Raw genomic sequence first — 56,804 nt, forward strand, 5'->3', positions numbered from 1 at the left:
ACACCGAGGCCTTCCAGCTGGTAGGCGCCGACGCTCGAAAGCACCTCTTCGCCGGCCGCTGCGAGGTAATGGCCGATGAAGGCCGGGCTGAGGTCGCGCATGGTGAGACGGGCTGTCGAAACATGCCGCCAGATTGCCTCGCCGCCCTTTGAAATCACCACGGCAGAGTGCAGCTCGTGGGTCTTGCCGGAAAAGGCGAGCAATTGCCGCCGGGCAGCTTCCATATCCTCCGGCTTGGTGCGCCGTTCGCCTTCGAAGGCCAGGATCTGGTCGGCACCGATCACAAGATCGCCCGGCCGGCGGGCGCTGACATCGTTCGCCTTGGCTTCGGCAAGAACGCTCGCAAGGTCCTCCGGCGGAAACCCGGCTTCCAAGAGCGGCGCCTCTACGGCGCGTTCATCCACATCGGCCGGGTCGACATCGATCGAAAGGCCTGCATTTTTCAACAAGTCTGCGCGGATCCTGCTTCCGCTTGCCAGTACAATGGTCATGAGAGTTCCCCGGACTGGGCCGAACCGGTCAAAGGTTCTGCCGGTTGTCCCGCTCCGATTTGTGGTCTTTGAAAAGGGTCAGAATTTCGGCGGCCGTTTCTTCAACGGAGCGCCTGGTGACGTCGATCAGCGGCCAGCCGTGCTCGGTGCACAGCCGACGGGTCATGTTGATCTCCTGGGAGATCTCCTTCCTGTCGACATAAGTGTCGTTATAGCCTTCCGAATTCAGCGACAGCACCCGGTTGCGGCGGATCTGCTGGATGCGTTCGGCCGAGGCGATGAGGCCGACAATCATCGGCTGCTGCAGTTTTTTCACGTGGTCCGGCAGGGCAATGCCCGGAACCAGCGGTACATTGGCCGCCTTGATGCCGCGGTTTGCGAGATAAATGCAGGTTGGTGTCTTGGAGGTGCGCGAAATGCCGATCAGCACGATGTCGGCGGATTCAAGATCGTCCCAGATCTGGCCGTCATCGTGCAGCATCGTGTAGTTCAGCGCTTCCATGCGGCGGAAATATTCGGCGTCCAGCTCATGCTGACCGCCAACGCGGTGGGTCTGGGTCACGTTGAGATAGGACTGGAAGACGGCGAAGACCGGATCGAGGATATTGACGAAGGGAATGCCGAGTTCGCGGCATTTCTGCTCCAGCCGGCCGGCGATTTCCACATCCACCAGCGTATAGAGCACGATGCCGGGCGCTTTCTCAATTTCGGTGATTACCCGGTCGAGCTGCTTGTGGGAGCGGACGAGCGGATAGACGTGCTCGATTTCCTGCACGTTCTCGTACTGAACGGTTGCGGCACGGGCGACCGTCATCAGCGTTTCGCCGGTGGAATCGGACACCAGATGCAGATGAAAGTAGTGTCTCGACTTGTTCACGTTGTCATCCCCAGGCCTGTTGATGAATTGGGTACCGTCTTAAAAGGCGCGTGCCTAGCCCGAAGTTATGCCCGCTCACCCGAATTTATTAACAATCCTTAAACGCGCGCAAACTGGCACCGAAACGGTTGTGCATGGATGTGGATTCACAAGAGCGCTGTGACATATCGACAGATTGTCCACCAGCGCCCAATTTCTTAACGAAACGTAAACAGACCGACAAGTGATTGTAAATGCGTGTCAAATCCTGTTATCGACTCCTGGGGAGGATTTCCGCTTAACAAGCGGCCGGATTTTTCCCGCCGAGAAAATAGGCGGCAAGGATTGTGGATAGAAAATGATCCCGGTAATCCACGCTTAAATAAAAAAAACAGATTCAAAATAAGAATCTTTATTGTTTTGAAATGTGGGAAAGGCGACCTCATGAAATCCCAAGACAGGGCGGTGATGCGGGTTCTCGCCGGAGAAAAACTCTGGCCACCCCCAATCTGGATGATGCGCCAGGCAGGCCGCTATCTGCCCGAATACCGGGAAGTGAGAGCCAAGGCTGCGAACTTCCTGGAGTTCTGCTATTCGCTGGATCTCGCAACCGAGGTCACACTCCAGCCGATCCGCCGTTATGGTTTTGATGCGAGCATTCTCTTTTCCGACATCTTCGTCGTGCCGGACGCCATCGGATACCCGGTTCGTTTTGAAGAAGGACGCGGTCCGGTCCTCGAGCCACTCTCTGCCACGCTTTTGGATCGTCTCGATCAGGAACGCGCAGAGGATCACTTAAAACCGGTCATAGAGACGGTTTCGCGGCTCCGGGCTGAACTGCCCGCGGAAACGACGCTGCTCGGCTTCTGTGGCGCTCCCTGGACCGTTGCCTGCTATTCCGTTGCCGGTCACACCACCCAGGATCAGATTGCGGCACGTGTGGGCGCCTATCGGGATCCGGACCTGATGCAGCAGTTCATCGATCAGCTGGTGACGGCCTCGATCCGCTATCTGATCCGGCAGCTCGATGCCGGCGCGGATGCCGTGCAGATTTTCGACACCTGGGCAGGCGTTCTCGATGAAGCCGGGTTCAAGCGCTGGTCGATCGAGCCAACCCGCAGGATCGTCGACGGTGTTAAGGCTTCACGGCCGGAGGCAAAGATCATCGGATTTCCGAAAGCCTCCTCTGCGCGGATGCAGGCCTATGTGGAAGGCACAGGCGTCGACGCGGTCGGATTCGACTGGACGGCTCCGGACCAGGTGGCGCTCGACATCCAGAAGAAAGTGCCGATCCAGGGCAATCTCGACCCGATGCGGCTGGTCGCCGGCGGCAAGGCGCTGGAAGAGGGCGTTGCCCATATCCTGAACACTTTCGACAAGGGCCCGCTCGTCTTCAATCTCGGCCATGGCGTGACCCCGGATGCGGATCCGGAAAATGTCGCCCGCATGGTCGAGCTGGTGCGGAAGGGGTAAGGCATGGATCTCTTCTTGTGGGTCAAGGCGCTGCATGTCATTTCGATCATCGCCTGGATGGCGGGCATGCTCTACCTGCCGCGGCTCTTCGTCTATCACGTCGACGCGGAGCCTGGTTCGAAGCAGTCGGAAACCTTCAAGGTGATGGAACGGCGGCTTTTGAAGGCGATTATCAATCCGGCGATGATGGCCGCCTGGGTCTTCGGCCTCTGGCTGGCCTGGGAGCTTCAGGCCTGGCAAGACGGCTGGTTCCACGCCAAGTTCGCCCTGGTGCTGATCATGTCCGGCGTGCACGGTCATCTCAGCCGCTGCGTGAAGACTTTTGCCAAGGATGAAAACAAGCGGCCTGCGCGCTATTACCGCATCCTCAACGAGGTTCCGACGGTGCTGATGATCGGCATCGTGATTTTCGTGATCGTCAAACCGTTTTAGGACGGTGTTTTCTTCTAAACGACAGCGGCCGCATCTTCGCGGCCGTTCTTTTATGACAGTCATTTGTCTTTAGCGGCCTAAAAAACCGGCAGATTTCCGGGCTTGCGCTTTGATTCAAATCAACGTATCTTTCGCGCATCTTCATACGGTGCAGCGTTCGTTCAATGTCGCTCCGCAAACGCCGTACAATCTGGACACGTCTAAAAGTCTCTCAGATATCTTCTGGCCGACCCATCACATCCGGCACAGAACGACCTTCCAAATCCATTCCATCCATAACAACGACAAAAAGACCCAAACTCGATGCGGGAAATGAAACTCAAAGACCTAAAAGAAAAAACACCGACAGAGCTGCTCCAGACCGCCGAGGAGCTTGAAGTCGAAAACGCCAGCACCATGCGCAAGCAGGAGCTGATGTTCGCCATCCTTAAAAACCTGGCTGCCCAGGATGTGGAGATTATCGGCGAAGGCGTCGTTGAAGTCCTTCAGGACGGCTTCGGCTTCCTCCGCTCTCCGGATGCGAACTATCTGCCGGGCCCGGACGACATTTACGTCTCGCCCTCGCAGATCCGCCGCTTTTCGCTGCGGACAGGGGACACCGTCGAAGGCCAGATCCGCAGCCCGAAAGAGGGCGAACGGTATTTTGCCCTCCTCAAAGTCAACACCATCAATTTCGAAGATCCGGAAAAGGCCCGGCACAAGGTTCACTTCGACAACCTGACGCCGCTTTATCCGGACGAGCGGTTCAAGATGGAGATCCCGGATCCAACCATCAAGGACCTTTCCGCCCGGGTCATCGACCTGGTGGCACCGCTCGGCAAGGGCCAGCGCGCGCTGATCACCGCGCCACCGCGGACCGGTAAGACCGTGTTTCTGCAGAACATCGCGAAGTCCATCACCACCAATCATCCGGAATGTTATCTGATCGTTCTCCTGATCGACGAGCGTCCGGAAGAAGTCACCGACATGCAGCGCACGGTAAACGGCGAAGTGGTTTCCTCCACATTCGACGAGCCGGCCGCCCGCCACGTCCAGGTTGCCGAGATGGTGATCGAGAAGGCCAAGCGCCTGACCGAACATGGCCGTGACGTCGTCATTCTGCTCGACTCCATCACCCGCCTCGGCCGCGCCTACAACACTGTGGTGCCGTCTTCGGGCAAGGTCCTGACCGGTGGTGTCGACGCCAACGCCCTGCAGCGCCCGAAGCGCTTCTTCGGTGCCGCCCGTAACATCGAAGAGGGCGGATCGCTGACCATCATCGCCACCGCGCTGATCGATACCGGCAGCCGCATGGACGAAGTCATCTTCGAAGAGTTCAAGGGCACGGGTAACTCCGAAATCATCCTTGACCGCAAGATCTCCGACAAGCGCGTCTACCCGGCCATCGACATCCAGCGGTCCGGCACCCGCAAGGAAGAGCTGCTGGTTCCGGCCGAGCGTCTCAAGAAGACCTTCGTCCTGCGCCGTATCCTCAACCCGATGGGCACGGTCGATGCGATCGAGTTCCTGCTCGACAAGCTCAAGCAGACCAAATCGAACGACGATTTCTTCGACAGCATGAACACTTGATCCCTGGCGGATCGGGTTCTATTCAAAGGCGCGGCCCGGCAAGGGTTCGCGCCTTTACTTTTTGTTAAGACATTACGACCGCCTGCGTTTCACGTGAATCCGCCCCTTTATTGAATCGGATCCGAATTTATGGCTGATGCCTTTTTGCTCGAGACGGATCGCCTTTTGCTTCGATCCTGGAAGGACGAGGATCTCGACCCCTTTGCCGACATGTGCGCCGATCAGCAAGTCATGCGCTACTTTCCGGATGTCTGGACACGGGAAAGATCCGCTCTCCTGATCTCGAAGAGCGGAACTCAATTGACGACAGAGGGGTTCTTTCTCTCTGCCGTCGAGGTCAGGGCGACGGGTGAATTCATCGGCTTTGTCGGCTTGAACCGGCCTTCTTACGCGAAGCCCTTGCCCTTCGATCCTTGCGTTGAAATCGGCTGGCGGTTGAGGCGCTCGGCTTGGGGCCAGGGCTACGCCGGTGAAGCTGCCGCAGAATGGCTTCGATTCGGGTTTGAAACAATTGGTCTGGAGGAAATCGTTTCCTTTACAATCCCGGCAAACCTGCCGTCTCAGCGGGTGATGGAAAAGATCGGAATGGTTCGGGACAGGCAAGGCGATTTCCTGCACCCGAGCTTGCCTGCCGATCATCCGGTCGCAAGACATGTTTTCTATCGCTTGAAGAAAATAGACTGGCAGATCCGAGTGAACCGACCGGCATTGCGAGCTACGGCCGGGAACAGATTCACGTGAAACAGCAAAACGCTCCGGAGCTTCTTTCTGATGTCGGATCCCTTTGAAATCGAAACGGAGCGGCTGCTGCTGAGAACCTGGAAGGATGAAGACGTCGAGGCTTGCGCAGAGCTTTGTGCCGATCCGGAGGTCATGCGGTATTTCCCCGATCTGCTCACCCGTGAAAGGACGCTGAAGCTGATCGGCATGTGCCGCGATTGCTACAAGGAACACGGCGTCTTCTATGCACCGATCGAACTGAAGGCGACGAGGGAGTTCATCGGCTTTGCCGGTCTCGATGTCCATGAGGTGGAAGACTTGCTCTTCGCCCCGTGCGTCGATATCGGCTGGCGGCTGAAGCGTTCGGCCTGGGGACAAGGTTATGCCAGCGAGGCTGCCCGCGCCTGGCTTCGATTCGGTTTTGAAACCATTGGCTATGACGAGATCGTTGCTTTCACGGTTCCCGCCAACATTCCTTCGCAGAAGGTCATGACGCGGATCGGCATGACACGGGACGAGGAGGCCGATTTCCTGCATCCGAAGTTGCCTGCGGGCCATCCTCTCGAACTGCATGTGCTTTACCGGTTGGCGAAGTCCGATTGGGCGGCGCAGCTGGTGTGAGGTCGGGGGATCGGCTTGCTCGCGGCTTTCGGGATTCACGTGAAGCCGGGAGAAGAGACCAGGATTTGCAAAAGATGTTTCACGTGAATCCGTGAGTTTGAATCGGGTCCGGTCCGACTGGAAGCCTAGCCACCGCCCATATATGGCGCCGTCTCCTAACTCTCAGATGTCATCTCCGCGAAAGCGGGGACCCAGGAAACCTCATCCTCCATTCTTGGATCTCGGACATCCAATCCTTTCCCGGGAGTCCTGGGTCCCGGCTCTTCGCTTTGCTGCGGCCGGGATGACGACTGAGGGTGGGAAGAGGCCAGGCGCGGTCGGACGTCCGTTAGTTCTTCATTGATTCACGTGAAACAGATCTTGTGACCCGAGTCCCACCCTTCCATTCGATTCGCCCGCGGAACGGAGTGGCGCTGGCTTTTCGCAGGCGCCGAGACTTGATAAAGAGGCGGTCGATTGACCTTTAGACCGGCCCAGAGGACCTCCATGGCAGATACGATCTTTGCGCTTTCCAGCGGCGCGGTGCCGTCCGGTGTTGCGGTGATCCGGGTGTCCGGACCAAAGACGCAGGAGATCGTGAAGGCACTCGCCGGCCGGGTTCCTTATCCACGCAAGGCAATGCTGGCCAAGCTCAAGCATCCGGAGACAGCCGATCTGCTGGATGAAGCGGTGGTGATCTTCTTCGAAGGCCCGGCCAGTTTCACCGGCGAAGATGTCGCCGAACTCCAGTGCCATGGTGGGCGGGCTGTCGTCAGCGGGTTGCTGTCGGTTCTTGGCAGCTTCGACGAGTGCCGCCCGGCAGAGGCAGGGGAGTTCACGCGGCGGGCGTTCGATCGCGGTCGCATGGACCTGACCGAGGTCGAAGGCCTTGCCGACCTGATCGCCGCGGAGACGGAGAGCCAGCGCAAGCAGGCCATGCGGCAGATGGGTGGCGCCTTGGGCAAGCTCTATGACGACTGGCGCCGGCGGCTCATCCACATGCGGGCGATGATCGAGGCCGACTTCGATTTCGCCGACGAGGAGGATGTGCCGGGCAGTGTCGCCGACGAGGTCTGGGGCGAGGCCTCAGACCTCCGGGCCGAGATTGCCGATCACCTGGACCGCTCCAGGAGTGGCGAGCGCTTGCGCTCCGGCCTGCAAGTCGTCCTGATGGGCGCACCCAACGCTGGCAAGTCGAGCCTGCTGAATGCCATTGCCGGACGGGATGTGGCCATCGTCACTGAAGAGGCGGGCACGACACGCGACGTGATCGAGGTGCATCTCGACCTTGGAGGTTACCCTGTGACCCTGGTCGACACGGCAGGCCTGCGCCAGACCGAGGGCATTGTCGAGAAGGAGGGTATCCGGCGGGCGGAGGAACGCGGCCGGGCAGCGGACCTGGTGTTGTGGGCGGTTGAGCCGGGTGGGATAAAACAGGACAATCCTGAAGCCGGTCTGCCGGCAGATTTGCGCGCCTCGGTGCCCGTCTGGATCGTTAACACAAAGGCCGATCTTGAGACTCTTCCGGAACAAGACTCTTCCGGAACGATCCTTGATATTGCTTGTTCTACCAAGTCACCCGATGGAATGAATGCGCTCTTCAACCGTCTGACCCGTTTTGCCGAAGAAACAATTTCCCTGGGAGAGGCGCCCCTGGCGACGCGGGAGCGGCACCGGCATTACCTGAAGGACTGCCTTGCAGGACTGCAGGCTGCCGTCAGCTCACATCATCTGCCGGCGGAGCTGCGGGCGGAGGACCTGCGCCGGGCCGCCGATGCCCTCGGACGGATCACCGGACGCATCGATGTGGAAGACCTGCTGGATGTCATCTTCCGGGATTTCTGCATTGGTAAATGACTGTTTCACGTGAATCATCTCAAGGCTTCCGGGGGTCGGTTCTGAACCGGAACATGTTTCACGTGAATCAGGAACGATTGTTCCTGCTGGGGCTGAGCGCCGCGCATCGCATGGCAGGGTTGTCCGCCTGAATTCCGCTTTGACCTTCCGGGCGCTCGCACGTATAAGTCTCCCGCGAACAGGTGCCGGGTTTTCCGGCCTGTGATACTCTGGCTACGGCCGGACTTAAGATCCTTGAAAACCGAACCGGATAGTGCCGGGCCCGACGTTGAACAGACGGGCTCTGTGAGCGGTAGAGACTATGAACGATCAGACCCTGACCTTCGATGTAGTTGTGATTGGTGGCGGCCACGCTGGCTGTGAGGCTGCGGCGGCATCCGCCCGTGCCGGTGCCCGGACCGCGCTCGTTACCCACCGCTTCGACACCATCGGCGTCATGTCCTGCAATCCGGCCATCGGTGGTTTGGGGAAGGGGCATCTGGTACGTGAGATCGATGCGCTCGACGGTCTGATGGGGCGGGTCGCCGATCAGGGGGGCATCCAGTTCCGCATGCTCAACCGGCGCAAGGGTCCGGCGGTGCGTGGTCCGAGGGCACAGGCAGACCGCAAGCTCTACCGGGAAGCCATGCAGCGGGAGATCGCTGCGACCGCGAACCTGACCGTTGTCGAAGGTGAAGCCCACAGGATCCGGTTTGACGGCGAAGGCGAGGGCCGGATTGTCTCCGGTATCGACCTCGCCGACGGCCGGCTGGTGGCCTGCAAGGCCATCGTTCTGACGAGCGGCACTTTCCTGCGCGGGCTGATCCATATCGGTGACAGAAAGATCCCGGCAGGCCGGTCCGGCGAAGCCCCGGCGTTGGGTCTTTCGGAGTCTCTGGAGGAGATCGGCTTCGAGCTCGGCCGCCTGAAGACGGGCACGCCGGCGCGTCTCGATGGCCGCACCATTCATTGGGACCGGCTGGAAGAACAGCCGGGCGACGAGGACCCAATCCCGTTCTCTACCCTGACGGCGAAGATCGAGACGCCGCAGATTCCTTGCCACATCACCCGGACGACGCCCGAGACCCATCGCATCATCCGCGAGAACCTGTCGCGCTCGGCCATGTATTCCGGGGAGATCAAGGGACGTGGACCGCGCTATTGCCCGTCCATCGAAGACAAGATCGTTCGCTTCGGCGACCGGGACGGTCATCAGATCTTCCTGGAGCCGGAAGGCCTGGACGATCACACGGTCTATCCGAACGGGATCTCCACGTCCTTGCCGGAAGACGCACAGATCGCTTTCCTGAAGACCATTCCGGGCCTTGAGGATGTGGTGGTGCTGCAGCCGGGCTATGCGATCGAATATGACCATGTTGACCCGCGTGAGCTGCGTCCGACGTTGGAAGCAAAGCGTTGCCCCGGGCTCTATCTTGCCGGCCAGATCAACGGCACGACAGGCTACGAAGAGGCTGGCGCGCAAGGCCTCGTCGCCGGCCTCAACGCGGCCCTGAAGGCTTCGGGGAAGGACCCCTTCGTGGTCGACCGCTCGGAAGGCTATATCGGCGTCATGATCGACGACCTCATTACCCGCGGCATCACCGAGCCTTACCGCATGTTCACCTCACGCGCCGAGTACCGGCTGTCGCTCCGGGCAGACAATGCGGACCAGCGCCTGACACCGCTTGGGCTTGAGATCGGCTGTATCTCGGAGGAGCGGCGCCTGGCGTTCGAAGACAAGATGGCGCGCATCTCGGCCACCCGGGATCTTTTGAAGCGGCTGAGCGTGACGCCGTCCGAAGCCAAGAAGAAGGGTCTGCCGGTGAACCAGGATGGCATCCGCCGCTCGGCCTTCGATCTCCTGTCCTATCCGGATGTCACCTTCGAACGCCTCACGGCAGTCTGGCCGGAGTTGGCAGAAGTGGATCCCGGCATCGCGGAGCAGGTGGCAACCGATGCGCTCTATGCGGTTTATCTCGACCGCCAGTCGGCCGACATCGAAGCGTTGAAACGGGACGAGGCTTTGGGTATCCCCGATGGTTTCGACTACGAAGCGATCACCGGTCTTTCCAATGAGGTACGCCAGAAACTCATCGATATTCGACCGGCGACGCTCGGCCAGGCCTCGCGCATGGACGGCATGACGCCGGCCGCGCTGACCCTTATCCTGTCGCACCTGAAGCGCCAGAGCCAGCGGGGAGCTGCCTGATGGGGCGCCCGGTGGTGTTGAATACCTCTGGACAGGTTGTGCATAAGTTTGGGGATGTTTCACGTGAAACGTTGGATAGACTCCAGATCTATGTCGACCTCGTTCTGAAGTGGCAGCACGCACAAAACCTCATTGCGCCGTCGACAATCCCGGATATCTGGACCCGGCATGTGGCCGACAGCCTGCAAACGCAGTGGAGTTATCCAGAGGCCCGGGTCTGGGTGGATATCGGCAGCGGTGGCGGCTTCCCCGGAGTGGTGACCGCGATCCTGCTGGCGGACGAGCCCGGTGCCCATGTCCACATGATCGAGAGCAACCAGCGCAAGGCGGCCTTCCTGCGAACGGCCCTGCGCGAAACCGGCTCCACCGGGACCGTGCATCCGGGCCGGATCGAATCGGTTGCGAAAGAGTGGAAGGGCGGGACCGTGGATGCGGTGTCTGCCCGGGCTCTGGCCTCGCTTGACCTGCTGTTTCAGCTTGCCGAGCCGTTTACGGCGCTTGGCGCGAAGGCCGTTTTCCACAAAGGTCAGGATTTTCAGCGAGAAGTTAACGAAGCCTCTGCCCGATGGCAGTTCGACATGATAGAAAAAGACAGTCTTATTGATCCTGTGAGCCGGATGCTTCTTTTCTCCAATATTTCTGCCCGGCCGGAGTAGCCCAGGAAGGTGTTGTGGCAATGAGCATGCTTCCCGAAACGCCGCGCGTTCTCGCGCTTGCGAACCAGAAGGGCGGAGTGGGCAAAACCACCACCGCCATCAATCTCGGCACGGCGCTGGCGGCCATCGGCGAAAAGGTGCTGGTGATCGATCTCGACCCGCAGGGCAACGCCTCGACCGGTCTCGGTATCGAGCATCGCGACCGCGGCGTCTCTACCTATGAGGTCCTCAGTGGCGACTGCGCACTGGACGAAGCCATCCGCGAGACAGCGGTGCAGCGTCTGTGGGTCGCACCGTCCACCATGGACCTGCTCGGCCTTGAACTGGAAATCGCCTCGACCAGCGACCGCGCCTTCCGCCTGCGCAGCGCTGTCGAGAACCTGACCCGGTCGCGGCTGTTCCAGGAAATCGGCTTTACCTATGTGCTGGTCGACTGCCCGCCGTCCTTGAACCTTTTGACGATCAATGCCCTGTCGGCGTCTCATTCCATCCTGGTGCCGCTGCAGTGCGAGTTCTTCGCGCTGGAAGGTCTCAGCCAGCTTTTGAGCACGGTCGAGCAGGTCAAGAACGCGCTGAACCCGGAACTCAGCATCCACGGCATCGTGCTGACCATGTATGACAGCCGCAACAACCTCTCCAGTCAGGTTGTCGCCGATGTGCGCGAGACCATGGGCGATGCGGTCTACGAGACGATCATTCCGCGGAACGTGCGCATTTCCGAAGCGCCGTCCTATGGCAAGCCGGCGCTGCTTTACGATCTGAAATGCGCCGGTAGCCAGGCTTACCTGCGTCTGGCATCGGAAATCATCCAGCGCGAGCGCGAACTGCGCCGCGTCGCGGCCTGAGGCCAAGGCCCTCGGCCCGGTTGATTCGGACCCGAATTGACAAGATCTGCGCATGGCGGCGCAAGAGGCACAGTCGCCATGCTGTATCCCATTGAAATATAAAAAGAAAAAGGTGCGGTATGGCGGAAAGAGACGTCAAGAACAAGCGTTTGGGCCGTGGTCTGGCGGCGCTGATAGGAGATTCTGCTCCGGAGGCCGCCGCTCCGCCTGAAAAGATCATTCGCGACAGCCGCAAGGTGCCGATCGAGCATCTGCAGCCGAACCCGCGCAACCCGCGCAAGACCTTCACAGAGAAGGATCTGGCGGATCTTGCCGAATCGCTGAAGGCCAAGGGCATCGTTCAGCCTATCCTGGTGCGCCCGGCCGCCGGCAAGCCCAACCGTTTCGAGATCATTGCCGGCGAGCGCCGCTGGCGGGCCGCGCAGCGTGCCGGTCTGCATGAAGCGCCAATCATCATCCGCGACGTCACCGACCAGGAAGCGCTCGAGCTTGCCATCATCGAGAACGTCCAGCGCGCCGACCTCAATCCGATCGAAGAGGCGATGGGCTATGAACAGCTCACCGCCGAATTCAGCTACAGCCAGGGCGAGCTCGCCAAGGTCATCGGCAAGAGCCGAAGCCATGTCGCCAACACCATGCGGCTTCTGAAGTTGCCGAATTCGGTGAAGGACTACCTGCATGAGGGCCTGTTGACGGCTGGTCACGCGCGGGCGCTGATCACCATCGAAGACCCGAGTGCGCTTGCCGATCTGATCGTTGAAAAAGGGCTCAGCGTCCGCGAGACCGAAAAGATCGCCCAGGATCCGGAAGCGCTTGCCAAGCTGATGGGCCAGAAGGCCCCGGCAGAGAAGGCACCGAAGGATGCCGACACCAAGGCCCTGGAAAAGCGCCTGACTGACACGCTCGGCCTGAAGGTCACCGTCGGTCACAAGCCGGGCAAGGAATCGGGCGACCTGAAGATCAAGTACACGTCGCTGGAACAGCTCGACGAGATCTGCAAGAAGCTCGGTGTCGAGACGCGTTAAGTCTTTGAAATAGCTTAGTCTAATTGAAAGCCGGAGTGGTAACGCCCCGGCTTTTTGTTTGTTCTTTAGCGAGCATTTGCCACGCGAAATCCTCATCCTGAGGAGGACCGTCAGGTCCGTCTCGAAGGATGGGCACCTTGTTCGGAGTTTGCCGCTTATCCTTCGAGACAGCGCGTTCACGCTTCCTCAGGATGAGGTGTGAGGTGGCTTGAAAACGGGAGCGGGAGGGGCCGTTACCGCCGCTGGCTGCGTGCCCTTGCCGCCCGTCCGAGGGTCAGCAGGGCTTCGGAGAGCACTGGCACACCCAGGGCGTCGTTGAGGCGGGAAACGCGCGTGGCTTCGCTCAAGATACCCATGGCGCGTTCAAGATCTTTCAGAGACCAGATGCGCAGCTGCTGGGTGAATTTTGCCTTGCGGGTGAAGAAGATCGGTGGGCGCTGACCGTCGACGACCGCCTGGGCGGGCTTGCCCTGATCGATATCGATTCGCATCCGATGCAAATGCTGGAAATGCTTCAGCGTCTGGTTGGCGATCACCGAGGCTTTCGAGCCGGCTTCCGCCAGACGTTCCAGGCCGTGGTCGAGCAAGGCGAGGTCTCCGGCAGCGGCGGCATCGATCAGTTCGGACATTTCAAACGCGGAAGCATCGCCGATAATTGCCTCGATGTCCTCGCTGTCGATCCGGCCCTTGTTGAGGGCATAGAGGCAAAGCTTCTTCAACTCGCCCCGGCTGGCCATGCGGTCGCCGCCGAGCAGGCTGTGCAGCGCGGCCCGGGCTTCCCGGGTGATGGTCAGCCCCGCGTCACGGGTTTCTTCGTCGATGAGCTGGTCGATGCCGCGATCGTTGTCGGCGTAACAGGGAACGGCAATGGCGCGTTTGTGCGGTTCGATCAGTTTCCGGAGGCCGGCGCCCTTCTTGATGTCGCCGGCTTCCAGCACCACCAGCGTCTGCCAGTCGTCCAGCTTCAGGACCGGCTCGACGGCCGGGTTGAGGTTCTTCGAGGACGCGTCCTTGACCCAGACGATCCGGCGGCCGCCGAAGAGCGGCACCGTCAGCACCTCGTCGATCAATCGAGTCGGATCCGATCCGAGATCCGAGGCATCGATCTTGATGAGGTTGAAGGGATCGCTGTCGCCTTCCGAGGCCTTGTTCACCAGCCGCGTGGCGCGTTCCGAGACGAGGCCGGTGTCCGGACCGAAAATCAGCACGACACCGCCGGCGTCAGGCGGATTGGCAACGAACCGGTCGATCTCCGCGGCTTTCAGGACAGTCACGGGGATCGGCTCCGGTCAGGTGTCAGGACTGGCTGGCGAAATAACCGGCGACACGCGCGGCAATGTCGTCGGCAACGGATTTGGCAACCCGCTCCTGGGCATCGCGAAAGGCGCGCGTATTGGCAAAACGCTGGCTCGAGAAGTCGTAGGAGGCGGACTTGAAGGCCCGGCCGGTCATCAGCGTTTCGTCGGTAGCAATGTCGCTCAGAACGAAGGTGGAATTCATCGTCGTCGTATAGGCCGCGGGCACATCCGCAAACCGCTCCACGCCGACGGCCGAGCTGCCGACATCCATCAGCACCTTCAGCCGGTATTTCTTCGCCCCTGAGCCGGCACCGCGCTCAAAACGGTAGGAAAGTTCGTTGTAGAGCACCCTGGAGGCGTCGTTGTTGGCGAACTGACTGGAGATGGTGTCGAGGTCGATTGCAGCCAGTTCGGCCGCCACCGGTGACGAAACCGTGCCGAAATCGCCGCTCCCGGTGCCGTACAGCGGACGGACCTGGCAGCCGCTGAGCGCTACAGCGGCTGCAAAGAGGACGCAAAGGGCGGCGCGGCGGGCGGCGCCGTTCTGCGGGAAGAGGTTGTCAGACAACGACATTCACGATCCTTTGCGGTACCACGATAATCTTTTTCGGCGGCTTGCCCTCAAGCGCCTTGCGGACGGTGTCGAGCGCCAAGGTAGCCGCTTCGACCTCCTCTTTGGAAGCCTCTTTTGCGATTGTCAGCTCGGCGCGCTTCTTGCCGTTGATCTGGATCGGATAGGTGACGCTGTCATCCGACAGCAGCGCCTCGTCCGCCGTGGGCCATTTGGCCTCGGAAATCAGGTTGTCGTGGCCAAGCACGGACCAGCATTCCTCGGCCAGATGCGGCATCATCGGTGCCATCATCTGTACCAGGAAGTCGGCCGCCTCGCGCACCGCATATTCGGTCCCGGCATCGTCGATACCGTCATTGACGACCTTGGAGATCGTGTTGACGAGTTCGTAGAGGCGGGCAACGGCGCGGTTGAAGCCGAGACCCTCGATGTCGGCGGAGACCGCCTGCAGCGTCTTGTGGCTGGCCCGGCGCAGATCGAGGGCCTTGCCGTCCACTTCAGGCGCCTTGCCGCCGCGCGGTTCGAACTTGTCCGCAATCTCGCCGATCAGACGCCAGACGCGTTGGACGAAGCGCCAGGCGCCCTGGACACCGTCTTCGGTCCAGATGACGTCGCGCTCGGGCGGGCTGTCGGACAGCATGAACCAGCGGGCCGTGTCGGCACCGTAGGTGTCGATGATGTCGGTCGGGTCGATGGTGTTTTTCTTCGACTTCGACATCTTCTCGATCGAGCCGATGGCAACTTCCTCGCCGGTGTCGATCAGGGTCGCGCGGCGCTTGCCGTCGACATCCTCGATCCGGATCTCAGCCGGTGCGATCCAGCGGCCGCTGGTGCCTTCGCCGAGCCGATAGGTCTCGTGGGTCACCATGCCCTGCGTGAAGAGACCCTTGAAGGGCTCCTTCAGGTCCAGGGCGCCGACCTTCTGCATCGCCCGGGTGAAGAAGCGGGAATAGAGCAGGTGCAGGATCGCATGTTCGACGCCGCCGATATACTGGTCCACCGGCAGCCAGCCATTGGCAGCGTCCGGATCCGTCGGCCGGTCGCAATCCGGCGCGGTGAAGCGGGCGAAATACCAGGAGCTGTCGACGAATGTGTCCATCGTATCGGTTTCGCGCTTCGCCGCCTTGCCGCATTTCGGGCAGGAGGTATCGCGCCAGGTCGGATGGCGGTCGAGCGGATTGCCAGGCTTGTCGAAATTGATGTCTTCCGGCAGTTCGACCGGCAGGTTCTCATCCTTTTCCGGCACCACACCGCAATCGTCGCAGTGGATGACCGGGATCGGGCAGCCCCAGTAGCGCTGGCGCGAGATGCCCCAGTCGCGCAGGCGGAAATTCACCTGGCGTTCCGCCTGCGGCGCGCCGTCGATCTTGACGGCTTCCAGCTTCTTCGCGACCGCATCCTTGGCATCGGCAATCGAGAGCCCGTCGAGGAAGTCAGAATTGAAGATGGTGCCGTCGTCGGTATAGGCCTCCGTGCCGACGTCGAAGCTTGCCGGATCGGCATCCTTCGGCAGCACGACCGGCTTGACGGGCAGACCGTATTTGCGGGCGAAGTCCAGGTCGCGCTGGTCGTGCGCCGGGCAGGCGAAGATGGCGCCGGTGCCGTAACCCATCAGGATGAAATTGGCGACATAGACCGGCAGCTCGATCGAGGCATCCAGCGGGTGCCTGACGCGCAGTCCGGTGTCGAGGCCCTTTTTCTCCGCCTTTTCAATGGCTTCTTCAGAGGTGCCGACACGCCGGCATTCCTCGATGAAGGCTTTCAGCTCGGGATTGTCTTCCGCCAGCTTTGCCGAGATCGGATGATCCGGAGAGAGGCCCATGAAGGACGCGCCGAAGAGCGTGTCCGGCCGCGTGGTGAAGATCTCCAGCGAGGTGTCGCCGGTCGGGGCGGCCTGCGTGAATTCAAAGCGCACGCGCAGGCCCTCGGAGCGGCCGATCCAGTTCTTCTGCATCAGCCGGACCTTGTCCGGCCAGCGGTCGAGCGTGTCGATGGCTTCCAGGAGGTCTTCCGCGTAGTCGGAAATGCGGAAGAACCACTGGGTCAGCTCCCGCTGCTCCACCAGGGCGCCCGAGCGCCAGCCGCGGCCGTCGATCACCTGTTCGTTGGCCAGAACCGTCATGTCGACCGGGTCCCAGTTCACCTTGGCGTTCTTGCGGTAGACGAGGCCGGCTTCCAGGAACTGCAGGAACAGGCGCTGCTGCTGGGTGTAATAGGCGACGTCGCAGGTGGCGAATTCGCGCGTCCAGTCCAGCGACAGGCCCATGATCTTGAGCTGCTCGCGCATGGTGGCGATGTTCTCGTAGGTCCAGTCCTTCGGATGCACCTTGTTCTGCATGGCGGCGTTTTCCGCCGGCATGCCGAAGGCATCCCAGCCCATGGGATGCAGAACGTTGAAGCCCCGGGCGCGCTTGTAGCGGGCAACGACATCGCCCATGGCATAGTTGCGCACATGGCCCATGTGAATGCGGCCGGACGGATAGGGGAACATCTCTAGGACATAGTACTTGTCGCGGGGGTCGTCGTTATGGGTGACGAAGACGTCCTTGTCGTTCCAGATCTTCTGCCAGCGCGCTTCCACTTCGCGCGCGTTGTACCGTTCCGTTGCCATCAAATGTGCCGTTTGTTCTTGCCGCCCGATCCGGCGGATTTCCTTGAAGGTTTGACTGGCGGACTGTCACCAGAAATCGTGTCCGCGGTCAACATGCGAGAAGCGAATGAGGGTTCAGAAGCCTGTTTATTTCGCAATGCCGCATTCGTAAAGCTTTCCGGCAGTTTCCCGGCCGCCGCAGTCAGGATCGTTGCTGCAGAAGCCCTCGGTCAGGAAGAACAAGCTCGTGCGGTTCAAGGCATTTTGAGGCGGGAAACCTAGAACGGCAGGCCACCCGTTTTTGGATTTGGATCGGTCTTGGCTCTGTAGACGCGGTCCAGCATGTCAGCGTAGACGGAAAATATCGAATATTGAGATTTCGACTTCTGGCGCAGATCCACGAGCCATTTCATGCAATTATCATAATTCGTCGGGCCATCGCTGGTGGTGCTGGATACAGCCCACCGGTGAATGAGATCGATGTTCACAAAAAAACTTCTCTCCACTCCAAAAAATCGGTCGCTTATTCCCTGCAGGTTTCCCCGGCTGCGCACCATTTCATTCTTTAATACCGTCAGCGCATTCGATTGACCGACCTTCCAGAAGCTCAGGACATACGCGGACCGCTCATAGGCGGTATAGCCGCTGTGGACCGCGCTCTGATATTTGAACGTGGGATAGGTGGTTTCGTAGAGGCCTTCGCGTTCGCTGGCTTTCGCCATGAAAACCCGGAACCTCTCGCAATCCAGCAGTCTGTTGAAATGCGACCATGCTGTCTGATCCTTGTGCCAAGGCGCCTTTTTGACATCGAGCGACTTCAGCCAGTTCGTGAGCGTAGGGTCCTTTGCCGTCTTCACCTTTTCATCCGGCAACATCTTGCCGACGATCCAGCGCCACGACTTCCACTGCGTGATCAAATCATGTTCATGCGGTCCCAAAGCTCGCCCACCCAGTTCGGGGTGGCTGAGATGGAAGGGAATGTCGGCAAGAAAATCGGCATCCCTGACGCCCTCTTCGATGCAGAGCCAGACAACATGCGCCCAGTCTGTCGGGTTGCTCAAGGCTCTGTAGAAAGCATTCGTGGCGCGAGGCGAAAGCCTGTCGATAAAGCCCATGCAACTACCTTTCAAATAGCAATATTCAGGTTTCACAGGGGGAAATAGAGAGTCCCTGCGGCAGCCGCCGAAGATGGGGATCTTCTAGATGCCGGTGAATGCCGGTCTTTCTGTGGGGAGTTCACAGGCGTTTGCTGCAGCTGGAAGTCCGAATGCACTGGTGGACATCAAAATGAGTTTGAACATGACAAGATCCATTTCCTGAAACGCAATACTGCAGGAAAACACTATGGCCGATGGCCGGAGGGATCATGGGTGGGCACACCTAATTTTCGCGTGCAGGCTACTCAATTTCCATGCCAGATTGCGCAGACGCAGGAACGATCCAGGGTTCGCTCTGCGAGCGCAGAAGCACTTCCACCCGGTCTTTCGCCTGAAGTTTGGAGAGGATCGACGAGACGTGATTTTCGACGGTTCTGCGAGACCGGCTCATTGCTTCGGCAATCGCCGCATTGCTGTAGCCCTCGACCAGAAGGCGCAGCACCGTCTGCTCCTTGGCCGTGAGGCCATAGGGGTGTTTGCGGGCGATCGTGTAGGGACCACGCTGCAAGGCCGGAAGGCCGGATGCTCCGTTCCCGGAGCGAAGCCAACGGCGGGCGGCCAGTGCCCCCAGCGGCTGCAAAAGCGTGTCCGCCTGCTGCTGCAAGTCGGCCTTGTCCGTAGTGGCAAGCGCCCAGGCCGCCAGATAATCGGAACTCTCGCCTAGAAATGCCTGCCCGGCTTCTTCGGCCCTTCCGTCGAGAAAGAGGCGGAAAGGCTCCGGAAGATCCGTTTCCGATCCTGCTTCCGGCGGCAAGGCCGCGATCCGGGCCCAGAACATCGCTTCACCGCGCTTGCGGGGACTCGAAAGCGAGGGGTCCAGGCTGCGCAGCCAGTTCCAGGCAGGTAGCGCGGTTTCAGGCGTCCCCGCAAGCACCGCCTGCTCGATCCCGGTCATCTTCAGGACGGTAAGATACTGGGGCTCGCCGATCTTTTCGGCGGAGGCGAGCGCCTCCTCCAACGCCTCTTCGGCGCCTGCATCCCCGAGGCGGACAAGCGAGCGGGCAAGAACGATCTGCGCCGGCATGCGCATCAGCAAGGTCTGGTTCTCCTGCTGAAGCACGCCGCGTGCGATCGTGACGGCTTCGTCGAACCGTCCCTGTTCCAAACGCAATTGTGCCTTCCGGCCGATCAGATAATAGGTCCAGGCATCCAGGTCGTGCGCTGTGTCAAAACCGATACCGGCGTCGATCAGCTCTTCGGCCCGGTCCAGCACGCGCATTTCGATGAGGCATTCGGAGAGGTTGGTGTAAACACGCGCGGCCTGTTCGTCGAACCGGTTCTCCAGCGAGATCCGCAAGCTCTCGCGCAACAGGTCTTCGCCTTCCGGATTTCCCCGGAACAGCAGCGCAGAGCCGACCGTGTTCAATGCGTGCGCACAGGTTTCCACCTCTCGCAGAGGTTCTGCGAGCGACAGGGCCTCCCGTCCCCATTTCACGGCCTCGGTCATTTCGTCCTGGAGCATGTGATATTGCGCCCGCAGCGCATAGGCTTTCGCCCTGGTGGTGTCCGCTGTCGCAGCGCTGTTTTCCAGTGTTTCGATTGCTTCTTCGATGTATCTCCCGGCTTCTCTGGCTTCACCCCGGTACCAGTGAAGCCGGGACAGCCACCTGAGGTTCTCGCCGACCCGGTCGTCCTGTCCTGCCTCGCGCCACAACTCCACGGCCCTTAGACGGGCTGAGATCACGTCCGCGTCGATGCCAAGCGACAACCCGGCCTCATAGGCCCAACGCTCGTTTATTTCCGCGGCCTGCTCGAGCTCCATCCGGCCGGACAGCTTCAGCGCATGGTCCAGAAACCGCGCGGCTTCGCGATGCGCCCCGAGTTTTGCGGCGTTTTCGGCAGCCAAGGGCGCATAGTGCAGCAACAGATCTTCATCCTCGGCACCCCGGGCGTGATGCACAATCATGTCGAGGTTGGAAACCTGATCATCCAGCTTGCAAAGGTAATCCAGAAAGAACCTGTGGGCTTCGATCCGCCTTGAAGGGCTGAGGCGGTCATAGAATGCAAGCCGCGCAATCTCGTGGCGAAAGGAGAGCTTTCGGCTGCCTTCCACCAGCAGGCCCTTGTCCATCGCCTGCCTCAGGGCGTCGTGGCTATCGGTCTGCGGCAAGGCCAGCAGAATGTCCTCAGGCAAGGAACCCGGCCAGCAGGAGGCATATTCCAAAAGCCGAATGACTTGCCTCGAAGTGCCTGAGAGACGGGCGTTGATCGCATCGCCGATTGTCTGGGGAATGTTGCCGCCACCCGCCGGCTGTGTCAGCAGTTCGGTCACGAAAAAGGGATTGCCACCTGTGATATCCAGGAGGCGTTCGGGAGCCAGAGGCGTATCACCGGCGAGCGTCTGGACGGCCTTCAGGGACAGGGGTGCAAGATTTAGCTGTTTTTTCCAGGCCGATCCGATTTCGCCCATCGCCGAGCGAAGGGGATGGTAACCGGCCACCTGGTCATCGCGAAAACTGCAAATCAGCAACAGCGGCAGCATCGCAATTCTGCGGCCGATGAATTTCAGCCAGTCGAGCGTGCGGTCGTCCGCCCAGTGCAAGTCCTCGATGACAAGCACCACCGGGACGCCGGAGCGTGTCAGATGGTCCACCAATCCCCCGAAAAGCAGGGTTTCCTCGTCGCGGGCTTGTGCCGATCCCAGGAGACCGGCCGCAATGTCTCGTATGGGGCCGAGGGGACGCGGCGTTATCAGCGGATCGCAAAGACCGATGGCTTTTTTAGTTTGAGGCCCGAGGGAAAGCAGAAACTCGGCAATCAGGGACGACTTTCCGATCCCGGCTTCGCCGGCAACAAAAACGAGCCGTCCACCGGACTTTGAAATGGAGAGGCGGGCCTCATCCAGGGTTTGCAAATGTTCTTCGCGCTCGAGAAGCAACAGACCAACCAGAAGACAAATTGAAATAAGAAACCAAATTTAGGAAAGAGTGGACGTTACGGCAATTCTCAATAGCGGTTTTTGGCAATCTTTCGCAAAAGTGCCGGGTCCGGGTTCCGCACGGCCTAATTCACCTGTGCCGCATGGGTTTCCCAGATCTCCTTGAGGCGCTTGCCATCCGGATGCGACTTGCTGAAGAGAATGAACATCGGGACGGTCCGGAACGGCTGCGAATGGTCGATCATCCCGGCATCCTCGCCCAGAAATTCCTCTTTCTGGATCATGCCGACCTCAAGGCTCTCGATATAGACGTCGGCCCTTTTGTGGCGAAGCATGTTCCAGGCCTGCTCCTCGGTAACGACGAACTGCACCTTCACACCGGCGTCTTCGAGTGACTTCTGGTACCAGTAGTTCTTCACCGCCACGACCGTCAGATCCCGATGCGCAAGACCGTCAAAATCGAGAGGCGGCAGGCCGTTCGGAAAGGTTTCCTTGCGATAGAAATGGACATACCGGATCTTGTCGATCGAGAGGGTGGAATAATAGAAATCTTCCGCTCGCTCGGACGTATAGACCCAGGAGAAAGTCGCGGGATAAGAACCGTTTCTTGTCATTTCCAGCGTTCTGAGCCAGGGCAGGAAGTTGATCCGCACGTTATGGCCTGCTCTTTCCAGAACACGTTTGACGGTTTGGGCGTGTGTGCCGAGACCGGGGGACCGGGAACCGATATAGGGGGGCCATTCGCCGACTGCGAAGGTGAATGTCTCACAGCGCAGCGGCGCAGCCTGCAGGCATATGAACAGTGCCACAAGGCACGCCAATGAACCGGTCCGGTTCATCTCAGCCCCCACGGTTTGGTTCCAAACAGCTGCGGAATCCTACTCTGAAAGACCTAGGAAAGCGTGAACCCAAAGCAATAGACGTGGGCCCAAGTCGCGCTTTCATGTTTCGGCCATGCCGGTTCGCAAGTCCGGAAAAGCCCCTTGAGATTGATGGGCCAACGCGCATAAGACAGGAACGGGTCCACGACCGGGCCGCCAGTTGAAGGAACACCCGCATGACTTCCGCAGCCGACCGCCTTGCAACCGTTCAGGCCGACATCCGGGCCGCGGAGGCCGAATTCGGCCGCGAAGAAGGCGCTGTCTCGCTGATTGCGGTTTCAAAAACCTTCGAGATCGAGGATATCCGGCCGGTTCTGGCGGCGGGGCAACGGGTCTTCGGCGAGAACCGCGTCCAGGAAGCCATGCACAAGTGGCCTCAGCTTCGCTCAGAATTCGACGGCATCGAGCTTCATCTGATCGGACCGCTGCAATCCAACAAGGCAAAGGAAGCGGTTGCGACATTTGATGTCATCCACACCGTGGACCGGCCGAAGATCGCCGCGGCGCTGAAAAGCGAGATGGAAAAACAGGGACGGAATCTTCCCTGTTTCATCCAGGTCAATACAGGAGAGGAACCGCAGAAGGCCGGGATCGCGCCGAAGGATGTGGACGCCTTTGTCAGGGACTGCCGGGAGGTCGCCGGGCTGAATATTGTCGGCCTGATGTGCATTCCGCCGGTGGAAGAAGCGCCGGGGGAGCATTTCGCCCTTCTGGAAAAGATCGCAAAGCGCAACGGTCTCAAGCAGCTCTCCATGGGCATGTCCGCCGACTATTCCGTTGCCGTCGGTTTCGGCGCGACGCATGTGCGTGTCGGCTCGGCAATCTTCGGCGTCAGGGACTATGCCTGACCGGACAGGCGAAACAGATTTCGCAGTCCTTCCGGATCTCTTTTAGAAAAGCCAATTCGTGCAACGATTTTGATTGAATGGCCGAAGAGTAGGATTCGGTTTGCCGTTAACCGGTAGTATGGCACTTTTAGACAGAAATTAGTTCGAATTTTCCTTTAAAATAGAGGGACTATACTTGCATTTATCTGGCTGATCTAGCCGTATTCCCGCCTGAAATCGTCAAAAATGACAGGATTCTGTCCGGCCCGCGACAGATCGTAATAGTCAGACACAACATTGCCTCTAAGGAACCCAAGAGCAGCCCTTCGGCTGTCGCGATCGGCCAGCACAGTCCTCCTCGTTCCGGTTCGTCGGGTCGCAGGGGCCTGGCGAAGAGACGGAACAGCGGGCGCACCGGCAGCCTTGAAAGGTGAAAGCAGGGCGCCCGGCAAGACCCAAACAGTTGGAGGTCAAACCATGTCCAAACGTCTTACCGCTGCCCTTCTGGCCGGCGCTCTGACCGCGTCCACCGCAGCACTTGCCCAGGGCATCACCTTTGAAGCCGTGGACTTTGACCGGGATGGGTATGTGAGCTTCGAAGAAATCGCAGCTGCCGTGCCGACCCTCACCGAGGACGCGTTCAACGCAGCCGACCAGAACCAGGACAGCCTCCTGGATCCGGACGAATTCGCGACCGTGCAGCCGTAATTCAGGCTTCGGGCGGCCGTCCCCCCGTCGGCTGCCGCAGCAGCCTGGAGCGTCTTTCGTTCCTTTGAACGTGGACTTGATGCTCGAATTGTTCGGCAGTCCAGGCCGTCCGATCAAGACCACCGCCGGTAAGGTCACGCCGGCGGTGGTTTTCTTTTGAAAAAAGTCAGTCCAGCCAGAAATCCGGCGTGAGCAGCAGGATACCGGCGAGAATTTCAAGCCGGCCCAGGATCATTTCGATCGCCAGGAACCATTTGGCAAGATCCGGCAGCGACTGGAAGGTGCCGGAGGGGCCGATCGTGTCTCCAACCCCTGGGCCCACATTTGCCAGCGCAGTGATCGAGGCGCTGAGCGCCGTCAGGAGATCGAGCCCAAGCATCATGTAAATCAGGGAAAATCCTGCAAAGGTTCCGGCATAAACAATCGCAAACACATACACGCCTTCCAGTACCGAATTGGTCACGGTGTGTTCCTGGTACCTGGCTTCGACAATCCGGTGAGGGCGGATCATCCGCCGCAGCAGGCAGCGGATATGGCTTACGAGGATGGCGATCCGGAACATCTTGAAGCCGCCGGACGTCGATCCCGAACATCCGCCGAAAAACGTGAGCACGAAGAAGATTGCGATGACCGCCGGCCCGAATTGCAGATAGTCGTTGGCAGCATATCCGGTGGTGCTGATCACCGACACGACATTGAAGGCGGCGAATGTGAACATCCGGGCCGGAGCGTCGTGACTGATGAAGCGCTCGAAGAAAAACACACCGAAGGTGGCGACGGCGACGATGACGAGCAGCAGGTGGATTTGAACATCGTAGGTGAAACGGCGGCGCTCGGAGCAGCGTATCAAATAGAGGAACGGTATGCTGGAGGCGAGCATGAAGACGATCGCAACCCAGTAGACCTCAAGATTCGGGTATTGGCCGAAAGATTGGTCCGACGTCGAAAATCCGCCTGTTGAAACCGTTGTCATCGAATGAACGACGGCCTCGAAAAAAGTCATTCCAAACAGGTAATACAACGCCATGCAGGCCAGGCTGAGCCCCGCATAGAGGCCAAGCAGGCGAAAAATGAACGGGCCGACATGACCGTATGGCTTGTTGGCAGTTTCCGACGTTTCGAGCGCAAAAAGCTGGCTTCCCCCGACACGCAATCCGGGCAGCAGCCAGATGCCAATGGCAACGACACCTATTCCGCCCACCCATTGCAGCAAGGCGCGCCAGAGAATGATGCCAGGCGGCATCTGATCCAGCCCCGTCAGAACTGTTGAACCTGTTGTCGTCAATCCGGAGGCGGTTTCGAAGAAGGCATCGGTGAAGCTGATGCCGAGGCCGGAGAAATAGAACGGGATCGCGCCGGCAAAGGAAAAGGCAAACCAGGCGGCATTGACGAAGAGGATGGCCTCGCGGAAATGGCGCGGCGGCAATTCGCCGTGAAAGGCCACGTTCATCAGCACACCGGCCGTTCCGAGAACGAGCGAGGAGATGAGGAACACCTGCCAGTCGGGATTTTTTGCAAAGACGTCCACTATTCCCGGAATGATCATCAGCAGGGCAATCAGGATGAGCAGTCGGCCGATCGGCAACGCAATGGCACGAAAATTCATTGACGGATCATCCGGCCCGGTCTGTGGGGAGCGAGGTAGTCTTGCGTCTCAAAAGACCCCTGTTATCTGCCTGTGCAGTGCAAAATGCAAGCGCAGGGGGGGGCGGCCGGGCCGGGTCAACCGGTTGTCACCGGGATGGGGCTGGCTTTTGTTGAGCTGTGTTCAAGGTGGTGTTGAGCCGGTTCGTATTGACCGGTCCCGATGCCTTTGACAGACTGCTCTTCATAATATCTGGGAGGATCTCATGAAAGCACTTTCCTGGGCGCTTGGCGCCGCAGTTGCACTTGGTCTGTCGGCGGGTACGGCACAGGCCGCAGACACCACCTTGCGTATTTCCCTGCAATTGCCGCTCTCCAGCCATCTCGGCCAGAACCTGCAGCTCTTCAAGGAAGAGGTGGAGAAGAGTTCGAACGGCGAGATCGCCGTGGAGATCTACGATTCCGCACAGCTCTACAAGGACAACGAGGTTCCTGCCGCCGTCGGCAGCGGCTCCATCGAGATGGGCGTCGCCTCGCTGACACGCTATGTCGGGGATATTCCGGCGGTCGACGTCTTCTATCAGCCGTTCCTGCTCGACACGGAAGAAAAGGTCCGTGCAGCCACCGCGCCGGATTCCACAGTGCGTGGTCCGCTGGACGAAGCCATCAAGGATACCGGGTCGACCGTGCTGTGGTGGCAGGCCTATGGCGGTTCGATCATGCTGTCGAACGGTGGGCCGGTGAAGACGCCCGATGACCTGAAGGGCAAGAAGGTGCGTGTCTTCGGCAAGACGCTCGGCGATTTCGTGACCGCCGCCGGCGGTGCACCGACGCTGATCTCGGGCTCCGAACAATATCTCGCCTATCAGCGCGGGACCGTCGATATCGGCATGACCGGTGTCTCAGGCGTCGATTCTCGCAAGCTCTGGGAAGTGATGGACACCATCACCGTCACCAACAATGCGGATATCGAGTTCATCGTGGTGGTCAATACCGACTTCTGGAACGGTTTGCCGGATGCGCACAAGGATATCATCCAGGCCGCGGCCCTGAAGGCGGAGGCCGATGTCCGCGACCGCATGTCCGCGATCGAAGCCGAGGCCTATGAGGCAGCCGTTGCCAACGGCATGACCGTCTATACGCCGACCGCGGACGAAATGGCCGCCTGGAAGGCCGTCAGCCAGCCGGTCTACGATACGTTCAGGGAAAAAGCCGGCGCGCTCGGACAGGAAGTTCTGGACGCGGCACAGAAGCTTTGAGCATTCTCTGACGAAACTCGTGCTGCGCGGCCGGTTCTGAAACCGGCCGCGCAGTTCTCTCCTGGTCTTTCTTCTCAGCCCTGGGGACGCACCGGTTCACCCGGTCGGACCCGCTTTACTCCAGCGGCCGGTTTCCGACGATCTCATGAAAGCGTTCCATGTCCTTCTTCAGGCACTTGCCTGGCTTGCCGCGCTGCTTTTCGTGGCGGCCGGCTGCATGCTCACCTATGAGGTCGCGGCGCGCTATCTCTTCATCGCTCCGACGATCTGGGCAGCGGAACTTTCCCAGCTCTGCCTGATCTGGGGCAGCATGACCGCGATGCCGTGGCTGTTGAAGACCGGCCGGCATATTTCCGTCGATGCGTTGACCGAACGTCTCGGACCTCGTGCAAAGCGGGTGTGCCACGTCCTGGCGATGGCCTTTGTTGCCGTCTTCAGCGCCTGGGTCGCCTGGAAGGGCGGCGGCATCTTCTGGGATTCCTTCGTCCGCGGCCGCACGACCGGTTCCATGCTGGACCTGCCGACTTCCGTGGCGGAATTCGCCATCCCCTTCGGCTTCAGCCTGCTCATGCTGCAGGCGCTGATCGAGATCGGCCAGCCGCCCAAGGGGCCGGCCAGCGAAGAGGCGGTGATGGAATGACGACGGTCCTCATCCTCGCCGCCCTGTTTGCGCTGCTGCTGATCCGCGTTCCGGTTGCCTTTGCACTCGGCGGAATGGGGCTTGCCCTGTTGTTGCTGGGCGGTTTCTCGCCTTTGATGGCGCCGCAGGCGATCCTGTCGGCGCTTGACGGTTTCATCCTGCTGGCCGTGCCGCTGTTCCTGCTGATGTCCAATATCCTCTTGAAGGGCGGTGTCGGCCGGGATCTCTTTGCCGCCGTTCATGCCTGGGTCGGCCACTGGCCGGGCGGGCTGGCGGTTGCGACCATTCTTTCCTGCGCCATCTTTGCCGCGATTTCCGGGTCGTCCGTGGCCACGGCCGCCACCATCGGCACGGTGGCCATTCCGGAAATGATCAATCGCGGCTACGAGCGCCGGTTCGTCTACGGCCTCCTTGCCGCAGGCGGCACGCTCGGCATCCTCATCCCGCCGTCGATCCCGATGATCGTCTATGCCTTTGTCACCGAACAATCGGTGATCGCGCTCTTTCTGGGTGGTATCGGACCGGGATTGCTGCTGGTCGTCTTTTTCATTGCCTTTTCGATGATCTATGCCCGCTGGTTCGGCGGTTTCCGGCCGGAGCCGGCGGTCAGCTGGCCCGAGCGGTGGCAGAGCACGGTGCGGGCGCTGCCGTCGATTATCCTCGCCGCGGTCGTCATCCTCGTCATCTACACCGGCGCCGCGACGCCGACGGAAGCCGCCGCCATCGGCTTTGCCGTGGCGCTGCTCATCACCGGCGTCATCCTGCGTTCGCTCACCTGGCAGGGCCTCAGGGAAGCCGCCTACGAGGCCATGGTGACGACGGTGGCAATCCTCTTGATCGTTGCCGGTGCCAAGGTCTTCGGCAAGGCGATCACGCTCTACCGGATCCCGCAGGATATCTCGGTCTTCATTGGCCAGACCATCGACACGCCGCTCGCCTTCATTCTGGTGGTCTCCGTCGTGCTGCTGATCATGGGCCTGGTCTTCGAGGCGCTTTCCATGGTGCTGATCATGACGCCCGTGCTGCTGCCTGCGGCGCTGGCGCTGGGCTTCGATCCGGTCTGGTTCGGTGTCTATATGGTGGTGATGGTCGAATGCGCGCTGATCACGCCGCCGGTCGGGCTCAATCTCTATGTCATCCAGTCGGTCGCCCGCTCGTCGCTTGCGGATGTCTCGCGCGGGGTGCTGCCGTTCCTGGCGCTGATGCTGGTGACGGTCGGCGTGCTTTACGTCTGGACCGATCTGGCGCTTTATCTGCCGTTCAAATTCTGAAGGATCTCCCATGCCGTCTCCGGCGGAAAATCTCAAGAAGCTGCTGGCGCAGCCAAAACTCCACGTCATGCCGTGCTGCTATGACGCGCTTTCGGCCAAGCTGATCGAACAGGCCGGGTTCGAGCTGACTTTCATGTCCGGCTTTGCCGCCTCCGCCTCGCGGATCGGGCAGCCGGATCTGGGGCTGATGTCCTATTCCGAGGTGCTCGACCAGGCGCGCAATATTGCCGACGCCATCCGCATCCCGCTGCTGGCGGACGGCGATACGGGCTACGGCAATGCCATGAACGTGCGCCGCACGGTGACCGGCATGGCGAAGGCCGGTGCGGCGGCCGTGATGATCGAGGACCAGGTGGCGCCGAAACGCTGCGGCCACACGCCGGGCAAGGCCGTAGTTTCGCGCGCGGAAGCCTTCGACCGCATCCGTGCCGCACAGGATGCCAAGGAGGCAGGTGCCGATATCCTGATCCTTGCCCGGACCGATGCCCGCCACGAGCACGGTCTTGCCGAAGCGATCGAACGGGCGGCGAGGTTCAAGGAACTCGGTGCGGATATTCTCTTCGTCGAAGCGCCGAAGACCGTCACCGAGATGGAGGAGATCTGCCGGGAACTGCCTGGCCCGAAAATGGCAAATATCGTCGAAGGCGGCGAGACGCCGGATCTCTCCCACAAGGAGCTTCAGGAGATTGGCTACGCCATTGCCGCCTATCCGCTGACGCTCATGGCCAGTGCCATGAAGGCGATGGTCAGATCGTTGGAACAGTTGAAGTCGGACCAGCCACGGACCCAGGACCTGATGAACTTCAAGGATCTTCGGGAGCGGATCGGCTTCAATGACTATTATGAGGTTTCAGCACGGTACGAAACGTCGAAGCGGGAGTAACCGTTCTTGCCTGGAAGCTGCCGTTCCCGTCATTCGTCCAGAACGGATGCGGCGCAATCGAGGACGCTTCCCATAGGGCATTCAGCAATCTAAGGTCACATATCAGCGTTCCAACAGTCTGAGGTGTGCCATGTCGTCCAGTCTCTTTCGCGTGAACATCAACCGGCGTCTTTTTCTTGCTGGAACGGCCGGTACTCTGGTTTTGCCGGGACTCCTCACGACGCTTGCCAGAGCACAAAGCGAGCGGCCTGCGCTGACCATCCCTCAGCAGGTTTTTCCCGATGCGAAAGGCGAGATTTCGCTCACCGCGATGACGGGGGAGATGACCTTCGTCAACGGATTGAAGACGCCGACCTATGGCATCAACGGACCGTTTCTGGGCCCGGCGATCCGGATGCGCCGCGGTAATTCCGTGACGTTGAATGTCGAAAACCGTGTCGATCAACCGATCACCATGCATTGGCACGGATTGAAAATTCCAGGCGCTGACGACGGCGGCCCGGCGGAAGTGATCAAGCCGGGCGCGTCGTGGTCTCCAACGATCAAGGTCGATCAGGTGGCGTCGACGTGCTGGTTCCATCCGCATTATTATCCGACAACTGCCGAACTCGTGCTGCGCGGGCTTGCGGGTCTCTTCATCATTGACGATGACGAAGCCGATGCACTCGGGCTGCCGTCGGAATGGGGTGTCGACGACATCCCGGTCATCCTGCAGGACAGGCGGTTTAATGCCGACGGCTCGATTTTTCAGCGGTTCAACCTGGCCGCGATCACGGTCGGATATGTCGGCGACACGATGCTGGTCAATGGTGCGGTCTATCCGCAGGCCCGCACGGCGAAAGGCTGGCTGCGATTGCGAATCCTGAACGGGTCCGATGCGCGCAGCTACAAGCTGGCGCTGACCGGCGACAAGTCCTTCTTCGTGATCGGCAGCGATGGCGGCCTGTTGCAGGAACCGGTCGAGATGACCGAACTCCAGGTACATGCCGGCGAACGGTTTGAACTGCTGGTCGATGCCAGAGACGGCAATGCTTTCGATCTCGTGACCCATCCTGTCGACCAGATGGCGATGAACCTGCCGCCCTTCGACAAGGTGCTGCCCCTGGTGACCTTTCTGCCGGACGGCAAGGAAGGAGCAGGGAAGCTTCCGGATTTCCTCGCCCAGCTCGAGCCGTTGGCGGATCTTTCCAATGACCCGGCCCAGACGCTCAATTTCGGCATGAACCTCGACAAGGAGGGAATGAAGCCCTTCATGATGGCCGGGCTGCCAAAGCTTATGGCGACAGGCGAGGCGAATCCGGAGATCGTGGCCGCGGTCACCAAACTGATTGCCGACGGTCCGGCACTTTCCGACGATGTTCAGCTTTCGGCGAATACCGTCAACGGCAAATCCTTCGATATTGAACGCGTGGACTTCGATGTCGCCATGAACAAGGACCAGCGCTGGCAGTTTTCTGAAGGCACCGACGCCATGCTGCATCCTGTCCACCTGCATGGCTGCCAGTACCGCATTCTCGCGGTGAACGGAAAAGCGCCATCCGCGCATCTGGCCGGGTGGAAGGATACGATGCCGATCGAGAAGGGCGGAACGGTGGATATTCAGGTCCGCTTCGAATATCCGGCGACGAAAGACAAACCCTATATGGCGCACTGCCACATCCTGGAACATGAAGATTCCGGGATGATGGCCGCGTTCACGGTGAGCTGACGGCGTCCGTCTGCCCGGCCATCGAACCGCCCTGCCAATCTGCGGAATGCACCGCATTGTCCTGCTCGGTGTTGTATTTGATGCAGATGGAGTGATAGATCCTGCGCGACACGGACGTTGTAACGGAAACATTGAATGCAGGGCGAGATGCGCCGAAGACCTTCGCTGTCGCTGCCGATCCTGCGAACATCGCGCGACCAGCACCGGAACGGCACACTAACGCTGGGCAATTTGCTGTCCGCACTGGGCGAGACCTCGTTCGGCTGGGCAATCGTGCTGTTTTCCCTGCTGACCCTTCTGCCGTTGCCGCCCGGTTCCTCTCTCATTACCGGTCTTCCCGTACTCGTCACGACGTTCCAGATGGTGCTCGGCTTTCCTCATGTGAAACTGCCCAGGCCGCTGGCGCGCCTTTCGCTCAATCATACCAAGCTGAGGCGCACGCTGGCACGCATGCGTCCCGTCACGCGCCGGCTGGAGCGCATGCTGGTTCCGCGATACGAGGGTCTGTTCGCGGCCAGACATGAGCGGATGCTCGGGCTGGCGCTCTTCGTGATTGCGTTCGCACTGTTTCTGCCCGTGCCGCTCAGCGGCTGGTTTCCGGCGACGGCGCTGTTCATTGCCGGCGTCGGCATCGTTGAGCGCGACGGGCTGGTGCTCATCATTGGTCTTTCGCTTGGTCTGGCCTCTGTATTGCTTACCGCCGCGATCCTGATCTCGATTGCAATCAGTACGAACGCGCTGATGGTTTGACGCGAAGGCAAATGCAAGGGTCGATGACAGCGGAGTGGGTTTGAAGGCCGTTGTGAGATGTCGACGATGTACGAGGCCTCGGAACGGGAGTGATAGGCTCCTCACCCGTCGTCATTCCGGACAAGTGCTGCTCGTGCAGCACTTGTCCGGAATGTCGGAAGCGGAAATCCGCCAGCTTCCTTGACTCTTCCGCCCCTTTCAGGCATAGACCCGCCAACTCCGTATGAGTGACTGACATTTCAAGCCGCCGACCGGGACCCGTAAAGGTGTAAAGAGATCCCGGAGGTTACCACCCGACAGCGCGATGCGCCCTCGGGTGTCAAACTGCTTTGCGTTGCCGTATCCGGTTGGATTTGAAGGACGGTTGCCCATATGGTTCGGGAGATTTCCCGAAACGAGACCATTCAAGGACCACTTATGTTTGAAAGCCTGTCCGATCGACTAAGCGGTATTTTCGACAAGCTCACCGGCCGCGGTGCGCTGTCGGAAAACGACGTCAACGAGGCGCTGCGCGAAATCCGCCGCGCGCTGATCGAAGCCGACGTCGCCCTGCCGATCGTACGTTCCTTCACCGACAAGGTGCGCAACCGCGCCATCGGTGCCGAGGTCGTCAAATCGGTGACCCCGGGCCAGATGGTCGTGAAGATCGTTCATGACCAGCTCGTCGAGATGCTCGGCGAAGAGGCCCAGCCGATCGATCTCAATGCGCCGGCACCGGTCGCGATCATGATGGTCGGTCTGCAGGGCTCCGGTAAGACGACGACCACGGCCAAGATCGCCCGCCGCCTGACCCAGCGCGACAAGCGCAAGGTGCTGATGGCTTCGCTCGACACCCGCCGTCCGGCGGCGCAGGAGCAGCTGAAGGTTCTGGGTGAGCAGAACGGCATCGACACGCTGCCGATCGTCGCCGGCCAGGGTCCGGTGGAGATCGCAAAGCGGACGATGTCCGCGGCCAGGCTCGGCGGTTATGACGTCGTGCTGCTCGACACCGCCGGCCGCACGCATATCGACGAGCCGCTGATGGTGGAGATGGCCGAGGTCAAGGCCGCGTCCCAGCCGCATGAAATCCTGCTGGTCGCCGACAGCCTGACCGGTCAGGACGCCGTCAACCTGGCGAAGAGCTTCGACGAGCGCGTCGGCATCACCGGTATCGCGCTGACCCGTATGGACGGTGACGGCCGCGGCGGTGCGGCGCTGTCCATGCAGGCGGTCACCGGCAAGCCGGTGAAGCTTATCGGTACGGGCGAAAAGTCCGACGCGCTGGAGGATTTCCATCCGCGGCGCATCGCCGACCGCATCCTCGGCATGGGCGATATCGTCTCGCTGGTGGAAAAGGCGGCGGAAGCCATCGACGCGGAACAGGCCGCGAAGATGGCGAAGAAGATGCAGAAGGGTCACTTCGACCTGGAAGATCTCGCCGAGCAGCTGAAGCAGATGGAAAAGCTGGGCGGCATGTCCGGCATGATGGGAATGCTGCCGGGCGTCGGCAAGATGAAGAAGCAGATCGAGGCGGCCAACATCGACGACAAGATGTTCAAGCGCCAGATCGCCATCATCCAGTCGATGACCCCGGAAGAGCGCAAGAAACCGGACCTGATGAAGGCAAGCCGCAAGAAGCGCATTGCCGCCGGGTCCGGCATGGACGTTGCCGACGTCAACAAGCTTCTGAAGATGCACCGCCAGATGGCGGACATGATGAAGAAGATGGGCAAGGGCAAGGGCCTGCTCGGCAAGCTGATGGGCGGCATGGGCGGCGGCATGCCGGATGTCGACCCGAAGCAGCTTGAGGAAATGGCCAAGTCCGGCAAGTTGCCGGGCGGAATGGAATTGCCGAAAGGCCTTCCGGGCGGGCTGCCTGGCGGCCTCGGCGGCGGTCTGCCGCCGGGCATGGGCATGCCGGGACTTCCCGGTCTTGGCGGTCCGAAACTTCCCGGGCTCCCGGGTATGGGCAAGGGCAAGAAACGATGAGCGAAGCAGAACGTCAGCTGGGCGAAAGCGCAGCCTTGAGCGAGCTGAAAGCCCTTCGTGCCTCCATCGACAACATCGATGCGGCGCTCGTCCACATGCTCGCAGAACGGTTCAAGTGCACCCAGAAAGTGGGTGTGCTGAAGGCCACGAACGACCTGCCGCCGGCTGATCCGGGGCGGGAAAAATTTCAGATCGAACGGCTGCGGCAGCTTGCCAGCGACGCCCATCTCGATCCTGACTTTGCCGAGAAATTCCTGAACTTCATCGTCAGGGAAGTGATCCGGCACCATGAAGCCATTGCCGCTGAAGCCGGCAACTGAACAAACTGGAGACTAAAATGGCTACGAAAATTCGCCTTGCACGTGGCGGTTCCAAGAAGCGTCCGTACTACCGCATCGTTATTGCCGACATCCGCGCTCCGCGCGATGGCCGCTTCATCGAAAAGGTCGGTTCCTACGACCCGATGCTGCCGAAGGATTCCGAGAACCGCGTCGTTCTGAACGTCGAGCGCATCCAGCATTGGCTGGACGCCGGCGCAAAGCCGACCGACCGCGTTCACCGCTTCCTGGACGCTGCCGGCCTGCTGAAGCGCGAGCCGCGCAACAACCCGAAGAAGGCAGAGCTCGGCGCGAAGGCCAAGGAACGCGTTGAAGCAAAGCGTCAGGCTGAAGAAGAAGCAGCCGCTGCTGCTGCCGAAGCTGCTGCCGCTGCAGACGCACCGGCTGAAGAAGCTGCTGCTGAATAAGCTGAACAACAAGATGTGTGTGGCCGCGTTCGATCGCCTGAAGGGATCCTTTTGAGATGACGTCTTCCGACGATCAGAAGGTGCTGATGGCCAGGATCGGCGCGGCCCACGGCATTCGCGGGGAAGTGCGGGTCAAGCCCTATGGCGACGACCCGCTTTCCTTTGCCGACTACGGCAGTCTCACGACGAAGGACGGCAAACGGGTCTTCGAAGTGGAAAAGGCGCGGGTGCAGAAGACGGTGGTGGTGACCAAATTCAAGGGCATTACCGACCGCAACCAGGCGGAAGCACTGAACGGCGTCGATCTCTATATCGACCGCGACCAGCTGCCAGAACCTGACGAAGACGAATTCTACTATTCCGACCTGACCGGCCTGGCCGTCCTCGATCAGAGCGGCCAGACGCTCGGCGCTGTGATAGCCGTGCAGGATTTCGGTGCCGGTGATCTTCTGGAAGTGCGGCCGAAGCGCGGCCGGAGCTTCTACGTGCCCTTCACGAAGGAATTCGTGCCGGAGATATCCCTTGAAGAGGGTCTGGTGCGGGTGGATCTTCCGGAGGACTATTTCTCCGAAGGCACGCCGGAACCCTCGGAAGGCTCGCCCGAAAGATAACGGGTGCGTACGGGTTCCAGACCCATTTCTCCCAGATCCAGATCCGGCTTCACATCCGCGACCGCCTGCCGGGCCTCGGACCGGGTCAACGCGATCAGGGCGACGATCAGCGCAACGCCGATGCCGTTGGCCACCGCATCCTGCAGCGACATTTCGTGATTGGGCAGGAAACCCTGCACGAATTCGCCAAGAAGACCCATGCTGAAGGCAACAACGGCGGAAATGCGCAGGCGGCAGCAGAAGAGCGCGTGGATCGACAGGGTCAGGAGGGCGAAAAAGCCGATATGGATCACCTTGTCGTAAGGATGGCCGACACCGGTGTTGAAGATGAGGCCGGCCAGGACGCCGAAGGTCATCAGAGCGATCAGCGGCAGGACACGGCTCAGCGAGACATCGAGATAGTCCCGGTCGACGAGACCCTGAACAATACGCGGAAGCCTGAAACGGAAAACTGGAAACCTGACCACGGCAATAGACCCGATTGAAATGCTCTTGTCAGTTTAGACGGTGAGACTTAATCAGGGCTTTCTTTTCCGGCGCACCCCTGATGAATTCGACAGGTTTTTAGGAAAGCGGTAAACGGTCTCTTAACCAAGGAGCGGTTTTGGGACAGGTCCCAAGGGCTTATCGGCAGAACTGACAGGCAAGATGACGTTCAAGGCAACCATTCTGACGCTCTATCCGGACATGTTTCCCGGACCTCTCGGGCAGAGTCTGTCCGGCCGGGCGCTGGACAAGGGCCTGTGGGCGCTGGAGACCAGCCAGATCCGCGACTTTGCCACCGACAAGCACCGCTCGGTCGACGATACGCCCGCCGGTGGCGGTGCCGGCATGGTGCTTCGGGCCGATATCCTGGCCAAGGCCATCGACGCGGCGGCCCCTGCCGACGACCCGCGCCCTCGCCTCCTGATGAGCCCGCGCGGCAAGCCCTTCACCCAGGCCCGCGCGCATGAGCTTGCCGACGGACCCGGCGCCATCATCGTCTGTGGCCGCTTTGAGGGCATCGACCAGCGGGTGATCGACGCGCGCGGCCTCGAAGAGGTCTCCATCGGCGACTACATCCTTTCCGGCGGCGAGATCGGCGCGATCACGCTGCTCGATGCCATCGTGCGGCTGATCCCAGGCGTCATGGGCAACATGGACAGCGCCGAGACCGAAAGCTTCGAAGGCGGCCTCCTGGAGCATCCGCAGTATACGCGGCCGGCCGAGTTCGAGGGCCTCACCATTCCGGAAGTCCTGACCTCCGGCAACCACCAGAAGATCCACGAATGGCGCATGGCCGAAGCCGAACGCCTCACCCGCGAGCGGCGGCCGGATCTCTGGAAGGCCTATATGGCCGATGAGGACGATGTGGATTGAAGAATCCGCATGACAATCCCCGGAAATTCCTGTATACGCCCGCCCAAGCTGGGTGAAGCTGTGTCTTTTCCTTGGAAGGACCTGTGACCTGAAGCAAGGCCGGAAGGCCGAGAAACTTCAGGAAACCCGGTGGACAACACCATGGCCCAAAGTCGGTGAAACCGTTTCCGGACATGCCGGAAAACGCTCTGACCGCTTTGTAATTCAAAAGGGAAATATGCCATGAACATCATCGAGCAGCTCAATGCTGAGGAAATGGCGAAAATCGAAGCGCAGCGCAAGCTGCCGGAATTTTCCCCTGGTGACACCGTTCGCGTCAACGTGAAGGTCACCGAAGGTACGCGTACCCGTACCCAGGCTTACGAAGGCGTCTGCATTGCCCGTTCCGGCGGCGGCATCAACGAGAGCTTCACGGTTCGCAAGATTTCTTACGGTGAAGGCGTCGAGCGCGTTTTCCCGATCTACTCCCCGATGCTGGAAGGCGTGGAAGTCGTTCGCCGCGGTAAGGTTCGCCGCGCGAAGCTCTACTACCTGCGCGACCGTCGCGGCAAGTCCGCCCGTATCGTTGAAAACACCAATGCCCGCTCCAAGCGCCTCAACGAAGAAGTGCGTTCGGAACTGGTTGCTGCCAAGCAGGCCGCCGCGGACGCCAAGCAGGCTGCCCAGGAAGCAGAAGCTGCAGCCGCCGCTGCTGCTGCCGCGGAAACCGCTGCAGAATAAGCCGATCCGGCAGACATGTTTCGAAAAGGCGGTCCTTCGGGCCGCCTTTTTGTTTTGGGCCACGGTTTGGAACATCCCCTCCATCGTCATCCTGGACGCAGCGCAGTGGAGACCCGGGACCGGGGAGCCAAGACAGGTGACGGGTGCAACAAGACCTTCCTCAAACCGCAGCGCAATCGCATAGGTTTGCAAGACGCAGCCAAGCCCCAATTTACCTCTCCCGTTCGGAGAGGCCGGCGCGACCTCGCCAAATGCGATGGCCCTGCCCCGAACCCGGTGCCTCCCCGGTCCCGGTTCAAGTTTCATTTGGCCGGGATAACGATGGTGATGCTGCAATTCGCCGATAAATCCGGATTACCGGTCAATCCGAGTTGAATTCAGCTCAACTCGCGGCGCTTGACCTTCAAGCGGCACTGCGTCATTCACTAGCTACGACAAACGAGGATAGACCCTTGCGGCTGGACGCGCCGCGACGGGCTTCACCGGGCAATCCGCAAACTTCATGATGTTTGACCGTTGCCCGGCTAGACCGAGGAGAGACCCATGGCCAAGGCACGCACGCTCTACGACAAGATCTGGGACGACCACGTGGTCGACATGCAGCCAGACGGTACCGGCCTGCTCTATATCGACCGTCACCTGGTGCATGAAGTCACCAGCCCGCAGGCCTTCGAAGGCCTGCGCATGTCCAAGCGCAAGGTGCGCCAGCCGCAGAAGACGCTGGCCGTTGTCGACCACAACGTACCGACCACCGACCGCCGCCATGGCATCGACGATCCGGAATCCGCGCTGCAGGTGGACACGCTTGCCAAGAACGCGGCCGAATTCGGCATCGAATATTACTCCGAACTCGACATGCGCCAGGGCGTGGTGCACATCGTCGGTCCGGAACAGGGCTTCACCCTGCCCGGCATGACCATTGTCTGCGGCGACAGCCACACCTCCACCCACGGTGCGTTCGGCTCGCTTGCCCACGGCATCGGCACTTCCGAGGTGGAACATGTTCTGGCCACCCAGACGCTGATCCAGAAGAAAGCCAAGAACATGCTGGTGAAGGTCGAGGGCAAGATCCCGGCCGGTGTCACCGCAAAGGACATCGTTCTGGCGATCATCGGCAAGATCGGCACCGCCGGCGGCACCGGCTACGTCATCGAATATGCCGGCGAAGCCATCCGCTCGCTCTCCATGGAAGGCCGCATGACGGTCTGCAACATGTCGATCGAAGCCGGCGCCCGCGCCGGCCTGATCGCGCCGGATCAGACCACGTTCGACTACATCGACGGCCGTCCGAAGGCGCCGAAGGGCGAAGCCTGGGACATGGCGCTGTCTTACTGGAAGACGCTGCACACGGACGCAGATGCCTATTTCGACAAGGTGGTCGAGCTGGACGCTGCCAACCTGCCGCCGATCGTGTCCTGGGGCTCGTCGCCGGAAGATGTCGTCTCCGTGGAAGGCGTGGTGCCGGATCCGGCGGACATCACGGATGAAAACCGCCGCGAATCCAAGAAGCGCGCGCTGGAATACATGGGCCTTACTCCGGGTACGAAGATCACCGACATCAAGATCGACCGGGCCTTCATCGGCTCCTGCACCAACGGCCGCATCGAGGACTTGCGCGCTGCTGCTGCGGTCATCGGCAATCACAAGGTGGCCGCCGGCGTCAGTGCCATGGTGGTTCCGGGTTCCGGCCTGGTGAAGGAACAGGCCGAGGAAGAAGGCCTGGACCTCATCTTCAAGGAAGCCGGCTTCGAATGGCGCGAGCCGGGCTGCTCCATGTGCCTTGCCATGAACGCCGACAAGCTGAAGCCGGGCGAGCGCTGCGCCTCGACCTCGAACCGCAATTTCGAGGGCCGCCAGGGTCACAAGGGCCGCACGCACCTGGTGTCGCCGGCCATGGCTGCGGCTGCCGCGATCGCCGGTCATTTCGTCGACATTCGCGAGTGGACCGCGAACTGATTCGATCCGGAAACGGGCAAATTCAGGGGCGCCTCCGAGCGCCCTTTTTTATTGCGCGGGCAAATTGCCTGCCATGACGCAGAGGAGCCCGGTTTTGCGCAAATGATTCATGGATTTAAGGAAAATCCTTTGCCAGAAAAGACCTATCAACATCTCTGTCCGGAAATGAAATAGACGGGCTTCACAAGACTGTCACCTCGGGCCTACAATACTCCCGTCACAAAAGGACAAGTTCCGCTGTCCGATTGACCGGCCAGGGGACCGTCCGACGCGATCAACGCGCTCTCGGTTGGCACCCGCTTGCGGCCTGTTGGTCCAACGTTAGTCGTGAGAGCACCGTGCCTCGGGGTCTGCCTGGCGCGGGGGCTCCCCGGAATGAGGAGCGGAAGGTGACGATAGCGGTATCGCCGGGAGCGCATCCGGCGTTGGTGCTCAACGCGGATTACCGGCCCTTGAGCTACTATCCCCTGTCCCTGTGGAGTTGGCAGGACACGGTCAAGGCCGTCTTTCTGGACCGGGTGAACATCGTTGCCGAATACGATGCGGCGGTCCGAAGTCCGAGCTTCGAGTTCCGATTACCCAGTGTGGTCTCGCTCAAGAGCTTCGTGAAACCCAGCCGCTTCCCAGCCTTTACCCGCTTCAACGTCTTTCTCCGCGACAAATTCCAGTGCCAGTATTGCGGCTCCAAAGAGGAGCTGACCTTCGATCACCTTGTCCCGCGCTCCAGGGGCGGCCTCACCACCTGGGACAACGTCATCACCGCCTGCTCCCCGTGCAACCTGCGCAAATCCAACAAGTCCTGCCAGCAACTGAACATGTGGCCGATGCACATGCCCTTCCAGCCGACCATCCAGGACCTGCACAACAACGGTCGCGGCTTCCCGCCCAACTATCTGCACGATAGCTGGCTCGACTTTCTCTACTGGGACACCGAACTGGAGCCGTAACGCGGCCGCGGTTCAAACCAGTCGCAGGATATGCTGCAGCAACCGGTCAGATGATCTTTCGGATCACCCCGGCGATTGCTGACGCGCGTCATGGCGTGACAATGAGCAGACTGGCGCCTGTGTGCCGGAAATCGTGAGCGGATACTCCAGGGCCTCGCCTTATCCTTTAAATGCCGGCAGCCGCTACCCTGCGTTGAATTCTACTTTATCTGGACAGCGTCTGGATGTAAAAATGTGCCGAAAACTTGATTGTTAATTGAATCTTAACCAAAAAACACAAGTTAACTCACGCTTTCTTCATAAGTTATGTAGATACTCCGGCTATCTCTTACGAGGTGGCTATGTACAGCTTCCGTTTTTTCTCAAAATCCAAACTATTCGCCCGGTTTCTGACGCAGGAGCAGGGCGCCGTTCTGCCGGTATTCGCGGTGATGATCATCATGATGGTCGTCATCGCCGGATCGGCTTTCGACGTCGCCAGGGTTGTGAATGCCCGGGAGAAGCTGTCTTACGCGCTGGATGCGGCGGCCCTGTCGGTCGCGGCCGAGCTGTCGACCTCTGTCATGACCGACGCCGAGATCAAGACGGCGCTGACGGCTTCCTTCGAAGCCAACCTGAAGGGCCTGGAGTTTCTTGACGACGCGATCAAGAACATAACTTTCACCGTCGACGCCGAGAACGGTCTGGTGACAGTTTCTTCCAAAGCTTCCCTGAAGAACTATTTCATCGATATCGGCGGCTACATGCAAAAGAACCTCGGTCCCGAGGTCTTCGAATTCGGAACGAGTTCCCAGGTCGCCTATTCCAGGTTCGAGGTAGAACTGGCCCTGGTCGTGGACGTGACCGGGTCCATGTCCAGCAGTGACATGAAAACGCTGCGTGACGCTTCCAAAGCGGTCGTCAACATCCTGCTGCCGGAAGACACTGCCGAAAGCGACGCCAAGGTGCGCATTTCCCTCGTTCCCTACAGCCAGGGCGTCAATCTCGGCACCTATGCGAAGAAGGCCAGGGGCGGCGATTACTACAGCGTCAGCGGCACCTGCGTGACCGAGCGTCAGGATTATTCGACCTACAAGGTCATGCTGACGGACGATGCCTATAACTATTACAAGAAATCCAGTCCGCCGCCAGCTCAGACTTTCTTTGGCGGCGGCAGCACAAGCTGTTCGTCGACGTCAAAGCTGGTGCCGCTGACCAAGAGCCGCAGCACCTTGCTGCCGGCGATCGCCGCGCTGACGAACACGGGCGGTACAGCGGGCCAAACCGGCACCGCCTGGGGCTGGTACACGCTGTCGCCGAATTACGCCAACCTGTGGCCGTCAGAGAGTGAACCGGCCGCCTATTCGGATACTGAAACGCTCAAGTTCGCGATCATCATGACGGACGGCGACAACAATCGCTACTATCAGTATGTCGAGACGGAAGAACAGTGCACCAACGTCAAGAAAAACGGAAAGACGGTGAAGGAATGCACCACTGTCGCCGTGAATGCCTGGCGCGAAACCGGAGAATCCGAAGCTTACAGCAATAAAAGCTCAACGCGCTCCCGCGATCTGTGCGCGGCGATGAAGTCGGCCGGGATCGAGGTGTTCGGCGTCTATTTCGGTACCAGCAACAGTTCCGCGGGTGCCAAGAACATGCAGTCCTGTGCCAGCACGGGAAACTATTATCAGGCTGCATCCTCCAGTGAACTGATCAATGCCTTCGCCAACATCGCTAGGAAAATTCAGAAGATTTATCTATCGAAATAAAAGGCTCCGTCCGGAGTATTTCATAAGCAATGTCGATCCTGTGCGAAGGCGGCACTCCATGGATAATGGGGCGCTGTTAACCTTCTGTTTACACTTACCGAAGAGTTCATTTAAGGAAATAGGCACTTTTGTGTAGTAACAGTCTCAAAAACATGAGGCGGTTATGTACAGTATTGGGTTCTACTCGCTAACAAACACCTTGAGGCGCCTGGGTGCGGCGCGCGAAGGCTCGGTATTACCTATTTTTGGCGTCATGGTCATTATGATGATTGTGATTTCAGGGGCTGCTTTCGACGTGGCTCGCACAGTGAATGCTCGCGAAAAACTGTCCTACGCACTCGATGCTGCGGCGCTCTCGGTAGCTTCCGATCTGTCGACGTCCGTGATGACAGACGCGGAAATCACCGCCGCGCTGGGGGATTCCTTTCGTGCGAACTTGAGCGGCGCGGAATTTCTCGACGAGGCAATCAGCAATATCGATTTTACGGTCGATGCCGAAAACGGCGTCGTCACCGTCAGCTCAAAAGCGACGCTCAACAACTACTTCATCGATTTCGGCGGCTATATGCAGAAGAACCTCGGGCCGGAAACATTCGAGTTCGGCACCAGTTCCCAGGTGAATTATTCCCGCTTCGACGTCGAACTTGCTCTGGTGGTGGACGTCACGGGATCCATGTCCGGGGACATGGACACGCTGCGCGATGCCTCGGAAGGCCTGGTTGATATTCTCATTCCCGAAGGCACAGACGAAGACGACGCCAAGGTGCGGATCTCGCTCGTTCCCTACAGCCAGGGCGTCAATCTTGGCAGCAGCTATGCTGACAAGGTGAAGGGAGGGGATTACGGCTATTCCGACGGCAGTGTCTGTGTCACGGAGCGTCAGGATTATGATGACGGGTCGGATGAATACAACGTCCGCTACACCGACGATCCCTACAACTATTACACCAAAACCAAAACGCCACCGAAGGATACGTTCTATGGTGGCGGGAGCAATAGCTGTTCCAAGGACTCTCAGATGATCCCGCTTACCGCGGATCGGGATGAATTGACCGACGCGATTGAGGATCTGGAAGCCAATGGGGGCACGGCAGGGCAGACTGGTGTGGTCTGGGGCTGGAACAGCCTGTCGCCCAATTTCTCAAATCTCTGGCCGTCCGACAGCAAACCGGAACCTTACGAGAACGACCTGGTGCTCAAGTTCGCCATCATCATGACGGACGGCGACAACAACCGTTGGTATGATTTTGTCGAAACACAATCAATCTGTACGGAGTGGAAATGGAACGGAAAATGTAAGAAGTATGAAGATTTTCCGTTGAATGAATGGAAGCAAAAAAGTGAAAGTGAAAGTTATAGCAATAATTCATCGACTGCGCAGCGCGAACTATGCGAAGGTATGAGGGACGCTGGTATTGAGGTGTTTGGTGTCTATTTCGGTTCCAATAACAATTCTGCCGGTGCGCTTAACATGAAGTCCTGCGCCAGTACAGGCAACTACTACCAGGCAACGAGCGCGAGCGAATTGATCGGCGCCTTTGCAAATATCGCCCGGAAAATCCAGTCGATCTACATCTCCATGTAGCGAAAGTCATGTCAGACGGGAGTCAGCTGTTGCAATAAGGTTGAAACAAAAAGCCCGCCGTTCGGCGGGCTTTTTCACTCCAAGAATGACGATCTCTTCTCAATCGCGGTTCTGGCGGTTGTCGATCAGGTCGTCGACGACCGTCGGATCGGCAAGTGTCGAGGTGTCGCCGAGATTGTCGAAGCTGTCCTCGGCGATCTTGCGCAGGATGCGGCGCATGATCTTGCCCGAGCGGGTCTTTGGCAGGCCGGGCGCAAACTGAATCAGGTCCGGCGAGGCGATCGGGCCGATTTCCGAGCGCACATGGGTGACCAGTTCCTTCTTCAAGGCGTCCGTCGGCTCCTCGCCTTCCATCAGCGTGACATAGGCATAGATACCCTGCCCCTTGATGTCGTGCGGATAGCCAACCACGGCGGCTTCCGAAACCTTCGGATGCGAGACCAGCGCGCTTTCCACTTCCGCCGTGCCCATGCGGTGGCCGGAGACGTTGATGACGTCGTCGACGCGGCCGGTGATCCAGTAATAGCCGTCCCCATCGCGGCGGCAGCCGTCACCGGTGAAGTAAAGGCCCTTGTAGGTGGCGAAATAGGTCTGCACGAAGCGTTCGTGGTCGCCATAGACCGTGCGCATCTGCCCGGGCCAGCTGTCCTTGATCACCAGGTTGCCTTCCGTCGCGCCCTCCAGGAACTTGCCTTCCGCATCGACGATGGCCGGCTGGATACCGAAGAACGGCCGCGTTGCCGAACCCGGCTTCAGCGCGGTCGCGCCCGGCAGCGGCGTGATGAGGATGCCGCCGGTTTCCGTCTGCCACCAGGTATCGACGATCGGGCAGCGCTTGTCGCCGACGACGTTGTAATACCAGGTCCAGGCTTCCGGGTTGATCGGCTCGCCGACGGAGCCGAGCAGGCGCAGAGACTTGCGCGAGGTCTTCGTGACATGCTCGTCGCCTGCGCCCATCAGGGCGCGGATGGCGGTCGGTGCAGTATAGAAGATATTGACGTTGTGCTTGTCGCAGACTTCCCAGAACCGGCCCGGCCCCGGATAGGTCGGCACACCTTCGAACATCAGCGTCGTGGCGCCGTTGGCAAGCGGACCGTAGACGATGTAGCTGTGACCTGTGACCCAGCCCACATCCGCCGTGCACCAGTAGATATCGCCTTCGTGGTAGTCGAAGACATATTCATGGGTCATGGAGGCATAGACCAGGTAGCCGCCGGAGGTGTGCATCACGCCCTTCGGCTTGCCGGTCGAGCCGGAGGTGTAGAGGATGAAGAGCGGATCTTCCGCACTCATTTCCGCCGGTTCACAATGGTCGGAAACACGGCCGGCTTCCTCGTGATACCAGACGTCGCGGCCGGACTGCATGGCGATATCGCCGCCGGTGCGTTTCACCACGATGACGCTCTTCACCGGCGCTTTCTCAGCGGCCTTGTCGACATTGGCCTTCAGCGGCACCTTGCGTCCGCCGCGCAGGCCTTCATCCGCCGTGATCACGCACTCGGATGCGCAGTCCTCAATGCGCTGCGCAAGGCTGTCCGGCGAGAATCCGCCGAAGACGATGGAATGAACGGCGCCGATGCGGGCGCAGGCCAGCATTGCATAGGCTGCTTCCGGGATCATCGGCAGGTAGATGGTGACGCGGTCGCCCTTCTTGACACCCTGGCCATGCAGGACGTTGGCGAACTTGTTCACCTCTGCATGCAACTCGCGATAGGTGATGACCTTGTGTTCGTTCGGGTCGTCGCCCTCCCAGATGATCGCCGGCTGGTCGCCGCGCTTTTCCAGATGCCGGTCAACGCAGTTGGCAGAGACGTTGAGCGTGCCGTCCTCGAACCATTTGATCGAAACGTTGTGGTAGTCGTAGGAGGTGTTCTTCACCTTGGTGAAGGGCTTGATCCAGTCGACGCGCTTGCCGTGTTCACCCCAGAACCCGTCCGGGTCTTCTACCGAGCGCTGGTACATCTCCAGATATTTGGCATTGTCGACATGCGCCCGCGCGGCAACGTCCGCGGGAACGGGAAAGACGGACTCAGTCATGTGAAACCTCCCAGAAACAACACTTGGCCGCCGGCGGAAACTCCCCCCACCGCAGCCTGTTTGCCGGGGGCCATTATGCGTATGACCCCTTCAAGCGTCCAGAACCTAAACTTGGTACTTTAGTCGGCGAGTCTTTGGTCTATGGCAAGGCCTAAGACCTTCAATTCTGTACGGAATTATCCGTAGATCCTTACGTCCGCGTCAGCTCAGCCAGCCGATCAGAATGCCCTGAACAAGCAGCACGCCAAGCCAGTGGCCGCCGTCGATCAGGGTCAGGCTCCAGGGCTTGCCCTGAAATCTGTGGTTGACGATCTGCGTGGTCATGACGACGCCGACCCAGATCATCAGGGCCGAAATGATGCCGGTACGGATCGTGGTCTCGCCGGCATGATAGATGATCCCGGCAAAGACGAAGGCGAGCACCGCCTGGCAAAGGAAGGCGGTGCCGAAAAGCACCGGATCCGGCTTCGTCTGCTCTTCCGTGACCCCGGCCGCCTTCATCCAGGGCTTGCCGAGAGCGGTGTACCAGAGCGCACCGAAAACAAATGAAGCGATCGCGGCGGCGGCGACCGCGATCAGGTTGATACCGTCGAACATCATGGGCAACCTCCGCAGTTTTGCCAAAGAGCGTGGTCGGTAAAGTCCGGAAAATCAAGCGGTTGTTGCGTGGCGCCTGTGGTCAGCCCTTCACCCAGACCCCGAGCCGGCCGCAAGGCTCGAAACCGAGCTGGCGGTAGACAGGCAGAACGCTATCGTCGTCCTCATAAGTGCAGATCGGTTTCTGGGCATAGGGTTCCAGCAGGCCGTGGAGCGCTGTGTAAAGCCAGCTGCGCCGGCAGAAGACGTTGGAGAGGCCGACGACCTCCTTGCCCTCGAGCTTCGGTCCGGTGTTGAAGATGCCGCCCGCCTTGATCGTGCCGTCCTTCACCACGGCAGCAAAATCGACGGTCTTCTTTTCCAAAAGCTTCGGCGGAAAGACCGAATGCAGGCTTTCATTTCCGTTCCATCCCGCTAGCCACTTCCGCAAGCCCTCGGAATGAATGATCTTGTGCCAGTCGGTACTGATCGGCGGCCGCTTCTGGCTGACGGGGGGCCGGAACAGCCAGGTGCCGGCAAAGAGCTTGCGGAAGCCGAAGGCCGTCAGGTCAAGCGTGTCGAAACTGTCCTTGACCGCTGCCCCCTGGGGCAACGTGTCTAGTGCACCATATAGGTCGGCGGCAGGTTTGGCGGAAAGCGTGACGATGTTCGGATAAAGCGGCAGCACCTTTTCCCGGGCGATCCAGAAACCGCCGTGAAATTCGGTCTTCGCCCCAGCGGATTTCAAAACCATATCGCACCAGAGCGCATTGTTATGCGCGCAGGCGTCCTGTCTGCCAGCAATCATTTAAGTATCTTATCCGTTCAGCCCACCCTTCTGGACGATGAACTCTACCACGGTTTCGATACCCTCGCCCGCCCTCATGTTGGCGAAGACGAAGGGCCTTTCCTTGCGCATCTTTTTCGCGTCCCGGTCCATGACCTCAAGACTGGCACCGACGTATGGCGCAAGGTCGGTCTTGTTGATGATGAGCAGATCGGAGCGGGTGATGCCGGGGCCGCCCTTGCGAGGGATTTCCTCGCCTGCGGCGACGTCGATAACATAGAGCGTGAGGTCGGCCAGTTCCGGCGAAAAGGTCGCGGCGAGATTGTCGCCGCCGGATTCGATCAGGATCAGGTCCAGGTCCGGGATCGACCGGGTGAGGTCCGCGACGGCGGCAAGGTTGATGGAGGCATCCTCGCGGATCGCCGTGTGCGGGCAGCCGCCGGTTTCGACGCCGCGAATGCGGTCGCTGGTCAGTGCCTGGGCCCGCATCAGCGCCTCGGCGTCCTCGCTGGTGTAGATATCGTTGGTGATGACGGCGAGCGAATAGCGCTCGCGCATGGCCTTGCAAAGTTTCTCGGTCAGCGTGGTCTTGCCGGCGCCAACCGGGCCGCCGATGCCGACTCGCAGGGGACCGTTTTTGGAACTCATGAACGGAACAACCTCGAATACTGGGTTTCATGGGCCATGGAGGCAATATCAGCGAGAAAGGTGGAGGTGCCGAGATCGTCGAGGCCGGCTGCTGCCGCTTCCTTTGCGACCTCGAAGATAACGGGTTCGAGACCCGCCAGCACCTTCTGGCCGTCGCTCTGGCCGAGAGGCACCACACGGACGGCGACGGAGATGAGATTGGCGGCAAACGCATGCAGGAATGCGGTCAGCACCGCACTCTCCGGCAGGTCATGTGCAGCGGCCACGAGGCCGAGCGCCACCGGATAGGGCCAGGGCTCGTCATCTGCGGCTGCCAGCGACCGGAACAGATCTGCAGCCGGTGTCCGCGTTTCCGGCAGCCAGCTCCTGGCGATGGCATCCGCGAAGGCGGTGCCGAGGGCGCACGTCTCCAGGTGACGCTCCTTCGATGGCTGCAAGGCGAGGCCCAGCTCGCGCAACTCACTTATCGCCTGCGTGTCGCTTTTGTTGGCGGCCCGGAAGCTTTCCTTCAACAGGATGGCGTCGCTGCGGCCGGCGCCGAAACGCAGGATGTCTTCCAGCCAGCAGGACAGCTCCGCCGCGCTGGAAACAGCACCTTCATCGATCACCTGCTCCAGGCCGTGGCTGTAGGTGAAGGCGCCGATCGGGAATGCGGGAGACAGGAACGTCTGCAGCCTGAAGAGCGCCGGCAGGGACAGGTCCTCAGTCATGGGAATGTCCGTGGTCATGACCATGGGAATGGGGGTGATGATGTCCGTGGTCGTGGGAATGCCCGTGGGAATGTCCATGTGCATGGCCGTGATCATGACCTTGCGTGCGGCCGTGGCCATAGGCGCCGCCCTCCGGATCGAACGGCGCAGACAGCGGAACGATCCGGCCGCCGAGCTTTTCAACCATGTCCTCGATCACATGATCTCGGCGGATGCGCAGGCTTGCGCCCATCAACTGTGTCGGGAGGTGCCGGTTGCCAAGATGCCAGGCGATCTTGACGAGATGCGCCGCATCCTCGGCAAAGATCTCGACAAGCTCTTCCGGCTCGGCCAGGACCTCGACGATACGGCCGTCGTCCAGCTCCAGCCCGTCGCCGTGCTGCAGATGAACGGCGGAGGGTTCGTCCAGAAGGAAGGTCAGGCCGTCTGCCCCGGTCAGCACCGCCCGGCGGCGATAGCGGTTGTCCAGGTCGAGCGTGACCCTGTCGGCCGGCTCGCCGCTCCAGGTTCCGGCGGCAAGGATCTTGTCAACGCGGATCATGCGGCTTCCATGACCTTTGCCATCATCGCAAGGAAGGCAGCCCGGCCGCTCAGGCGTTTGAAATAGCCGGCGAGCGGACCGTCCTTGGGCAGTTCGAACTTGGCGGCGATTGCCCAGGAAAAGCAGTGGCCGATGATGATGTCGGCGATGGTGAAGGTTTCGCCCATGACAAAGGGGCCATCGCCGAACCGGCCCTCAAGGGTCTTCAGGCCGCGGGCGAACTCCATCCGGCAGACCTCTTTCACGGCGGGAACACGCACGTCTTCGGGATGTATGAAGGTGTTCTTGGCAGCGGTCCAGAGCGCGCCTTCCAGCACATCGACACCGAGCTGGGTGAAACTGTCCTGTTTCGCCCGCTCCAGCGTGCCGGCCGGAAAGGTGAACCTGCCGGACTTGTCGGCGAGATAGGTGCAGATGGCGACGGAATCAGTCAGCGCAGTCCCGTCCGCGATCAGGACCGGCACCTTGCCGTCCTCGGTGAAGGATTTCACCGTGTCCGAATGCGGCAGGGCCGGGTTGAGCTCGTAAGGTTCGCCTAATTCCTCCAGCAACCAGATCACCCGCATGGCGCGGGTGCGCGGAAATCCGATGACCTTATACATATTTTTCCTCTCCCAAACTCTCTGTGACTGAAGTTAGAACAGGAAATAGCGCTGGGCCATCGGCAGGACATCCGCTGGCTCGCAGGTCAGTAGCTCGCCATTGGCACGGACCTCGTAGGTTTCCGGATGGACCTCGATGGCGGGTGTCGCGTCGTTGAGCACCATGGACTTCTTGGAGATGCCGCCGCGGGTGTTCTTGACCGGCAGGACGAGACTGTCGAGACCGGCCTTTTTCTTCACGCCGATGTCATAGGCCGCCTGGGAAACGAAGGTGACCCGGCTCTGGGTCATGGCCTTGCCGAAGGCGCCGAACATCGGCCGGTAATGTACCGGCTGCGGTGTCGGGATGGAAGCGTTCGGATCGCCCATCGGGGCGGCGGCAATGGTGCCGAGCTTCAACACCATGTCCGGCTTCACACCGAAGAATTTCGGGTCCCAGAGCACAAGATCGGCCAGCTTGCCGATCTCGACCGAACCGATGTGCTCGTCGAGGCCGTGCGCGATGGCCGGGTTGATGGTGATCTTGGACATGTAGCGCTTGACGCGGAAATTGTCGTTTTCGCCCGCTTCTTCCGATAGGCGGCCGCGCTGGACCTTCATCTTGTGAGCGGTCTGCAGCGTGCGGATGATCACCTCGCCCACCCGGCCCATGGCCTGGCTGTCCGAGGCAATGATGGAAAAGGCGCCCATGTCGTGGAGAATGTCCTCCGCCGCGATGGTCTCCTTGCGGATGCGGCTTTCGGCAAAGGCGACGTCTTCGGGGATCGAGCTGTCGAGGTGGTGGCAGACCATGAGCATGTCGAGATGCTCTTCCAGCGTGTTGACCGTATAGGGTCGCGTCGGGTTGGTCGAGGACGGCAGCACGTTCATCTCGCCGCAGACCTTGATGATGTCCGGTGCATGGCCGCCGCCCGCGCCTTCCGTGTGGAAGGCATGGATGGTGCGGTTGCGGAAGGCGGCGGTGGTGTTTTCAACAAAGCCGCTTTCGTTGAGCGTATCCGTGTGGATCATCACCTGGACATCGTATTCGTCGGCAACCGAAAGACACGTGTCGATGGCGGCGGGCGTCGTGCCCCAGTCCTCGTGCAGCTTCAAGGCGCAAGCACCGGCCAGGATCTGTTCTTCCAGCGCTGCGGGCAGCGAGGCGTTGCCCTTGCCGGCAAAGGCGAGGTTCATCGGGAAACTGTCGGCCGCCTGCAGCATGCGGGTGATATGCCAGGGCCCAGGCGTGCAGGTGGTGGCGTTGGTGCCGGTCGCCGGTCCCGTGCCGCCGCCGAGCATGGTGGTAACGCCGGACATCAGCGCATCGTCGATCTGCTGCGGGCAGATGAAGTGGATGTGGACGTCGAGCGCGCCGGCGGTCAGGATCTTGCCCTCGCCCGCGATCGCCTCCGTACCCGGGCCGACGACGATGTCGACACCCGGCTGCACGTCCGGATTGCCCGCCTTGCCGATGCCGGTGATGCGGCCGTCCTTGAGGCCGACATCGGCCTTGACGATGCCCCAGTGGTCGACGATCAGCACATTGGTGATGACCGTGTCGACGGCCCCCGCCGAGCGCGGTGCCTGGGACTGGCCCATGCCGTCGCGGATGACCTTGCCGCCGCCGAATTTCACTTCCTCGCCATAGGTGGTGAAGTCCTTTTCCACCTCGATGATGAGATCGGTGTCGGCAAGGCGCAGCCTGTCGCCGGTGGTCGGTCCGAACATGTCCGCATAGGCGGCGCGGGGCATCTTATAGGCCATCACTTGTCTCCAAAGGCGAAACGGAAATCGGCTGGGTCAATTCGCATAGTCCCCGACGGTCGCATCAAGGTCCTCGGTGCGCTTCATGGTGAGGACGATGAGGCAGCTGCGGTAAAGCTCGTTGCCTTGTGTGCCGCCCTTGAAGGGGAAGCTGTAGGCTGCGCAATCCTTGTCGGCATAGGCCTTCCAGGCGGCCTGGGCCTCGTCCAGCGCGGCGGGCGCACCCTTCAGATGCTCGGGCAGGTCCGCATCCATCTCGGTGAGCTTTGCTCTCAACCGGTCGAGGGCTTCGTTCATGCGCGCCTCGGCTTCGCCGAGAGCCTTTTCGGCGCAGTATGTCCGCTCCGAATTGTTGAGCGGATAGCCGCAGTCGACGTTTTCCTGCGCGAAGGCCGGAGCGCCCGGAGCAAGGGCCGGCAGCAGGCAGGCAAGTGCGGCGGATATCAGGCGGTGCGCGCGCATCAGTTGCCAAACCCCACAATGAGTTCCTGCAGTTCCCCGATCCGCCGGCGGGTCAGATCGGCGCGGCAGCCATAGATCAGCATCGGCTCCATGGTGCCGCCCCGGGCCAGAAACCCGTAGGCGTCGCAGGCGTTGTCGCGATAGGGGATCCAGGCGCGCTGGGCGTCGCGCAGCTTGTCTTCCGCACCCTTCAGGTAATCCGGCAAATCGCTGTCGGTCGCGCGCATCTTGTCCATGGCGGCCTTGTAGACCGTGTTCAGCTCCATATCGGCCTTCTCCCAATCCTGATGGGCGCATTGGGTCATCTCAAGCTGAGTCATGGCATCGCTGCAATCGGCGACATCCTGTGCGCCCGCCGAAACAGCCGTGGCGAAAAGCAGCGCAATTCCCGCAAGGCAACGCAACATGGTACCTCTCCCGGCGCTCAAAGCGCGCCCATGACCTTCTGGTTAAAGCCGTAGACCGTGCGGCCGCCCCGGTAGGGAACCAGGGTCACCGAGCGGGTCTGGCCCGGCTCGAACCGCACGGCGGTGCCGGAGGGGATGTCGAGCCGCATGCCTCTGGCCTTGTCGCGGTCGAAGGAAAGTCCCTCGTTGGTCTCGAAGAAATGATAGTGGCTGCCGACCTGGATCGGCCGGTCGCCGGTATTGGCAACGTCTAGTGTCACGGTCTCCAAGCCGCTGTTCAGCTCGATCTCGCCAGCGGCGGGGAAGAGTTCTCCGGGGATCATGCGTCTCTCCTTCAAAAATCGGTCAGCGGATCGGTTCGTGCACCGTGACGAGCTTGGTGCCGTCCGGGAAGGTCGCTTCCACCTGCACGTCGTGGATCATCTCGGCGATGCCTTCCATCACCTGGTCGCGGGTGAGCACCTTGGCCCCGGCCGCCATCAGGTCGGCAACACTGCGCCCGTCGCGAGCCCCCTCGACCACGAAATCGGTGATCAGCGCGATGGCCTCCGGATAGTTCAGCTTCACACCCCGCTCCAGGCGGCGGCGGGCTACCATCGCGGCCATGGAGATGAGCAGCTTGTCCTTTTCGCGCGGCGTCAGGTTCATCTAAGAAGTCCTCCAGATCAGCAGGACCAGACCCGCGGCAGCGGGGCCGCGCGGTATCCGGTCAGAAATTGGGTCAGGGCCGTACGCAGGGCGCGGCCGTCCGGCGCGACGAAACGGGCAACCAGCAGGCCGTTCCAGGCGCTGGCCGCGGCTGTTGCCGAACCGTCCGGCAGATCGGCAACCAGACGCCGGGCAAGATCGATGCGGTCGCCGGCATCAAGAGCACAATCGGCAAAGGTTGCAAAGGCAAGGGCGCCGGAAGCGGTGGCGGATCCGCTCAGGGCACGGGCCGGATCGCCGTCGAGGCGGATGTCGTCGGCAAAGACCAGCCTGCCGTCGCGGCGCAGGCGCCAGCTGTCGCGGAAGAAGACCGAGCGGACCGTCTCGCCCATGGCCTTGCGGCCGATGAGCACGGATTCCACCATCATCATCCGGGCGTCGCCTTCAAGCTCTGCCTGCAGCGACCGGCGGAGGCCGGAAGCTTCAAACAGGATCGTTTCCTGGGGCAGCCATTCCACGGTCGCACCGGCGCCTGCCGCAAAACGCCCCGTCACTTTTGCGGAACCGCTGATGCTGCGATAGGCGCGCTCGGCGGTCTGGCTGGTCACAATTGCGTGTGTGCCGGCGTCCGCGGCCACGTCGTAGTCGAGCCTGTCGCCGCCGGTGAGGCCACCAGCGGTGTTGATGAGGACGGCGGTGGCGGGCGTGTCATAGACCCTGGGCAGGCGGATCTTCGCCGAGCCGCGCTGATAGAGATCGGCCAGCCGCGTCGTGCCGCCGGACAGCGCGAATCGCACCCGCGCGGCGCCGTCGACGCGCTGCATGGGCCTTGCGTCCGCAACCGAAACCGATGCACTGGCAGCATCATACATGAAGTGACCGTCCCCCGAGGGTCTCGAGACGTTTCGTCATTCTCATATTCTATTCCATCTGGCGCGGGCCCTTTGGCACTGGCCATTCAGGTCCCGGCCAACTTGGTCCCGGGTCCTGCCGGGATGCAAGGGGCAGAATGCCCTCGGCAATCTTAGCAAGAGGCGGGCCAAGGCGGCCATCCGGTGCCGGTTCGCAAAGCCAGCACGAAAAGTGCCCTGATTCCCGCAGCTTACCGTCAACGCAGCGTAAGCTTTGCTTAAAAATTCAGCAATTGCCAAAAAGATTGGCGTGGGACTCATTTGCAGAGGGGCTTGCCCTTGGGGGTCCGATCCGGTTTTTATGGGCGCTGCCGTTCCACAACCTGCCATCGCCGAACGGGCGAGAGGTTTTGCGCGGGACGGCAAGCGAGGGACACCGTGTTTGCAAGCCCTATTGGCCGTCTGACTGCCGTCTGCCTCACCGTGACTGCGCTCCTCGCGGGCCTGTCCGCGGGCCCGGCACGGGCGGATATCGGCGCCTATGTGCTGATCGACGCCAATTCGGGCGCCGTGATCGAGCAGGAAAACGCCACGCGCAAATGGTACCCGGCCTCACTCACCAAGATGATGACGGCCTATGTCACCTTCAAGGCGATCCGGGAAGGCCGGATCACCCTCAACACCGCGGTGGTGCAATCGGCCAATTCGGCGGCCGAGCCGCCGAGCAAGATGGGCTTCAAGGTCGGCACGCGTTTTACCGTCGATACGGCGCTGAAGATCATCCTGATCAAGTCGGCAAATGATGTCGCGGTGGCACTGGGGGAAGCCGTCGGTGGTTCGGAAGCCAGTTTCATCACCTTGATGAACGCGGAAGCCAACCGCCTCGGCATGAAGGACACCCGGTTCACCAATCCGCACGGGCTGCCGGACAACAGCCAGGTCACCACGGCGCGGGACATGGCGATCCTTGCCATGGCGCTCCGGCGCGACTTTCCTGAATCGCGGGACTTCTACGCCCATCCGGGCCTGCGTTTCGGCAAGAAGACGCTGCGCTCCGCCAACCGGGAATTCCTGATGCGGGTGCCGGGCGCCAACGGCATGAAGACGGGCTATATCTGCAATTCCGGCTATAACGTCGCCGCCTCCGTGACACGCAGCGGCAAGACGCTGATCGGCATCGTTCTGGGTGCGGGCTCGGGCCTGGAGAGGACCGCCTTCGCCCGCCAGCTTTTCGACGACGGCTTCCGCAAGCGCGGCGGCCAGAAGATCACCCAGCTGTCCGGTCCCGTCGGCAGCGCGCCGGCCGACGGCTATTGCCGCCGCAACAAGAGCCCCGGCCCGAAGGGCTATATGGCCCGCTTCGACATGGAAAAGGAAAAGCAGGGCGGCTTCCTGTTCTTCGGCAAGGCGAAACAGCCGGACGAAGACAAGCTCGACGCCAGCGGCTTTACGCTTTCCAACGGCAAGCCGGACTGGAACAAGATCCTCGACCGCACGCTGGGCCCCCGCCGCATTGCCTATAGGCCGCTTGAAGTCGGTCTCGGCAATCCGAAGGGCACACCGGCCGTCAGCGCCTCCGACTCGGACGGCGTTTCCGACGATGCGGGCGAGCCGGAAGCCGTGATCGCGGGTGAGGACCTGCCGGCCGAAGACGTGCCGATGCCGGTCGCCAACCCCGTGCGCCGGGCGGAAAACGAGATCCGCGCCAAGCTTCAGCAGACGGCCACGGCCGCCGCCCCCGCGGCGGCTGCAAGTATCGCCCAGGAAACGCCGGACCAGCGTCCGGGCGCCGCGGTCGATGTCAGCCAGACGTCGCCGGGATCGATCTTCCGCAAGGGGCTCGATTTCACCGTCCCCGTCCCGGCTCCAAGTCCACGCAAGTAAGCAGCTGTAAAACTGAGCGTTAAATCCGTGGCCGGGACGCCGCGTAAACGGGCATTAACCTTTTATTTACGCTGCTCCTTAACACTGCGGTAAGCATTTTTCTGGCAATGGCGTGCCCTGCCGGGACTTGCGAGTGCGGCGTTCAGATCGGCGGTCGTTCAACTGGACCCAGGTGACCGGCCACAAGCTGATCGATCTTAAATATGAGAGCATCTTGCGTGCGGTCTTCCGAACCCAGGATGCTCCGGAGTACCTCGCGGCATAGGACATGCCGGGATAACAGATCGAGAAATCGCATGATGATTGAACCGAGATCCACCGCCACTATCCGGGCCCTCGCCAGCCTTGCGGAACTGTCCGCCAATCAGCTGGAGGACGGGGTCGACGTCGAACAGGTGATCGCCACCCTGCGCAAGGCCGCCGAAGCGGTCCGCCTGGTTGTCGATGTGGAAGACGCGTTCGACGACGAGGACGACAACTTCGAAACCGGCACGCTCGAAGCTTCGGACGACACCGAAGAGACGGACGCGCCGGAAGAGACCGATATCGTGCAGGACCTGACGCCGATGGATCTCGCCGAAGAAGACGCGGACAACAAGATCGTCGCCCTCGACAGGAAAGACGCCGAAGAGCTCGCAAAAGAAGAAGAAGTCACCGTCCTCAACGCGGGCTGATTTTTCTCCGGAGGCTGGGTGACCGGCCAGACCGGCTAACTCCCTCCTAACCGCATTCAGGGCGGCGGCTTATTCGCGACGTCCTGATCGCGCGCCTTCGAAGCCTCCCCCCTCGAAGTCACCCCGGACAAGCGCAGCGTAGATCCGGGGCCTACTCGCAGCGCCACTTGCGAATGTGGGCGATGTTTGCGGAAGACGTTCTGCCCTGTCCCATCTCTCTGGAAACGAGTAGGCCCCGGGTCTCGCGATGCTCGCCCGGGGTGACACTGTGGTTCTCCGCATGGTCTGTCTTTGCCGGCCCCAAAGCCGCTGAAAAGGGCACGGGTCAACTCCCTCTCCCCCCGAAACGTAAGGATAGGAGAGGGTTGGGGCGAGGGGACAAACCTCTCCGGAACTCACGAGCTTCTGCCCCCTCACCCGGCGCGGCCGCGCCGACCTCTCCCAATGGGAGAGGTGACTTGGGGACCCCGCTTTCCGGTGCAATCAAATGCGATAGACCTGCATTCGCATTGATGGCACCGGCATATTCGCGACGTCATGATCGCGTGCCTTCCATGCCTCCCCCTCGAAGTCACCCCGGACAAGCGCAGCGCAGATCCGGGGCCTACTCGCAACGCCACTTGCGACAGCACGCGACGTTTGCGGAAGACGCTCTGCCCGCTCCCCCTCTCTGGAAACGAGTAGGCCCCGGGTCTCGCGATGCTCGCCCGGGGTGACACCTGCGGTTTTCCGCATGGTCTGTCTTTGCCGGCCCCAAAGCCGCTGAAAAGGGCACGGGTCAACTCCCTCTCCCCCCGAAACGTAAGGATAGGAGAGGGTTAGGGTGAGGGGCGAACCTCTCCGGAACACACGAGCTTCTGCCCCCTCACCCG

At 60.6% G+C, this 56,804-nt stretch carries 54 protein-coding genes (1 of these 54 cut by a window edge); 31 read left to right on the forward strand and 23 right to left on the reverse strand.

The genetic code is table 11. The features are described from left to right. A protein-coding gene (locus tag ACX3M4_RS18505) for a Maf-like protein (RefSeq protein ID WP_459354456.1) crosses the window boundary here: on the reverse strand, positions 1-491 show its 5' portion. The gene continues 103 nt to the left of window position 1, outside the view; the window shows 491 of its 594 coding nt (coding positions 1-491); it begins with the start codon at positions 489-491; the stop codon falls past the left edge of the window. A gap of 28 nt (positions 492-519) precedes the next feature. Continuing rightward, positions 520-1,368 carry a pyruvate, water dikinase regulatory protein gene (locus ACX3M4_RS18510; RefSeq protein WP_459354457.1) on the reverse strand — a complete coding sequence of 283 codons (849 nt, stop codon included), beginning with the start codon at positions 1,366-1,368 and terminating at the stop codon, positions 520-522. A gap of 423 nt (positions 1,369-1,791) precedes the next feature. On the opposite strand from ACX3M4_RS18510, the gene hemE reads away from it, so the two are divergent. From hemE to ACX3M4_RS18560, 10 genes are all read left to right on the forward strand, one after another. Further along, on the forward strand, positions 1,792-2,820 hold the full coding sequence (gene hemE, locus ACX3M4_RS18515; protein ID WP_459354458.1) for a uroporphyrinogen decarboxylase: 1,029 nt from the start codon (positions 1,792-1,794) through the stop codon (positions 2,818-2,820). A 3-nt stretch (positions 2,821-2,823) separates the two neighbouring features. After that, entirely contained in the window at positions 2,824-3,252 is a 429-nt protein-coding gene (gene hemJ, locus ACX3M4_RS18520; protein ID WP_459354459.1) for a protoporphyrinogen oxidase HemJ, read from the forward strand. Between the two features lie 303 nt (positions 3,253-3,555). Continuing rightward, entirely contained in the window at positions 3,556-4,821 is a 1,266-nt protein-coding gene (gene rho, locus ACX3M4_RS18525; RefSeq protein WP_459354460.1) for a transcription termination factor Rho, read from the forward strand. A 129-nt stretch (positions 4,822-4,950) separates the two neighbouring features. Further along, entirely contained in the window at positions 4,951-5,562 is a 612-nt protein-coding gene (locus ACX3M4_RS18530) for a GNAT family N-acetyltransferase (RefSeq protein WP_459354461.1), read from the forward strand. Positions 5,563-5,592: 30 nt separating this feature from the next. After that, entirely contained in the window at positions 5,593-6,162 is a 570-nt protein-coding gene (locus ACX3M4_RS18535; protein ID WP_459354462.1) for a GNAT family N-acetyltransferase, read from the forward strand. A gap of 486 nt (positions 6,163-6,648) precedes the next feature. Further along, the gene (mnmE, locus tag ACX3M4_RS18540) at positions 6,649-7,998 is read left to right on the forward strand and encodes a tRNA uridine-5-carboxymethylaminomethyl(34) synthesis GTPase MnmE (protein WP_459354463.1); all 1,350 of its coding nucleotides are present in this window, start codon (positions 6,649-6,651) and stop codon (positions 7,996-7,998) included. Between the two features lie 301 nt (positions 7,999-8,299). Then, positions 8,300-10,186 (forward strand): tRNA uridine-5-carboxymethylaminomethyl(34) synthesis enzyme MnmG, encoded by a 1,887-nt coding sequence (mnmG, locus tag ACX3M4_RS18545; RefSeq protein WP_459354464.1) that lies wholly within the window; start codon positions 8,300-8,302, stop codon positions 10,184-10,186. Next, positions 10,186-10,842, forward strand: coding sequence for a 16S rRNA (guanine(527)-N(7))-methyltransferase RsmG (gene rsmG, locus ACX3M4_RS18550; RefSeq protein WP_459354465.1), 657 nt, complete (start codon positions 10,186-10,188; stop codon positions 10,840-10,842). The genes mnmG and rsmG overlap by 1 nt, the downstream gene beginning before the upstream one ends. A gap of 20 nt (positions 10,843-10,862) precedes the next feature. Continuing rightward, a complete protein-coding gene (locus ACX3M4_RS18555; protein ID WP_459354466.1) occupies positions 10,863-11,687 on the forward strand; it encodes a ParA family protein in 825 nt (274 codons plus the stop codon). 119 nt (positions 11,688-11,806) lie between these two features. Continuing rightward, on the forward strand, positions 11,807-12,712 hold the full coding sequence (locus ACX3M4_RS18560; RefSeq protein WP_459354467.1) for a ParB/RepB/Spo0J family partition protein: 906 nt from the start codon (positions 11,807-11,809) through the stop codon (positions 12,710-12,712). A gap of 233 nt (positions 12,713-12,945) precedes the next feature. Here the strand turns inward: ACX3M4_RS18560 and holA are convergent, their stop codons facing one another. Genes holA through leuS form a run of 3 tightly spaced genes read right to left on the reverse strand, consistent with a single transcriptional unit; the run spans position 12,946 to position 17,192 of the window. Beyond that, positions 12,946-13,986 carry a DNA polymerase III subunit delta gene (gene holA, locus ACX3M4_RS18565; protein WP_459354468.1) on the reverse strand — a complete coding sequence of 347 codons (1,041 nt, stop codon included), beginning with the start codon at positions 13,984-13,986 and terminating at the stop codon, positions 12,946-12,948. A gap of 22 nt (positions 13,987-14,008) precedes the next feature. Beyond that, entirely contained in the window at positions 14,009-14,584 is a 576-nt protein-coding gene (locus tag ACX3M4_RS18570; protein WP_459354469.1) for an LPS assembly lipoprotein LptE, read from the reverse strand. Continuing rightward, on the reverse strand, positions 14,571-17,192 hold the full coding sequence (leuS, locus tag ACX3M4_RS18575) for a leucine--tRNA ligase (protein ID WP_459354470.1): 2,622 nt from the start codon (positions 17,190-17,192) through the stop codon (positions 14,571-14,573). Before leuS ends, ACX3M4_RS18570 begins: the two co-directional genes overlap by 14 nt. An 18-nt stretch (positions 17,193-17,210) precedes the next feature. Here leuS and ACX3M4_RS18580 point away from each other — a divergent pair, with 18 nt between their 5' ends. Beyond that, positions 17,211-17,453, forward strand: a complete 243-nt coding sequence (locus ACX3M4_RS18580; protein ID WP_459354471.1) for a hypothetical protein — start codon at positions 17,211-17,213, stop codon at positions 17,451-17,453. Here ACX3M4_RS18580 and ACX3M4_RS18585 read toward each other — a convergent pair. The 3 genes from ACX3M4_RS18585 to ACX3M4_RS18595 all read right to left on the reverse strand — a co-directional run bounded on the left by ACX3M4_RS18585 (position 17,450) and on the right by ACX3M4_RS18595 (position 22,015). Then, positions 17,450-18,286: a hypothetical protein gene (locus ACX3M4_RS18585; protein WP_459354472.1), complete on the reverse strand. Its 837-nt coding sequence runs from the start codon at positions 18,284-18,286 to the stop codon at positions 17,450-17,452. The two genes, ACX3M4_RS18580 and ACX3M4_RS18585, sit on opposite strands and share 4 nt — an antisense overlap. A gap of 283 nt (positions 18,287-18,569) precedes the next feature. Continuing rightward, positions 18,570-21,206, reverse strand: a complete 2,637-nt coding sequence (locus ACX3M4_RS18590) for an ATP-binding protein (RefSeq protein ID WP_459354473.1) — start codon at positions 21,204-21,206, stop codon at positions 18,570-18,572. Between the two features lie 125 nt (positions 21,207-21,331). Beyond that, entirely contained in the window at positions 21,332-22,015 is a 684-nt protein-coding gene (locus ACX3M4_RS18595; RefSeq protein WP_459354474.1) for a substrate-binding periplasmic protein, read from the reverse strand. A gap of 248 nt (positions 22,016-22,263) precedes the next feature. Between ACX3M4_RS18595 and ACX3M4_RS18600 the strand changes: the two genes are divergently transcribed. Next, a complete protein-coding gene (locus ACX3M4_RS18600) occupies positions 22,264-22,935 on the forward strand; it encodes a YggS family pyridoxal phosphate-dependent enzyme (protein ID WP_459354475.1) in 672 nt (223 codons plus the stop codon). Between the two features lie 456 nt (positions 22,936-23,391). Then, positions 23,392-23,622 (forward strand): EF-hand domain-containing protein, encoded by a 231-nt coding sequence (locus ACX3M4_RS18605; RefSeq protein WP_459354476.1) that lies wholly within the window; start codon positions 23,392-23,394, stop codon positions 23,620-23,622. Positions 23,623-23,788: 166 nt separating this feature from the next. Here the strand turns inward: ACX3M4_RS18605 and ACX3M4_RS18610 are convergent, their stop codons facing one another. Next, the gene (locus ACX3M4_RS18610) at positions 23,789-25,228 is read right to left on the reverse strand and encodes a TrkH family potassium uptake protein (RefSeq protein WP_459354477.1); all 1,440 of its coding nucleotides are present in this window, start codon (positions 25,226-25,228) and stop codon (positions 23,789-23,791) included. Positions 25,229-25,472: 244 nt separating this feature from the next. Here ACX3M4_RS18610 and ACX3M4_RS18615 point away from each other — a divergent pair, with 244 nt between their 5' ends. The 10 genes from ACX3M4_RS18615 to rimM all read left to right on the forward strand — a co-directional run bounded on the left by ACX3M4_RS18615 (position 25,473) and on the right by rimM (position 35,041). After that, on the forward strand, positions 25,473-26,465 hold the full coding sequence (locus tag ACX3M4_RS18615) for a TRAP transporter substrate-binding protein (protein WP_459354478.1): 993 nt from the start codon (positions 25,473-25,475) through the stop codon (positions 26,463-26,465). A 145-nt stretch (positions 26,466-26,610) separates the two neighbouring features. Then, positions 26,611-27,105: a TRAP transporter small permease gene (locus ACX3M4_RS18620; protein ID WP_459354479.1), complete on the forward strand. Its 495-nt coding sequence runs from the start codon at positions 26,611-26,613 to the stop codon at positions 27,103-27,105. After that, positions 27,102-28,376, forward strand: a complete 1,275-nt coding sequence (locus ACX3M4_RS18625) for a TRAP transporter large permease (protein ID WP_459354480.1) — start codon at positions 27,102-27,104, stop codon at positions 28,374-28,376. Before ACX3M4_RS18620 ends, ACX3M4_RS18625 begins: the two co-directional genes overlap by 4 nt. Before the next feature lie 10 nt (positions 28,377-28,386). After that, positions 28,387-29,259, forward strand: a complete 873-nt coding sequence (locus ACX3M4_RS18630) for an isocitrate lyase/PEP mutase family protein (protein ID WP_459354481.1) — start codon at positions 28,387-28,389, stop codon at positions 29,257-29,259. Positions 29,260-29,389: 130 nt separating this feature from the next. After that, complete coding sequence (cueO, locus tag ACX3M4_RS18635) at positions 29,390-30,967, forward strand: multicopper oxidase CueO (protein ID WP_459354482.1); 1,578 nt, start codon at positions 29,390-29,392, stop codon at positions 30,965-30,967. 135 nt (positions 30,968-31,102) lie between these two features. Next, complete coding sequence (locus ACX3M4_RS18640) at positions 31,103-31,717, forward strand: exopolysaccharide biosynthesis protein (RefSeq protein WP_459354483.1); 615 nt, start codon at positions 31,103-31,105, stop codon at positions 31,715-31,717. A 417-nt stretch (positions 31,718-32,134) separates the two neighbouring features. Beyond that, positions 32,135-33,685, forward strand: coding sequence for a signal recognition particle protein (gene ffh, locus ACX3M4_RS18645; protein ID WP_459354484.1), 1,551 nt, complete (start codon positions 32,135-32,137; stop codon positions 33,683-33,685). Beyond that, positions 33,682-34,005 carry a chorismate mutase gene (locus ACX3M4_RS18650; protein WP_459354485.1) on the forward strand — a complete coding sequence of 108 codons (324 nt, stop codon included), beginning with the start codon at positions 33,682-33,684 and terminating at the stop codon, positions 34,003-34,005. The genes ffh and ACX3M4_RS18650 overlap by 4 nt, the downstream gene beginning before the upstream one ends. Positions 34,006-34,022: 17 nt before the next feature. Next, entirely contained in the window at positions 34,023-34,430 is a 408-nt protein-coding gene (gene rpsP / locus ACX3M4_RS18655; protein ID WP_459354486.1) for a 30S ribosomal protein S16, read from the forward strand. A 56-nt stretch (positions 34,431-34,486) separates the two neighbouring features. Then, entirely contained in the window at positions 34,487-35,041 is a 555-nt protein-coding gene (gene rimM, locus ACX3M4_RS18660; protein WP_459354487.1) for a ribosome maturation factor RimM, read from the forward strand. Here the strand turns inward: rimM and ACX3M4_RS18665 are convergent. Then, the gene (locus tag ACX3M4_RS18665; protein WP_459354488.1) at positions 34,990-35,508 is read right to left on the reverse strand and encodes a VanZ family protein; all 519 of its coding nucleotides are present in this window, start codon (positions 35,506-35,508) and stop codon (positions 34,990-34,992) included. The two genes, rimM and ACX3M4_RS18665, sit on opposite strands and share 52 nt — an antisense overlap. Before the next feature lie 181 nt (positions 35,509-35,689). Here ACX3M4_RS18665 and trmD point away from each other — a divergent pair, with 181 nt between their 5' ends. From trmD to ACX3M4_RS18695, 6 genes are all read left to right on the forward strand, one after another. Further along, positions 35,690-36,400, forward strand: coding sequence for a tRNA (guanosine(37)-N1)-methyltransferase TrmD (gene trmD, locus ACX3M4_RS18670; RefSeq protein ID WP_459354489.1), 711 nt, complete (start codon positions 35,690-35,692; stop codon positions 36,398-36,400). A 222-nt stretch (positions 36,401-36,622) separates the two neighbouring features. Next, positions 36,623-37,120: a 50S ribosomal protein L19 gene (gene rplS / locus ACX3M4_RS18675; protein WP_459354490.1), complete on the forward strand. Its 498-nt coding sequence runs from the start codon at positions 36,623-36,625 to the stop codon at positions 37,118-37,120. A 543-nt stretch (positions 37,121-37,663) separates the two neighbouring features. After that, entirely contained in the window at positions 37,664-39,076 is a 1,413-nt protein-coding gene (gene leuC / locus ACX3M4_RS18680) for a 3-isopropylmalate dehydratase large subunit (protein ID WP_459354491.1), read from the forward strand. A 389-nt stretch (positions 39,077-39,465) separates the two neighbouring features. Further along, positions 39,466-40,023 carry an HNH endonuclease gene (locus tag ACX3M4_RS18685; protein WP_459354492.1) on the forward strand — a complete coding sequence of 186 codons (558 nt, stop codon included), beginning with the start codon at positions 39,466-39,468 and terminating at the stop codon, positions 40,021-40,023. Between the two features lie 341 nt (positions 40,024-40,364). Further along, positions 40,365-41,774 carry a TadE/TadG family type IV pilus assembly protein gene (locus ACX3M4_RS18690; RefSeq protein ID WP_459354493.1) on the forward strand — a complete coding sequence of 470 codons (1,410 nt, stop codon included), beginning with the start codon at positions 40,365-40,367 and terminating at the stop codon, positions 41,772-41,774. Positions 41,775-41,937: 163 nt separating this feature from the next. Further along, positions 41,938-43,359 (forward strand): pilus assembly protein TadG-related protein, encoded by a 1,422-nt coding sequence (locus ACX3M4_RS18695; protein ID WP_459354494.1) that lies wholly within the window; start codon positions 41,938-41,940, stop codon positions 43,357-43,359. A 99-nt stretch (positions 43,360-43,458) separates the two neighbouring features. On the opposite strand, the gene acs is transcribed toward ACX3M4_RS18695, so the two are convergent. The 13 genes from acs to ACX3M4_RS18760 all read right to left on the reverse strand — a co-directional run bounded on the left by acs (position 43,459) and on the right by ACX3M4_RS18760 (position 53,395). Then, positions 43,459-45,396 (reverse strand): acetate--CoA ligase, encoded by a 1,938-nt coding sequence (gene acs, locus ACX3M4_RS18700; RefSeq protein ID WP_459354495.1) that lies wholly within the window; start codon positions 45,394-45,396, stop codon positions 43,459-43,461. Between the two features lie 201 nt (positions 45,397-45,597). Further along, positions 45,598-45,996, reverse strand: a complete 399-nt coding sequence (locus ACX3M4_RS18705; RefSeq protein WP_459354496.1) for a DUF1761 domain-containing protein — start codon at positions 45,994-45,996, stop codon at positions 45,598-45,600. 79 nt (positions 45,997-46,075) lie between these two features. After that, positions 46,076-46,780 (reverse strand): hypothetical protein, encoded by a 705-nt coding sequence (locus tag ACX3M4_RS18710; protein ID WP_459354497.1) that lies wholly within the window; start codon positions 46,778-46,780, stop codon positions 46,076-46,078. A 9-nt stretch (positions 46,781-46,789) separates the two neighbouring features. Then, complete coding sequence (gene ureG / locus ACX3M4_RS18715) at positions 46,790-47,407, reverse strand: urease accessory protein UreG (RefSeq protein ID WP_459354498.1); 618 nt, start codon at positions 47,405-47,407, stop codon at positions 46,790-46,792. Continuing rightward, entirely contained in the window at positions 47,404-48,117 is a 714-nt protein-coding gene (locus tag ACX3M4_RS18720) for an urease accessory protein UreF (protein WP_459354499.1), read from the reverse strand. The genes ureG and ACX3M4_RS18720 overlap by 4 nt, the downstream gene beginning before the upstream one ends. Then, the gene (locus ACX3M4_RS18725; RefSeq protein ID WP_459354500.1) at positions 48,110-48,658 is read right to left on the reverse strand and encodes an urease accessory protein UreE; all 549 of its coding nucleotides are present in this window, start codon (positions 48,656-48,658) and stop codon (positions 48,110-48,112) included. The genes ACX3M4_RS18720 and ACX3M4_RS18725 overlap by 8 nt, the downstream gene beginning before the upstream one ends. Further along, complete coding sequence (locus tag ACX3M4_RS18730; protein ID WP_459354501.1) at positions 48,655-49,260, reverse strand: glutathione S-transferase family protein; 606 nt, start codon at positions 49,258-49,260, stop codon at positions 48,655-48,657. Before ACX3M4_RS18730 ends, ACX3M4_RS18725 begins: the two co-directional genes overlap by 4 nt. Before the next feature lie 33 nt (positions 49,261-49,293). Next, the gene (gene ureC / locus ACX3M4_RS18735; RefSeq protein WP_459354502.1) at positions 49,294-51,006 is read right to left on the reverse strand and encodes an urease subunit alpha; all 1,713 of its coding nucleotides are present in this window, start codon (positions 51,004-51,006) and stop codon (positions 49,294-49,296) included. Between the two features lie 36 nt (positions 51,007-51,042). Beyond that, on the reverse strand, positions 51,043-51,468 hold the full coding sequence (locus ACX3M4_RS18740) for a lysozyme inhibitor LprI family protein (RefSeq protein ID WP_459354503.1): 426 nt from the start codon (positions 51,466-51,468) through the stop codon (positions 51,043-51,045). Beyond that, on the reverse strand, positions 51,468-51,875 hold the full coding sequence (locus ACX3M4_RS18745; protein WP_459354504.1) for a lysozyme inhibitor LprI family protein: 408 nt from the start codon (positions 51,873-51,875) through the stop codon (positions 51,468-51,470). The genes ACX3M4_RS18740 and ACX3M4_RS18745 overlap by 1 nt, the downstream gene beginning before the upstream one ends. A 17-nt stretch (positions 51,876-51,892) precedes the next feature. Next, positions 51,893-52,198 carry an urease subunit beta gene (locus ACX3M4_RS18750; RefSeq protein WP_459354505.1) on the reverse strand — a complete coding sequence of 102 codons (306 nt, stop codon included), beginning with the start codon at positions 52,196-52,198 and terminating at the stop codon, positions 51,893-51,895. Positions 52,199-52,220: 22 nt separating this feature from the next. Next, positions 52,221-52,523 carry an urease subunit gamma gene (locus tag ACX3M4_RS18755; RefSeq protein WP_459354506.1) on the reverse strand — a complete coding sequence of 101 codons (303 nt, stop codon included), beginning with the start codon at positions 52,521-52,523 and terminating at the stop codon, positions 52,221-52,223. Positions 52,524-52,540: 17 nt separating this feature from the next. Continuing rightward, positions 52,541-53,395 carry an urease accessory protein UreD gene (locus ACX3M4_RS18760; RefSeq protein ID WP_459354507.1) on the reverse strand — a complete coding sequence of 285 codons (855 nt, stop codon included), beginning with the start codon at positions 53,393-53,395 and terminating at the stop codon, positions 52,541-52,543. 417 nt (positions 53,396-53,812) lie between these two features. Between ACX3M4_RS18760 and ACX3M4_RS18765 the strand changes: the two genes are divergently transcribed. Next, a complete protein-coding gene (locus ACX3M4_RS18765) occupies positions 53,813-55,258 on the forward strand; it encodes a D-alanyl-D-alanine carboxypeptidase family protein (protein WP_459354508.1) in 1,446 nt (481 codons plus the stop codon). A 296-nt stretch (positions 55,259-55,554) separates the two neighbouring features. Beyond that, complete coding sequence (locus ACX3M4_RS18770; RefSeq protein ID WP_459354509.1) at positions 55,555-55,932, forward strand: hypothetical protein; 378 nt, start codon at positions 55,555-55,557, stop codon at positions 55,930-55,932. Positions 55,933-56,804: the final 872 nt, after the last annotated feature.

It is taken from the genome of Roseibium sp. M-1 (genome assembly GCF_054515675.1).

What these genes read in the sequence shown, in the direction of transcription:
- rsmG (WP_459354465.1), top strand. Translation starts at nt 10,186, where the DNA reads ATGGGGCGCCCGGTGGTGTTGAATACCTCTGGACAGGTTGTGCATAAG.
- hemE (WP_459354458.1), top strand. Translation starts at nt 1,792, where the DNA reads ATGAAATCCCAAGACAGGGCGGTGATGCGGGTTCTCGCCGGAGAAAAA.
- rimM (WP_459354487.1), top strand. Translation starts at nt 34,487, where the DNA reads ATGACGTCTTCCGACGATCAGAAGGTGCTGATGGCCAGGATCGGCGCG.
- ACX3M4_RS18640 (WP_459354483.1), top strand. Translation starts at nt 31,103, where the DNA reads ATGCAGGGCGAGATGCGCCGAAGACCTTCGCTGTCGCTGCCGATCCTG.
- ACX3M4_RS18710 (WP_459354497.1), bottom strand. Translation starts at nt 46,780, where the DNA reads ATGATTGCTGGCAGACAGGACGCCTGCGCGCATAACAATGCGCTCTGG.
- ACX3M4_RS18570 (WP_459354469.1), bottom strand. Translation starts at nt 14,584, where the DNA reads ATGTCGTTGTCTGACAACCTCTTCCCGCAGAACGGCGCCGCCCGCCGC.
- ACX3M4_RS18760 (WP_459354507.1), bottom strand. Translation starts at nt 53,395, where the DNA reads ATGTATGATGCTGCCAGTGCATCGGTTTCGGTTGCGGACGCAAGGCCC.
- leuS (WP_459354470.1), bottom strand. Translation starts at nt 17,192, where the DNA reads ATGGCAACGGAACGGTACAACGCGCGCGAAGTGGAAGCGCGCTGGCAG.
- ACX3M4_RS18745 (WP_459354504.1), bottom strand. Translation starts at nt 51,875, where the DNA reads ATGTTGCGTTGCCTTGCGGGAATTGCGCTGCTTTTCGCCACGGCTGTT.
- mnmE (WP_459354463.1), top strand. Translation starts at nt 6,649, where the DNA reads ATGGCAGATACGATCTTTGCGCTTTCCAGCGGCGCGGTGCCGTCCGGT.
- ACX3M4_RS18740 (WP_459354503.1), bottom strand. Translation starts at nt 51,468, where the DNA reads ATGCGCGCGCACCGCCTGATATCCGCCGCACTTGCCTGCCTGCTGCCG.
- ureC (WP_459354502.1), bottom strand. Translation starts at nt 51,006, where the DNA reads ATGGCCTATAAGATGCCCCGCGCCGCCTATGCGGACATGTTCGGACCG.
- ACX3M4_RS18755 (WP_459354506.1), bottom strand. Translation starts at nt 52,523, where the DNA reads ATGAACCTGACGCCGCGCGAAAAGGACAAGCTGCTCATCTCCATGGCC.
- ACX3M4_RS18690 (WP_459354493.1), top strand. Translation starts at nt 40,365, where the DNA reads ATGTACAGCTTCCGTTTTTTCTCAAAATCCAAACTATTCGCCCGGTTT.
- ureG (WP_459354498.1), bottom strand. Translation starts at nt 47,407, where the DNA reads ATGAGTTCCAAAAACGGTCCCCTGCGAGTCGGCATCGGCGGCCCGGTT.
- ACX3M4_RS18695 (WP_459354494.1), top strand. Translation starts at nt 41,938, where the DNA reads ATGTACAGTATTGGGTTCTACTCGCTAACAAACACCTTGAGGCGCCTG.
- leuC (WP_459354491.1), top strand. Translation starts at nt 37,664, where the DNA reads ATGGCCAAGGCACGCACGCTCTACGACAAGATCTGGGACGACCACGTG.
- ACX3M4_RS18530 (WP_459354461.1), top strand. Translation starts at nt 4,951, where the DNA reads ATGGCTGATGCCTTTTTGCTCGAGACGGATCGCCTTTTGCTTCGATCC.
- ACX3M4_RS18625 (WP_459354480.1), top strand. Translation starts at nt 27,102, where the DNA reads ATGACGACGGTCCTCATCCTCGCCGCCCTGTTTGCGCTGCTGCTGATC.
- trmD (WP_459354489.1), top strand. Translation starts at nt 35,690, where the DNA reads ATGACGTTCAAGGCAACCATTCTGACGCTCTATCCGGACATGTTTCCC.
- ACX3M4_RS18750 (WP_459354505.1), bottom strand. Translation starts at nt 52,198, where the DNA reads ATGATCCCCGGAGAACTCTTCCCCGCCGCTGGCGAGATCGAGCTGAAC.
- ffh (WP_459354484.1), top strand. Translation starts at nt 32,135, where the DNA reads ATGTTTGAAAGCCTGTCCGATCGACTAAGCGGTATTTTCGACAAGCTC.
- rpsP (WP_459354486.1), top strand. Translation starts at nt 34,023, where the DNA reads ATGGCTACGAAAATTCGCCTTGCACGTGGCGGTTCCAAGAAGCGTCCG.
- ACX3M4_RS18650 (WP_459354485.1), top strand. Translation starts at nt 33,682, where the DNA reads ATGAGCGAAGCAGAACGTCAGCTGGGCGAAAGCGCAGCCTTGAGCGAG.
- ACX3M4_RS18555 (WP_459354466.1), top strand. Translation starts at nt 10,863, where the DNA reads ATGAGCATGCTTCCCGAAACGCCGCGCGTTCTCGCGCTTGCGAACCAG.
- rho (WP_459354460.1), top strand. Translation starts at nt 3,556, where the DNA reads ATGCGGGAAATGAAACTCAAAGACCTAAAAGAAAAAACACCGACAGAG.
- ACX3M4_RS18620 (WP_459354479.1), top strand. Translation starts at nt 26,611, where the DNA reads ATGAAAGCGTTCCATGTCCTTCTTCAGGCACTTGCCTGGCTTGCCGCG.
- mnmG (WP_459354464.1), top strand. Translation starts at nt 8,300, where the DNA reads ATGAACGATCAGACCCTGACCTTCGATGTAGTTGTGATTGGTGGCGGC.
- ACX3M4_RS18770 (WP_459354509.1), top strand. Translation starts at nt 55,555, where the DNA reads ATGATGATTGAACCGAGATCCACCGCCACTATCCGGGCCCTCGCCAGC.
- ACX3M4_RS18535 (WP_459354462.1), top strand. Translation starts at nt 5,593, where the DNA reads ATGTCGGATCCCTTTGAAATCGAAACGGAGCGGCTGCTGCTGAGAACC.
- ACX3M4_RS18600 (WP_459354475.1), top strand. Translation starts at nt 22,264, where the DNA reads ATGACTTCCGCAGCCGACCGCCTTGCAACCGTTCAGGCCGACATCCGG.
- ACX3M4_RS18630 (WP_459354481.1), top strand. Translation starts at nt 28,387, where the DNA reads ATGCCGTCTCCGGCGGAAAATCTCAAGAAGCTGCTGGCGCAGCCAAAA.
- acs (WP_459354495.1), bottom strand. Translation starts at nt 45,396, where the DNA reads ATGACTGAGTCCGTCTTTCCCGTTCCCGCGGACGTTGCCGCGCGGGCG.
- ACX3M4_RS18730 (WP_459354501.1), bottom strand. Translation starts at nt 49,260, where the DNA reads ATGTATAAGGTCATCGGATTTCCGCGCACCCGCGCCATGCGGGTGATC.
- ACX3M4_RS18720 (WP_459354499.1), bottom strand. Translation starts at nt 48,117, where the DNA reads ATGACTGAGGACCTGTCCCTGCCGGCGCTCTTCAGGCTGCAGACGTTC.
- ACX3M4_RS18610 (WP_459354477.1), bottom strand. Translation starts at nt 25,228, where the DNA reads ATGAATTTTCGTGCCATTGCGTTGCCGATCGGCCGACTGCTCATCCTG.
- ACX3M4_RS18585 (WP_459354472.1), bottom strand. Translation starts at nt 18,286, where the DNA reads ATGGGCTTTATCGACAGGCTTTCGCCTCGCGCCACGAATGCTTTCTAC.
- ACX3M4_RS18705 (WP_459354496.1), bottom strand. Translation starts at nt 45,996, where the DNA reads ATGATGTTCGACGGTATCAACCTGATCGCGGTCGCCGCCGCCGCGATC.
- rplS (WP_459354490.1), top strand. Translation starts at nt 36,623, where the DNA reads ATGAACATCATCGAGCAGCTCAATGCTGAGGAAATGGCGAAAATCGAA.
- ACX3M4_RS18605 (WP_459354476.1), top strand. Translation starts at nt 23,392, where the DNA reads ATGTCCAAACGTCTTACCGCTGCCCTTCTGGCCGGCGCTCTGACCGCG.
- hemJ (WP_459354459.1), top strand. Translation starts at nt 2,824, where the DNA reads ATGGATCTCTTCTTGTGGGTCAAGGCGCTGCATGTCATTTCGATCATC.
- ACX3M4_RS18725 (WP_459354500.1), bottom strand. Translation starts at nt 48,658, where the DNA reads ATGATCCGCGTTGACAAGATCCTTGCCGCCGGAACCTGGAGCGGCGAG.
- ACX3M4_RS18615 (WP_459354478.1), top strand. Translation starts at nt 25,473, where the DNA reads ATGAAAGCACTTTCCTGGGCGCTTGGCGCCGCAGTTGCACTTGGTCTG.
- cueO (WP_459354482.1), top strand. Translation starts at nt 29,390, where the DNA reads ATGTCGTCCAGTCTCTTTCGCGTGAACATCAACCGGCGTCTTTTTCTT.
- ACX3M4_RS18560 (WP_459354467.1), top strand. Translation starts at nt 11,807, where the DNA reads ATGGCGGAAAGAGACGTCAAGAACAAGCGTTTGGGCCGTGGTCTGGCG.